The organism is Streptomyces sp. NPDC079167, assembly GCF_040686735.1.
In the GTDB taxonomy this organism is placed as follows: Bacteria; Actinomycetota; Actinomycetes; order Streptomycetales; family Streptomycetaceae; genus Streptomyces.
Map to the genome: position 1 here is coordinate 1 of NZ_JBFBLO010000010.1, position 57,671 is coordinate 57,671.

47 protein-coding genes (1 of these 47 running past the window's edge) are annotated in these 57,671 nt (G+C 71.3%); 18 read left to right on the plus strand and 29 right to left on the minus strand.

The window, feature by feature from the left end; translation table 11 throughout:
* Positions 1-486: 486 nt before the first annotated feature.
* Positions 487-1,494 (minus strand): stage II sporulation protein M, encoded by a 1,008-nt coding sequence (locus AB0P41_RS21375; RefSeq protein ID WP_356709470.1) that lies wholly within the window; start codon positions 1,492-1,494, stop codon positions 487-489.
* 120 nt (positions 1,495-1,614) lie between these two features.
* Between AB0P41_RS21375 and AB0P41_RS21380 the strand changes: the two genes are divergently transcribed.
* Complete coding sequence (locus AB0P41_RS21380; RefSeq protein WP_365933519.1) at positions 1,615-2,553, plus strand: RDD family protein; 939 nt, start codon at positions 1,615-1,617, stop codon at positions 2,551-2,553.
* A 147-nt stretch (positions 2,554-2,700) separates the two neighbouring features.
* Here AB0P41_RS21380 and AB0P41_RS21385 read toward each other — a convergent pair whose 3' ends face one another.
* The 9 genes from AB0P41_RS21385 to AB0P41_RS21425 form a co-directional block, all read right to left on the minus strand.
* Entirely contained in the window at positions 2,701-3,333 is a 633-nt protein-coding gene (locus AB0P41_RS21385; protein ID WP_356709471.1) for a hypothetical protein, read from the minus strand.
* A 121-nt stretch (positions 3,334-3,454) separates the two neighbouring features.
* Positions 3,455-4,912: an adenosylhomocysteinase gene (gene ahcY, locus AB0P41_RS21390; RefSeq protein ID WP_356709473.1), complete on the minus strand. Its 1,458-nt coding sequence runs from the start codon at positions 4,910-4,912 to the stop codon at positions 3,455-3,457.
* Positions 4,913-5,176: 264 nt separating this feature from the next.
* The gene (locus tag AB0P41_RS21395) at positions 5,177-6,172 is read right to left on the minus strand and encodes a cation diffusion facilitator family transporter (RefSeq protein ID WP_365933522.1); all 996 of its coding nucleotides are present in this window, start codon (positions 6,170-6,172) and stop codon (positions 5,177-5,179) included.
* Between the two features lie 86 nt (positions 6,173-6,258).
* Positions 6,259-7,464 carry a mannose-6-phosphate isomerase, class I gene (gene manA / locus AB0P41_RS21400; RefSeq protein ID WP_365933524.1) on the minus strand — a complete coding sequence of 402 codons (1,206 nt, stop codon included), beginning with the start codon at positions 7,462-7,464 and terminating at the stop codon, positions 6,259-6,261.
* Between the two features lie 53 nt (positions 7,465-7,517).
* Positions 7,518-8,654, minus strand: coding sequence for an SIS domain-containing protein (locus AB0P41_RS21405; RefSeq protein WP_356709479.1), 1,137 nt, complete (start codon positions 8,652-8,654; stop codon positions 7,518-7,520).
* A 40-nt stretch (positions 8,655-8,694) separates the two neighbouring features.
* Positions 8,695-8,877, minus strand: coding sequence for a Trm112 family protein (locus tag AB0P41_RS21410; protein ID WP_073752985.1), 183 nt, complete (start codon positions 8,875-8,877; stop codon positions 8,695-8,697).
* A gap of 338 nt (positions 8,878-9,215) precedes the next feature.
* Positions 9,216-10,583 (minus strand): phosphomannomutase/phosphoglucomutase, encoded by a 1,368-nt coding sequence (locus AB0P41_RS21415; protein WP_365933525.1) that lies wholly within the window; start codon positions 10,581-10,583, stop codon positions 9,216-9,218.
* Between the two features lie 61 nt (positions 10,584-10,644).
* Complete coding sequence (locus AB0P41_RS21420; protein WP_365933527.1) at positions 10,645-12,261, minus strand: L-lactate permease; 1,617 nt, start codon at positions 12,259-12,261, stop codon at positions 10,645-10,647.
* A 150-nt stretch (positions 12,262-12,411) separates the two neighbouring features.
* The gene (locus AB0P41_RS21425; protein WP_365933529.1) at positions 12,412-12,783 is read right to left on the minus strand and encodes a DUF3499 domain-containing protein; all 372 of its coding nucleotides are present in this window, start codon (positions 12,781-12,783) and stop codon (positions 12,412-12,414) included.
* A 312-nt stretch (positions 12,784-13,095) separates the two neighbouring features.
* Between AB0P41_RS21425 and AB0P41_RS21430 the strand changes: the two genes are divergently transcribed.
* On the plus strand, positions 13,096-13,524 hold the full coding sequence (locus AB0P41_RS21430) for a metallopeptidase family protein (protein WP_356709486.1): 429 nt from the start codon (positions 13,096-13,098) through the stop codon (positions 13,522-13,524).
* A gap of 19 nt (positions 13,525-13,543) precedes the next feature.
* On the opposite strand, the gene AB0P41_RS21435 is transcribed toward AB0P41_RS21430, so the two are convergent.
* From AB0P41_RS21435 to AB0P41_RS21445, 3 genes are all read right to left on the minus strand, one after another.
* On the minus strand, positions 13,544-15,067 hold the full coding sequence (locus AB0P41_RS21435; protein ID WP_356709488.1) for a DUF5719 family protein: 1,524 nt from the start codon (positions 15,065-15,067) through the stop codon (positions 13,544-13,546).
* A complete protein-coding gene (locus tag AB0P41_RS21440) occupies positions 15,064-18,912 on the minus strand; it encodes a glycosyltransferase (protein WP_365933531.1) in 3,849 nt (1,282 codons plus the stop codon). Before AB0P41_RS21440 ends, AB0P41_RS21435 begins: the two co-directional genes overlap by 4 nt.
* A 274-nt stretch (positions 18,913-19,186) precedes the next feature.
* The gene (locus AB0P41_RS21445; RefSeq protein WP_031093859.1) at positions 19,187-19,450 is read right to left on the minus strand and encodes a WhiB family transcriptional regulator; all 264 of its coding nucleotides are present in this window, start codon (positions 19,448-19,450) and stop codon (positions 19,187-19,189) included.
* A 649-nt stretch (positions 19,451-20,099) separates the two neighbouring features.
* On the opposite strand from AB0P41_RS21445, the gene AB0P41_RS21450 reads away from it, so the two are divergent.
* The 3 genes from AB0P41_RS21450 to AB0P41_RS21460 are packed head-to-tail and all read left to right on the plus strand — an operon-like array spanning position 20,100 to position 22,935.
* A complete protein-coding gene (locus AB0P41_RS21450) occupies positions 20,100-20,600 on the plus strand; it encodes a cysteine dioxygenase family protein (protein ID WP_365933533.1) in 501 nt (166 codons plus the stop codon).
* A gap of 53 nt (positions 20,601-20,653) precedes the next feature.
* The gene (gene cofD / locus AB0P41_RS21455; protein ID WP_356709494.1) at positions 20,654-21,610 is read left to right on the plus strand and encodes a 2-phospho-L-lactate transferase; all 957 of its coding nucleotides are present in this window, start codon (positions 20,654-20,656) and stop codon (positions 21,608-21,610) included.
* On the plus strand, positions 21,607-22,935 hold the full coding sequence (locus tag AB0P41_RS21460; protein WP_356709496.1) for a coenzyme F420-0:L-glutamate ligase: 1,329 nt from the start codon (positions 21,607-21,609) through the stop codon (positions 22,933-22,935). Before cofD ends, AB0P41_RS21460 begins: the two co-directional genes overlap by 4 nt.
* Before the next feature lie 21 nt (positions 22,936-22,956).
* On the opposite strand, the gene AB0P41_RS21465 is transcribed toward AB0P41_RS21460, so the two are convergent.
* From AB0P41_RS21465 to AB0P41_RS21475, 3 genes are all read right to left on the minus strand, one after another.
* Positions 22,957-23,922: a DNA-3-methyladenine glycosylase 2 family protein gene (locus AB0P41_RS21465; RefSeq protein ID WP_365933836.1), complete on the minus strand. Its 966-nt coding sequence runs from the start codon at positions 23,920-23,922 to the stop codon at positions 22,957-22,959.
* Between the two features lie 159 nt (positions 23,923-24,081).
* Positions 24,082-25,173 (minus strand): NDP-sugar synthase, encoded by a 1,092-nt coding sequence (locus AB0P41_RS21470; RefSeq protein ID WP_356709498.1) that lies wholly within the window; start codon positions 25,171-25,173, stop codon positions 24,082-24,084.
* A gap of 78 nt (positions 25,174-25,251) precedes the next feature.
* Positions 25,252-26,688: a peptidoglycan recognition protein gene (locus AB0P41_RS21475; protein WP_365933535.1), complete on the minus strand. Its 1,437-nt coding sequence runs from the start codon at positions 26,686-26,688 to the stop codon at positions 25,252-25,254.
* A 140-nt stretch (positions 26,689-26,828) separates the two neighbouring features.
* On the opposite strand from AB0P41_RS21475, the gene AB0P41_RS21480 reads away from it, so the two are divergent.
* The 4 genes from AB0P41_RS21480 (at position 26,829) to AB0P41_RS21495 (ending at position 32,712) form a co-directional block, all read left to right on the plus strand.
* Positions 26,829-27,581 (plus strand): TIGR03089 family protein, encoded by a 753-nt coding sequence (locus AB0P41_RS21480; protein ID WP_356709502.1) that lies wholly within the window; start codon positions 26,829-26,831, stop codon positions 27,579-27,581.
* A 186-nt stretch (positions 27,582-27,767) separates the two neighbouring features.
* On the plus strand, positions 27,768-29,060 hold the full coding sequence (locus AB0P41_RS21485) for an LCP family protein (RefSeq protein ID WP_365933537.1): 1,293 nt from the start codon (positions 27,768-27,770) through the stop codon (positions 29,058-29,060).
* 234 nt (positions 29,061-29,294) lie between these two features.
* Entirely contained in the window at positions 29,295-30,986 is a 1,692-nt protein-coding gene (locus AB0P41_RS21490; RefSeq protein ID WP_365933540.1) for an LCP family protein, read from the plus strand.
* A 49-nt stretch (positions 30,987-31,035) separates the two neighbouring features.
* Positions 31,036-32,712 carry an LCP family protein gene (locus AB0P41_RS21495; RefSeq protein ID WP_365933542.1) on the plus strand — a complete coding sequence of 559 codons (1,677 nt, stop codon included), beginning with the start codon at positions 31,036-31,038 and terminating at the stop codon, positions 32,710-32,712.
* A 54-nt stretch (positions 32,713-32,766) separates the two neighbouring features.
* Here AB0P41_RS21495 and AB0P41_RS21500 read toward each other — a convergent pair whose 3' ends face one another.
* Entirely contained in the window at positions 32,767-33,789 is a 1,023-nt protein-coding gene (locus tag AB0P41_RS21500; RefSeq protein ID WP_365933544.1) for a glycosyltransferase family 2 protein, read from the minus strand.
* Between the two features lie 330 nt (positions 33,790-34,119).
* On the opposite strand from AB0P41_RS21500, the gene AB0P41_RS21505 reads away from it, so the two are divergent.
* Positions 34,120-35,484: an LCP family protein gene (locus tag AB0P41_RS21505; RefSeq protein ID WP_356709512.1), complete on the plus strand. Its 1,365-nt coding sequence runs from the start codon at positions 34,120-34,122 to the stop codon at positions 35,482-35,484.
* Between the two features lie 57 nt (positions 35,485-35,541).
* On the opposite strand, the gene AB0P41_RS21510 is transcribed toward AB0P41_RS21505, so the two are convergent.
* Positions 35,542-36,966, minus strand: coding sequence for an MFS transporter (locus AB0P41_RS21510; RefSeq protein ID WP_356709514.1), 1,425 nt, complete (start codon positions 36,964-36,966; stop codon positions 35,542-35,544).
* Positions 36,967-36,970: 4 nt separating this feature from the next.
* A complete protein-coding gene (locus AB0P41_RS21515) occupies positions 36,971-38,209 on the minus strand; it encodes a M20 family metallopeptidase (protein WP_365933546.1) in 1,239 nt (412 codons plus the stop codon).
* A gap of 59 nt (positions 38,210-38,268) precedes the next feature.
* Here AB0P41_RS21515 and AB0P41_RS21520 point away from each other — a divergent pair, with 59 nt between their 5' ends.
* Positions 38,269-39,462 (plus strand): Lrp/AsnC family transcriptional regulator, encoded by a 1,194-nt coding sequence (locus AB0P41_RS21520; RefSeq protein WP_365933548.1) that lies wholly within the window; start codon positions 38,269-38,271, stop codon positions 39,460-39,462.
* 65 nt (positions 39,463-39,527) lie between these two features.
* On the opposite strand, the gene AB0P41_RS21525 is transcribed toward AB0P41_RS21520, so the two are convergent.
* Entirely contained in the window at positions 39,528-40,076 is a 549-nt protein-coding gene (locus AB0P41_RS21525; protein WP_365933549.1) for an acyl-CoA thioesterase, read from the minus strand.
* Between the two features lie 119 nt (positions 40,077-40,195).
* On the opposite strand from AB0P41_RS21525, the gene AB0P41_RS21530 reads away from it, so the two are divergent.
* Positions 40,196-41,467 carry an LCP family protein gene (locus AB0P41_RS21530; protein WP_365933551.1) on the plus strand — a complete coding sequence of 424 codons (1,272 nt, stop codon included), beginning with the start codon at positions 40,196-40,198 and terminating at the stop codon, positions 41,465-41,467.
* A 60-nt stretch (positions 41,468-41,527) separates the two neighbouring features.
* Here AB0P41_RS21530 and AB0P41_RS21535 read toward each other — a convergent pair whose 3' ends face one another.
* Both AB0P41_RS21535 and AB0P41_RS21540 read right to left on the minus strand, forming a co-directional pair.
* On the minus strand, positions 41,528-42,079 hold the full coding sequence (locus AB0P41_RS21535; protein WP_356709524.1) for a ferritin-like fold-containing protein: 552 nt from the start codon (positions 42,077-42,079) through the stop codon (positions 41,528-41,530).
* 200 nt (positions 42,080-42,279) lie between these two features.
* Positions 42,280-43,437 carry an acyl-CoA dehydrogenase family protein gene (locus tag AB0P41_RS21540; protein ID WP_356710060.1) on the minus strand — a complete coding sequence of 386 codons (1,158 nt, stop codon included), beginning with the start codon at positions 43,435-43,437 and terminating at the stop codon, positions 42,280-42,282.
* A gap of 197 nt (positions 43,438-43,634) precedes the next feature.
* Here AB0P41_RS21540 and AB0P41_RS21545 point away from each other — a divergent pair, with 197 nt between their 5' ends.
* Entirely contained in the window at positions 43,635-44,978 is a 1,344-nt protein-coding gene (locus AB0P41_RS21545; RefSeq protein WP_356709526.1) for a UDP-glucose/GDP-mannose dehydrogenase family protein, read from the plus strand.
* A gap of 193 nt (positions 44,979-45,171) precedes the next feature.
* On the opposite strand, the gene AB0P41_RS21550 is transcribed toward AB0P41_RS21545, so the two are convergent.
* From AB0P41_RS21550 to AB0P41_RS21560, 3 genes are read right to left on the minus strand one after another with little or no spacing between them, the layout of a single operon-like run.
* Complete coding sequence (locus tag AB0P41_RS21550; protein WP_365933553.1) at positions 45,172-46,365, minus strand: dipeptidase; 1,194 nt, start codon at positions 46,363-46,365, stop codon at positions 45,172-45,174.
* A 7-nt stretch (positions 46,366-46,372) separates the two neighbouring features.
* On the minus strand, positions 46,373-46,909 hold the full coding sequence (gene purE / locus AB0P41_RS21555) for a 5-(carboxyamino)imidazole ribonucleotide mutase (protein WP_099177239.1): 537 nt from the start codon (positions 46,907-46,909) through the stop codon (positions 46,373-46,375).
* Positions 46,906-48,105 carry a 5-(carboxyamino)imidazole ribonucleotide synthase gene (locus tag AB0P41_RS21560; protein ID WP_356710062.1) on the minus strand — a complete coding sequence of 400 codons (1,200 nt, stop codon included), beginning with the start codon at positions 48,103-48,105 and terminating at the stop codon, positions 46,906-46,908. The genes purE and AB0P41_RS21560 overlap by 4 nt, the downstream gene beginning before the upstream one ends.
* Positions 48,106-48,208: 103 nt before the next feature.
* Between AB0P41_RS21560 and AB0P41_RS21565 the strand changes: the two genes are divergently transcribed.
* Positions 48,209-48,727 (plus strand): GtrA family protein, encoded by a 519-nt coding sequence (locus tag AB0P41_RS21565; protein WP_356709528.1) that lies wholly within the window; start codon positions 48,209-48,211, stop codon positions 48,725-48,727.
* Positions 48,728-48,755: 28 nt separating this feature from the next.
* Here AB0P41_RS21565 and AB0P41_RS21570 read toward each other — a convergent pair whose 3' ends face one another.
* Together AB0P41_RS21570 and AB0P41_RS21575 are read right to left on the minus strand one after the other, a co-directional pair.
* Positions 48,756-50,024 carry an ATP-binding protein gene (locus AB0P41_RS21570; protein WP_356709530.1) on the minus strand — a complete coding sequence of 423 codons (1,269 nt, stop codon included), beginning with the start codon at positions 50,022-50,024 and terminating at the stop codon, positions 48,756-48,758.
* 14 nt (positions 50,025-50,038) lie between these two features.
* A complete protein-coding gene (locus tag AB0P41_RS21575; protein WP_031098784.1) occupies positions 50,039-50,716 on the minus strand; it encodes a response regulator transcription factor in 678 nt (225 codons plus the stop codon).
* A 490-nt stretch (positions 50,717-51,206) separates the two neighbouring features.
* Between AB0P41_RS21575 and AB0P41_RS21580 the strand changes: the two genes are divergently transcribed.
* Positions 51,207-52,697: an oligopeptide:H+ symporter gene (locus AB0P41_RS21580; protein ID WP_365933556.1), complete on the plus strand. Its 1,491-nt coding sequence runs from the start codon at positions 51,207-51,209 to the stop codon at positions 52,695-52,697.
* Between the two features lie 87 nt (positions 52,698-52,784).
* On the opposite strand, the gene AB0P41_RS21585 is transcribed toward AB0P41_RS21580, so the two are convergent.
* Both AB0P41_RS21585 and AB0P41_RS21590 read right to left on the minus strand, forming a co-directional pair.
* Positions 52,785-53,276: an ATP-binding protein gene (locus AB0P41_RS21585; protein ID WP_356709534.1), complete on the minus strand. Its 492-nt coding sequence runs from the start codon at positions 53,274-53,276 to the stop codon at positions 52,785-52,787.
* 199 nt (positions 53,277-53,475) lie between these two features.
* On the minus strand, positions 53,476-53,844 hold the full coding sequence (locus AB0P41_RS21590) for an STAS domain-containing protein (RefSeq protein WP_356709536.1): 369 nt from the start codon (positions 53,842-53,844) through the stop codon (positions 53,476-53,478).
* A 293-nt stretch (positions 53,845-54,137) separates the two neighbouring features.
* Between AB0P41_RS21590 and AB0P41_RS21595 the strand changes: the two genes are divergently transcribed.
* The 3 genes from AB0P41_RS21595 to AB0P41_RS21605 all read left to right on the plus strand — a co-directional run.
* Positions 54,138-55,121, plus strand: coding sequence for an RNA polymerase sigma factor SigF (locus tag AB0P41_RS21595; RefSeq protein WP_356709539.1), 984 nt, complete (start codon positions 54,138-54,140; stop codon positions 55,119-55,121).
* Between the two features lie 190 nt (positions 55,122-55,311).
* A complete protein-coding gene (locus AB0P41_RS21600) occupies positions 55,312-56,460 on the plus strand; it encodes a DegT/DnrJ/EryC1/StrS family aminotransferase (RefSeq protein ID WP_365933839.1) in 1,149 nt (382 codons plus the stop codon).
* Positions 56,461-56,539: 79 nt separating this feature from the next.
* Positions 56,540-57,671, plus strand: partial view of a lipopolysaccharide biosynthesis protein gene (locus AB0P41_RS21605; protein WP_365933841.1) — the 5' portion only. 809 nt of this gene lie beyond the right edge of the window; 1,132 of the gene's 1,941 nt are visible here — the first part of the coding sequence; it begins with the start codon at positions 56,540-56,542; its stop codon lies beyond the right edge, outside the window.

Sequence of the window (57,671 nt, forward strand, 5' to 3'; positions counted from 1 at the left end):
TCACCGGGGCCCTCCGGGCGCTTCCCTTCGTTCTTGCGTTTCCGACTCTATCAGACTCTTTCGTGTCCGATTCCCGGCCGAAGCGGGTTCCTGCTAGGCGGTTGAATCACCACCGTGCTTTCCAGTTCTTCGCTTTCGCGTTTCCCTTTCCGGCGTTTCCAACTTTACCAGACTCTTTTCCGTTCCGTTTCCGGTCCGAATTTGATTCCGGTGGCCTGTGGAGTGGCCTTTGCCTTTCGGCTGACTCGACTTTATCAGAAGCAATTCGGCCGAAGCGAACCCGGCTTTTTGCTTGAACGAGAAGAATCGATCGGCTCGGCGAGGATCGCGTCCTCCGCACGAGCGAGATGAACTTTAGACGTTCCCGAGCGAGTAGTCCAACTCGTTGGAACCGTTAAAATCTACCTCTCCACACAGGCTGTGTCAACAGTCTTTGTGGGCGACCTGAAGGCTAGCAGGTCAGCGGCCCCGGATGCACATCGGCCCTCAGGCCGCGGCCGGCAGCTCGGCGCTGCGCTCCCCGGCATCGAGGTCCCCGATGTCCCCGGCTCGTGCCGCACGGCCTCCAAGGACATAGACGTACGCGAGGAAAGCCAGCTCAGCCGCGACACCGATGGTGATGCGACCCCACGTGGGCAGGCCCGACGGGGTGACGAACCCTTCGATGACACCGGAGACGAACAGGACCAGCGCCAGCCCGATGGCCATGCCTACCGCGGCGCGCCCCTGCTGGGCCAGTGCCGAACGTCTGGTGCGCGGGCCCGGGTCGATGACCGTCCACCCGAGGCGGAGGCCCGTGCCGGCTGCGACGAAGACGGCGGTGAGCTCGAGCAGGCCGTGCGGCAGGACGAGCCCGAGGAAGGTGTCCAGACGGCCGGCCGAGGACATCAGCCCGATGCCGACGGCGAGGTTGAGCACGTTGACGAAGAGGATCCAGAGCACCGGTATACAGAGGAACGCCCCCAGCACCAGGCACATGGCCGCCGCCTGAGCGTTGTTCGTCCAGACCTGGGCGGCGAACGAGGCGGCCGGATGGCTGGAGTAGTACGTCTCGTACTCGCCGCCGGGCCGGGTCAGTGCGCGCAGGTCCTCCGGGGCGGCGATGGACGCCTGCACCTCCGGATGCGCGCCGATCCACCAGCCGATCACGGCCGCCAGGAGCGTGGAGAGCACCGCCGTGGGTATCCACCAGTGCCGCGAGCGGTAGACGGCTGCGGGAAAACCGCCGGTCAAGAAGCGTGCGGCGTCGCGCCACGAGGCGCGGCGGGTCCCCGTCACGGTCGAGCGCGCGCGGGCCACGAGCTGCGTGAGACGAGCGGTCAGCACCGGGTCCGGGGCGCTGGACATGATCAGGGACAGATGGGTGGCGGTGCGCTGGTACAGGGCGACGAGTTCGTCCGCCTCGTCACCTGTCAGGCTGCGCCCGCGGTGCAGAAGATGGTCCAGGCGGTCCCACTCGCTGCGGTGGGTGGTCACGAAGACGTCGAGATCCATGGTCGGCTGCTGCTCCAGGCATGGGTGCGTACGGGTCCGTACTACGGCGGTGCGCTGCGGGTCAGCTTGGCAGACTGTGGTTCCCGAGGGGCGGAGAAGGGCGGCGAGGGGTGGGTGGCGATGAATGAGCTCGTGACCGGGGACGCGGTCGTACTGGGGCTGCGGCCGGCGAGGCTGCCCAGCCGGGCGTTGGCGGTCACCATCGATCTGGCGGTGCTCCTCACTGTTTTCGTGCTGCTCTCCATCGGTCTGGCCGTGGCGACCGTGACGCTCGACGAAGCGGCCACCGCCGCCATCGCCGTCGCCACGTTCCTTCTGGTCCTGGTCGGCGGGCCTGTCGCGGTGGAGACCCTCAGCCACGGCCGCTCGCTCGGGAAACTGGCCTGTGGACTTCGCGTGGTGCGGGACGACGGCGGGCCGATCCGGTTCCGCCACGCACTCGTGCGGGGGGCTATGGGGCTGGTCGAGATCCTGGGGACGTTCGGAGTCGTGGGCTGTATCGCCTCTCTGGTGTCCGCCCGTGGCCGTCGGCTCGGTGATGTCTTCGCGGGCACGCTCGTCGTACGTGAGCGAGTGCCGACCGGGCGGACCCTGGCAGTACCCCCTCCCCCGCCCTGGCTGATCGGCCGTTTCGCACAGCTGGATCTCTCGGGCGTACCGGACGGGCTCTGGCTGGCCGTACGGCAGTACCTGACGCGGATGAACCAGCTCGACGCCACGGTGCGCGCGTCCATGGCCGGGCGCCTGTCCGCGGACCTCGCCGCGTGTACGGGGGTTCAGGTGCCGCAGGACGTACCGGCGGCCGCCTACCTCGCGGCCGTGGTGAACGAGCGGCAGGCGCGGGATGCCCGGCGGGTGGCTGCGGGAGCCGGCCGCGGCGGCCCGCTCCGGACGCCTGTGGCCGGGCCCGTGCCCAACCCCTCGAACGGGGTGTCCTCCGGCGCACGACCCACGGAAGGCCGGCCGTCGGCCGCCGGCACCCCCACTGCGGCTCCGCCCGAAGAAAAAGGGACAGGCTCCGAGGGGCAGGCCACGACAGGTTTCGCCCCGCCCGCCTGACCCGGCGGAGCCCTCTCAGCCCGGAGGACCCCCCGCGCCCTCAGCTGCACCCGCAGGAGCCCGTGGCACCGCGGGGTCCCCGGACAGTCCCGCCTGAGCCCGTACGAGCCTGAGCCCGGCCCGGGCCTCCGGTTCGATGCCTCCGGCTCAATCCCCGTCCGGCGCGCCCGGCTTGGCCGAGGGCGGGGATTCGAGGTGCTCGAGCTCGATGCCCGGCGCCGCCAGCACCACGTCACCCGCGATGTGCACGGTGTGTTGATCGCCGGTGTCCAGTGCGTTGACCTGGTATTCGTCCACGATCAGGGGCCCGTTGTCAGTGGCGTGCGCTTCACTGTTCAGCAGCGACCAGGACTGGTCGACGGTGCGGGGCGCGAGGACCGGGTCCGTGAAGGTGACCAGACGGACGCGGGTCGCGGGGGAAGCGGGGGTGAGGCGCAGGAGCCTGGCAGTGGCGACGAGGAAAGCGGGGGACGTGCCGGAGAAGGTGTGGGCGCGGACATTGCCTTCGGTGGCATGAGTGCCGGTGGGATCGGTCCGTACCCAGGTGACCCCGTCGAGGGCGGCACCGCGGATCTGCCAGCTCGCGGCGTGCAGTTCGAGGCGGATGGGGCGGCCGAGCTCGTCCAGGGCCAGATCGACGGAACCCAGGTGGGCGCCCGAGGGGCCCGTGGTCTGGGAGACATAGCGCCAGCCGGAGGGGCCGGGCGCGCAGTGGAAGTGTTCTTCGCCGAGGGGGGTGTGGTCGTGGAGATCGTGGAGCGAATAACGGCCGCGGGGCATGGGGTCCTTCGGGTTCCTCGGGCTGTGCGGGTGCGGTACGGCGCAGGCCCCCGGCACGGGGGTGCGGGGGCCTGCGCTCGGACCTGCTGAGAGCTGCGCCGGCCGTCGGCCGACGGCCGGCTCAGTAGCGGTAGAGGTCGGACTTGTACGGGCCTTCCACCGGGACGCCGATGTAGTCGGCCTGCTCCTGGCGCAGGGTCGTGAGCTTCACGCCCAGCGCGTCGAGGTGGAGGCGGGCGACCTTCTCGTCCAGGTGCTTCGGCAGCACGTAGACATCGGTCGGGTACGCCTCGGGCTTCGTGAACAGCTCGATCTGGGCCAGGGTCTGGTCCGCGAACGAGTTGGACATGACGAACGAGGGGTGACCGGTGGCGTTGCCGAGGTTCAGCAGACGGCCCTCGGACAGCACGATCAGAACCTTGCCGTCCGGGAACTTCCAGGTGTGGACCTGCGGCTTGACCTCGTCCTTGACGATGCCGTCGATCTTCGCCAGGCCGGCCATGTCGATCTCGTTGTCGAAGTGGCCGATGTTGCCGACGATGGCCTGGTGCTTCATCCGGGCCATGTCCGAGGCCATGATGATGTCCTTGTTGCCCGTCGTCGTGACGAAGATGTCCGCGGTCTCCACCACGTCGTCCAGCGTGGCGACCTGGTAACCGTCCATCGCCGCCTGCAGGGCGCAGATCGGGTCGATCTCCGTGATGATCACCCGGGCGCCCTGGCCGCGGAGGGACTCCGCGCAGCCCTTGCCCACGTCGCCGTAACCGCAGACGACGGCGGTCTTGCCGCCGATCAGGACGTCGGTGGCGCGGTTGATGCCGTCGATCAGCGAGTGACGGCAGCCGTACTTGTTGTCGAACTTCGACTTGGTGACCGCGTCGTTGACGTTGATCGCCGGGAAAAGGAGGGTGCCGTCGCGGTGCATCTCGTACAGCCGGTGCACACCGGTCGTGGTCTCCTCGGTCACGCCGCGGATCTCGGACGCCAGCTGGGTCCACTTCTGCGGCGCCTCACCGAGGGTGCGGTTCAGCAGGGTGAGGATGTGGGCGTACTCCTCGCTGTCCGCCGTCGACGGGTCCGGAGCCTCGCCGGCCTTCTCGAACTCGACGCCCTTGTGGACGAGGAGGGTGGCGTCACCACCGTCGTCGAGGATCATGTTCGGGCCGCCGGTGGGGGTGTTGGGCCAGGTCAGAGCCTGCTCCGTGCACCACCAGTACTCCTCCAGGGTCTCGCCCTTCCAGGCGTAGACCGGGACGCCGGCGGGGGCGTCCGGGGTGCCGTTCGGACCGACCGCGATCGCTGCGGCGGCATGGTCCTGGGTCGAGTAGATGTTGCAGGAGGCCCAGCGGACCTCGGCGCCCAGGGCGACGAGCGTCTCGATGAGCACCGCGGTCTGCACGGTCATGTGCAGGGAGCCGGTGATCCGCGCGCCGGCCAGCGGCTGAGTGGCGGCGTACTCCTTGCGGATCGACATCAGGCCGGGCATCTCGTGCTCGGCGAGGGTGATCTCCTTGCGCCCGAAGGCGGCGAGGGAGAGGTCGGCGACCTTGAAGTCCTGGCGATTGGCGGCCGTCGTCATAACGGGCTGCTCCTCGTAGTGGGTCGAGGGTGGTTGGCTGGCTCTGCGGCGGCCACGACGGGCACACGAATGCCCGGGCGATCCGCAGTGCAGTCCGTCGGAGGCCCTCTCTCCCTCGGCCGGTCCACGAGCGTGGACCGATCGACCGCCATCAGCAGCGACGTCTGGTACTCCCCCGAATCTACACCGAACGGCCCAGCGAGCCCCAGTCCGCCCGGGGGGCGGCGTGGGTCACGGGGCCGTTCGGGGCTGATCCTCAGCGGGTCAGTGGCCGGATTCCGTCGGTGTGCCCTCGGGAGACGCGGGACCGCCCGGTGCCTTGCCGGGGTTGGTGCCCGCGGCAGCGGCTCGCTCGTCGTAGATGTCGGGTTCGAGATAGATGACCCGGGCGATCGGGACGGCCGCGCGGATGCGGTTCTCGGCGGCGTTGATCGCTTCCGCGACCTCGGCGGCGGACTCCTCGGCCCGGACCGCGATCTTGGCCGCCACCAGCAGTTCTTCCGGACCGAGGTGGAGGGTGCGCATGTGGATGACGCGGGTGACGGTGTCGCCGTCGACCACCGCGGCCTGGATCTTGTCGACGTCCTCGGTACCGGCCGCCTCACCGAGCAGCAGCGACTTCGTCTCCGCGGCGAGGACGATCGCGATCACGATCAGCAGGATGCCGATGCACAGGGTGCCGATGCCGTCCCACACGCCGTTTCCGGTGCCCAGGGCCAGACCGACGCCGGCGAGGGCCAGGATCAGTCCGACGAGTGCGCCGAGGTCCTCGAGGAGCACGACGGGAAGCTCGGGTGCCTTGGCGCGGCGGACGAACTGCGTCCAGGTCAGCTTGCCGCGGGTCTGGTTGGACTCCGTGATGGCCGTACGGAAGGAGAAGCTCTCGGCGATGATCGCGAAGACCAGCACGCCGACCGGCCAGTACCAGGCCTCGATCTCGTGCGGGTGCTTGATCTTCTCGTAACCCTCGTAGATCGCGAACATGCCACCGACCGAGAACAGGACGATGGAGACGAGGAAGGCGTAGATGTAGCGCTCACGCCCGTACCCGAAGGGGTGCTGGGGGGTCGCCTCCCGCTTGGCCTTCTTGCCGCCCAGCAGCAGGAGCCCCTGGTTGCCCGAGTCCGCCAGTGAGTGGACGCTCTCCGCCAGCATCGATGAAGAGCCACTGAAGAGGAACGCCACGAATTTGGCCACTGCGATCGCGAGGTTGGCGGCGAGTGCCGCCACGATCGCCTTGGTTCCGCCTGACGCGCTCATGAGTGCCTGGTGTCCCTTCCTCGGTGCTGCGGCGGGGCGCCGCGTTACGGCCGGACATTGTTGCAGCCGCTGGTGCGGACGGTACGTCAGACCACCACGGTCGCACGGAAGAGCGTGCCCGTACCGGCCACTTCTACCGCTTCGTCCGCAGGGACGAACACGGATTCGCCGGGTGCGAGAGTGATCTCACCTGCCTGCGGGGCGCCTGCCGTGCAGAGCAGGATCTGCGCGGCGGGCGCGGTGAGGCCGACGGGGCCGCCGCCGGAGGGAAGGACGTAACGCGACAGCCGGAACTCGTCGACCGGCGTCTCGTACACCTCCTCACCGCTGGGTGCGGCCTCGGGGCGCAGGATGCCGGGCTCGGTGGCTTCGAAGCGGACGATACGGAGCAGCTCGGGGACGTCGACGTGCTTGGGGGTCAGACCGCAGCGCAGCACGTTGTCGGAGTTGGCCATGATCTCGACACCGAGGCCGCCGAGGTAGGCGTGGGGCACGCCCGCTCCGAGGAACATCGCTTCGCCCGGCTGGAGTTGTACGTAGTTCAGCAGCATGGCCGCGATGACGCCGGGGTCGCCGGGGTAGTGGTGGGCGATCTGGGCGTACGGGGCGTGGGCGCCGCCGAGCCGCGCGGCGGCCTCGGCCGCCTCGGCGACCGTGTGTGCCATCTCGTCGGGGTCCGCGGTGAGGACCGCCGTGAGGACCTCGCGCAGTGCCTCGTCCTCGGGGTGGGCGCGGAGCAGGTCAACGAAGGGCTTGAGGGAGTCCACGCCGAGGGCGGCTATCAGGTCGGCGGCCTCGGCGGGCCTGCGGAAGCCGCACAGCCCGTCGAAGGGCGTGAGCGCGCAGATCAGCTCGGGCTTGTGGTTGGCGTCCTTGTAGGTGCGGTGCGGTGCGTCCACCGGGATGCCCCGGGCTTCCTCGTCCGCGTAGCCCTGCTGTGCCTGCGCGAGGTCGGGGTGGACCTGGAGGGACAGCGGGGCTCCGGCCGCGAGCAGCTTGAGCAGGAAGGGGAGGCGGGGGCCGAAGGCGCGGACGGCCGCGGCGCCGAGTTCGCGCTCCGGGTCGGCCGCGATGACGTCCGTGAGGGACCGCTCACCGGCACCGGCACCGGCTCCGGCGCCCTCGGTGACGTCCGTACCGGCGGGGCGGTCGAGGCGTGAAGGGGCCCCCGGGTGGGCTCCCATCCACATCTCGGCCTGCGGTTCGCCGGTCGGGGCTGTGCCGAGCAGCTCGGGGATGGCCGTGGTGGACCCCCAGGCGTAGGGGCGCACGGTGTTGGAGAGCCGGTCCATGGAGATGAGTCCTCGTGGGATGCGCGGGCGTGGGCGCCCGGGGTGGCGGGCCGTCAGGCCCGGTTGTCGGAGGCCAGGGAGGCGTAGACGGCGGCGAAGTCGGTGACCGCGAGGAGCTCGGCGAGGGCTTCGAGCTCGCTGCCCTCCTCGGGTTCGAGTTCGCTGATGGCCGTGTCGTGGCTGAGGGCCAGTTCACGGGCGGCCGGGCTCGCGGTCAGTCCGCCGGCGGGCCGGTCCCGGAGCAGGACGACACGGGCCCGCATGGCCTCGGGCTCGTCCACCCGGTCCCGGAAGAAGTCGTCGGGGTCGGCCCCCGCGGCGAACGCTCCGGCGAGCAGTCCTCCGTGGGAGGGCAGCGCCTCCGGCAGCTCGGCCACGAGGGCCGGGCGGCCGGCCAGCTCGGCCAGGACAGCGGCGAAGCGGCGCCCGACGGGGCCTGCGGCCGCGCCCTCCGTCCAGACGAGAGGAAGGCTGTCGGCGAGTTCCGCGGCGAGTGTCTTGGCCGGGTTGCCGTACGTGGCGATGGCCGGCCCGCAGCGCTCGGCGGTGCGGTCGAGCCGGTCGGCGACCTTCTGCAGCATCTCCGGGGGTGCTTCGAGCAGACCCACACGGTCCAGCAGGGCGAGCAGCGGGGTGAGGAGGGCCCAGAGCGTACCGGGCCCGGCCGCCGAGGTCTCGGCGTCGTACTCGCCGTGCGGCGCGGCCGCCATGGGCACGACGAGTCCGTGGACCCCGTCGACGGCTTCGCGCAGCGGGGACCGGACGGGCGCGACCGCGACGACCGTGCAGCCGCGGCGGTAGGCCTGCTCGGCGAGGAGCGCGAGGCCCGGTTCCGAACCGTCGGCCGTGGCGATGAGCAGCAGGTCCACGGATCCGGCCCAGCCGGGCAGTGCCCAGCGCAGCGCTCCGGCGGCGGCCGCGACCCCGGTGGGGCGGATCGCGGTGACGGGCGCGGAGGCGCCGGCGAGGGCGCCGATCAGATCGGCGACGCCGGTCGCGGCGGTGCCGGGCCCCGCGACGAGGACGGCGCGGGGCCGTCCTTCGGGGGCCAGGGCACCGATTCCCGCCTCGGCGGCGTGCCGGGTGGCGGTGCGGACGCGGGCTCCGGCTTCGGCGGCGCCGCGCAGCAGGCCTCGCCGGTCGGCTCGGGCCAGTGCTTCCGGTGCGTCGAGGAGCGACTCGTCGAGCATGGTGGTGGGCCTCCGATCACCGTGCTGATCAGGGTGCGGGTTACGCGGGGCGGCGGGCCTCGTCGACGAGGAGCACCGGAATGCCGTCCCGCACCGGGTAGGCGAGACCGCAGTCCGCACCGGTGCAGACCAGCTCGGGGCTCTCGGCGGCGGACCGGTCGTCGAGGCCGGCGTGGCAGGCCGGGCAGGCGAGGATCTCCAGGAGGCCGGCTTCGAGCGGCATGGGGTGGGTCCCTTCGGGCATGTGGTGCGGATCCGGTCCGGACCCGGTTCGGGTCCGCGGAGCGTGGTCAGCCTACCGCCGGGCCGGGAGGGTCGCGGCCCGGCAGGCCCCGCCCGACGGGGCATGCGTCGGCGGCGTGCGCCCGACGGGCGGCGGAGCGGTCGCGGGCGGGGCGGACATCTCGGTCACGCCGCACAGAAGCACCCGGTCACACGCGCGCCGTCACGCACTCCGTGGCAGCACACCAGGTGCCGCCCCCACGCGCGCCGTGAACGCACGCGGCAGACACGCATCACGCCGCACGCACGCGCCCCGTACGCACACCGACCCCGCGCAGGTCACGCGCGGACGACCGCGAGGACCTCGTCGCGCACCGCCGCCATGGTCCTCTCGTCCCGAGCCTCGACGTTCAGACGCAGCAGGGGCTCGGTGTTGGAGGCGCGGAGATTGAACCACCAGTCGCCGCCGGTCACCGTGAGCCCGTCCAGCTCGTCGAACCGTACGTCGTCGCGGTGGCCGTAGGCCGCCCTGATCGCCGCCAGCCGGTCCGCCTGGTCCGCGACGGTGGAGTTGATCTCGCCGGAGCCGGAGTAGCGGTCGTACCGGTCGAGGAGCCCGGAGAGCGGGCCGTCCTGGCCGCCCAGTGCGGCGAGGACGTGGAGGGCCGCGAGCATGCCGGTGTCGGCGTTCCAGAAGTCACGGAAGTAGTAGTGCGCGGAGTGCTCCCCGCCGAAGATCGCGCCGTGCTCGGCCATCTCGGCCTTGATGAAGGAGTGGCCGACGCGGGTACGGACGGGGGTGCCGCCGTTCTCGCGTACGACTTCGGGGACCGACCGGGAGGTGATCAGGTTGTGGATGACGGTGCCCTTGCCGCCGTTACGGGCCAGCTCGCGGGCGGCCACCAGGGCCGTGATCGCGGACGGCGACACGCCTTCGCCGCGCTCGTCGACGACGAAGCAGCGGTCGGCGTCGCCGTCGAAGGCGAGGCCGAGGTCGGCCCCCTCGGCGAGGACGCGGGCCTGGAGGTCGACGATGTTCTTAGGGTCGAGGGGGTTGGCCTCGTGGTTCGGGAACGTGCCGTCGAGCTCGAAGTACATGGGTACGAGGTCGAGGGGGAGGCCCGCGAAGACGGTGGGGACGGTGTGGCCGCCCATGCCGTTCCCCGCGTCCACGACGACCTTGAGCGGGCGGATCCCGGAGAGGCCGACGAGGCCCAGCAGGTGCGCGGCGTAGTCGGTGAGGGTGTCGCGCTCGGTGACCGTGCCCGGGGCGGTGGCGGTCGTGGCGGGGAGGCCGTGCTCCGACCACTTCTCGACCAGGGTGCGGATCTCGGTGAGTCCGGTGTCCTGGCCCACGGGGGCGGCCCCGGCACGGCACAGCTTGATGCCGTTGTACCGCGCCGGGTTGTGCGAGGCCGTGAACATCGCTCCGGGCAGGTCCAGCGCTCCGGACGCGTAGTACAGCTGGTCCGTCGAGCAGAGCCCGATGAGCGTCACGTCGGCGCCGCGTGCCGTCGCACCGCGGGCGAAAGCCGCGGCCAGACCGGGCGAGGACGGCCGCATGTCGTGGCCGATCACGATCGCGTCCGCGTCGGTGACCTGGACGAAGGCCGCGCCGAACAGCTCGGCGAGCGGCTCGTCCCACTGGTCGGGCACGACTCCGCGCACGTCGTACGCCTTCACGAGCTGCGACAGATCAGCAACCACGGCCGGTCCTCCTGGGATCTTTACGGACCGCCCAAACTACCCGGCGGCCCGGGACCTCCGGTCAGGGGAGCATCCAGCCCAGCACCGCCGTGCTCTGGGCCATCACGACCAGGCACATCACCAGCAGCAGGCCGAGGCTCCACGGCAGCACCTTCCGCAGCAGATCTCCCTCACGCCCGGCGAGACCGACGGCCGCGCAGGCGATCGTCAGGTTCTGCGGGGAGATCATCTTGCCCAGCACTCCCCCGGAGCTGTTGGCGGCGGCGAGGAGTTCCGGCGAAAGGCCGGACTCCCGTGCGGCGGACACCTGGAGCGCGCCGAAGAGGGCGTTGGCCGAGGTGTCGGAGCCGGACACGGCGACGCCGAACCAGCCGAGCACCGGTGAGAGGAAGGCGAGCCCCGCACCGGCCGCGGCGACGGACTGCCCGATGGTGGCGGCCTGGCCGGAGAGGTTCATGACGTAGGCGAGGGCGAGCACGGACGTCACGGTGAGGATCGCGTAGCGCAGTTCGTGCACGGTGGCCGCCCACTCCCGCGCGGCGGTCCCCGCCCGTACGCCGATGACGACGGCGGTGATCAGGCCGGCGACCAGGACGAGGGTGCCGCCGGTACCGATGAGCGGGAGGGAGAACACGTTGGCGCCGACCGGTTCGCCGTCGGGCCCCGCGACGTCGAGGAACGGCCAGTCGAAGACCTGTGTCGCCTCGGCCAGCAGCCGCTTGACGGGCGGGATCTGGGCGAGGGAGAACACGGCGACGATCAGCGCGTACGGGGCGTAGGCGCGCAGCACCTCACGGCGCGGGTCCTCCTTGTCCAGGTCGTCGCTGCGCACGCCCGTCAGGACGGCGGCGCGTACGGGTTCGTCGGCGGGCCTGCGGGCGCCGGGTACGGCGATCAGCGCGCCCGCGCCCACCAGGGCGGCCGCGATGTCGGCGAGCTGCGCGGAGACGAAGTTGGAGGCGGCGAACTGGGCGACGGCGAAGGCCACTCCGCAGACGAGCGCGGGCAGCCAGGTCTCGCGCAGCCCTCGCCTGCCGTCGACGAGGAAGACCAGGATCAGCGGGACGACGAGCGCGAGCAGTGGTGTCTGGCGGCCGACGACCGTGGCGACGTCGTCCAGCGGCAGGCCGGTGACCTGGGCGAGGGTCACCACGGGCGTGCCCATGGCGCCGAAGGCGACGGGCGCGGTGTTGGCGACCAGGGAGACGACCGCGGCCTTGACGGGGTCAAAGCCGAGCGCGACGAGCATGACGGAGCAGATCGCGACGGGGGCGCCGAAGCCGGCCAGCGCCTCCAGGAGCGCGCCGAAGCAGAAGGCGATGACCAGGGCCTGGATGCGGGGGTCGTCGGAGACCCGGCCGAAGGACCGTCGCAGGATGTCGAAGTGGTGGGTGCGGACGGTCATCCGGTACACCCAGAGGGCGTTGACGACGATCCACATGATGGGGAAGAGCCCGAAGAGGACGCCTTGCGCCCCTGCGGACAGGGTCTGCCCCACGGGCATGCCGAACGCCAGCCAGCCGACGAGCACGGCGACGGCGAGCCCGATGAGTCCGGCGCGGTGGGCCTTCATACGGACGGCGCCGAGCAGCACCAGCACGGTCACCAGTGGCAGGGAAGCGACGAGAGCGGACAGAGCGAGCGAATCGGCTACGGGTTCGAGTTGCTGGACAAACACACATGCCTCCCCGGATTCCGTGATGCGGAAGCGATCTCTCACGGGTGGGGGAATGGTCGTGTCCGCGACAAGCCAGCGTCAATGCTCCGTACCGGAAAAATTCTTCCGGACGGAGCCGCGACGGGTGGGGCGGGTGATGCGGAAGGAGTGTCAGGAGTCCGGGGAGCGCAGCACCCGGAGATGTCCGCGGCGCGCGACCTCCACCGGGTCCGCCGCCCGGGGGCCCCTGCCGTCCGGCTGACGGTCCTGGGGCCGGGCCGCTTCACGTACGGCGTTGGCCAGCGCTTCGAGATCGTCACCGCTGGGGCGGGTGGGAGCGGAGGGGTCGCTGAGCCGGACGACTTCCCAGCCGCGCGGCGCGGTGAGCCGTTCACCGTGCTCGGCGCAGAGGTCGTAGCAGTGGGGCTCGGCATAGGTGGCGAGCGGGCCGAGGACCGCGGTCGAGTCGGCATAGACGTACGTCAGTGTCGCGACGGCGGGACGGCCGCACGCGGTTCGCGAACAGCGACGTACAGGGCTCACGATGTTGGACGGTACCGCACTCTTGAGCGGGCTGCGACGACTCTCCCCCGGCTCACCCCGTCGTGTCGTCCATCGCCCGGGGCCCGGCGAGGCCCCGGCACAGCCGTGCCGACCTGCGCGGCAGCCGGTGCGCGGGGGCCCGTCCGACGTCTCCGGGAGGAACACGACCGGTCATTCGACGGAGGGTCAGCGATCGGAGCAGGGACCGGAACCGCACTCGAACCTGGCTGGAATGTTCATCCTGGGACACGGAACGGGCCGGCGGAGGAGCCGTGATCGCCCCGGCCCGAGGAGCGTTACGCTGCGTCGGTGATGGACAGTCCCGTACCGCCCCACCCGCCCGAGCCGAGGCCCCGGCGCCGCGACCGCCATGGCCGCGGCATGCGCGGACCGGTCGCCCCGCCGCAGGTGCCGCTGTCCGTCAGCAGGGCCGAGAGCTTCCGTGATCTCGTCCAGGATTCCGTCGAGCGGCTGGAGCGGCGCTGGCCCCAGCTGACGGATGTCGACTTCCTGGTCCTCGACGTGCCGGGTTCGCTGGAGGAGACCGTCCCGCTGGGGCGCGCGCTGTCCGCCGAGAAGGGGCAGCCGGCTCAGATCGTCATCTACCGGCGCCCTGTCGAGATCCGCACCAAGAGCCGCGACGAACGCGCTCTGCTGGTGCACGAGGTCGTGGTGGAACAGGTCGCGGAGCTGCTCGGCCTCTCACCCGAGTCGGTCGACCCGCGTTACGGGCAGGACTGACCCGCCCGCGGCACGTGCCTCAGTCGTCCAGGACCGACAGGTCCTGCTCCGCCTCGGGCACCTCGACCATGCCCTCGTCGTCCGGCAGCGTCTGCACCGTGAACATGTCGATGCCGCCCTCCTCGATCGTGAGCGTGCGGGCGGCGTGCACCGGGCCGCCCGACTCGGACTCCACCGTCAGGGCGTAGCCGCCCTTGAGGCCGGCCGGAGCCTCCGGCTCGACCTCCAGCGTCGTGCCGCCCTTGACCGTGTACGTCTTGACGGTCGCCTCGCCGCCCTCGCTGCCCGCCGACGCGGTGACCTTGACCTTGGCCGTTTCGCCGGGGGCGGTCAGGGAAAGCACCGAACCCTTCGCCCGGTTGTCGGCCACGCTCGCCCGTTCGCCCACGGGACCGGTGGCCGGGATGAACGCGACCTCCTGCTCGGCCCCCTTGCCGCGCACCACGCGCAGGGCGGCGACCACCGGAGTGCTGCTGCCGTCCACGGGGGTCAGCCGGAGCGAGCCGGGCTCCCCCCGGGTGACGTCCTTGAGGTCGACGCTCGCGGTCATCTGCGACTTGATGTGCAGCGTGTCGTTCCCGGCCGGCGAGAACGCGCCGTTCTTGCCGAGGAGCTGGACCTTCACATCGGCGTCGTCCTCCCCGGGCGCGAACGCCACCAGGCGTACGGAGGTGGCGTCGGCCGGGATCCCCGGCAGGATCTGGGTGCCCGCCGGGTCCGCCGAGGCTGCCAGCCAGTCGCTGCCCACCTCGTCCTCGGCGGCGCTCACGACCGCACCGACACGTCCCGAGCGGGTGGTGACATGGACGGTGACGTTCTCGGCGGCCTCGCCGGTCAGGGTCGAGATCAGCATCGGGACGCTCGACCTCGCCGGGACGGTGATGCCCTCACCGACGTCGGACTTCAGGGGGCCTTCGGCTCCGTAGAGCTCGATGTCCGCGACGGCGGCGGTGTCGTCGGGGTTGGTGAGGTGGACGTAGTCCTGACGGTCCTTCCCGGTGCTCGCCCCCGGGAACCAGAAGTCCGTGTCGGGAGCGGTGCAGCTGACGCCGAGCAGACCACGGGCACCGCCCGCGGCGGCCATGGTGGTCTGCTGCGCGGTCCAGCCCGGGGCGAACGCGCCGGTGGCGGTACCGACGAGCGCGGGAGCTCCCGACTTGGAGGTCTCGGCGGTGGACGGCTTGCCACGCTCCTTGAGGGAGATGACGGGCTTGCTGTCCGCCGCCTTGTCCTTCTCGTCCTTGCCGTCCTTGCCTGCCTTCCCCGCATCCTCGTCCGCGGGGAGGGCTTGGGCCGCCTTCAGCTCGGCGGCACCGGCCTCCTGGCCGCCCTTCCCCGCCGGGGTGAAGGAGGTGTACGTCGTCTCCGCCAGGTCGGACGTGCTCGGCTCCGGGCAGAGCAGGCTGGAGCGCTCGACGGGAAGCCGGGCGGCGGCCTCGGCCTCCGTGGCGCCCTCGTCACCGGGCACGGTGAGCGCCGCGAAGCCGGTGACGGCGGCGAGGGCGACGACGCCCGCGATGAGGGACAGGGGGGTGGACTTCACTCGGACTCGCCTCGCGATGCGTTGCCGTTGCCGTTCGGCCACGGGCCCTGGCCCGGGGTCGCGTTCTCGTCGTGCCCGTCATGCCCGTCGTACGGGGCGGCTTCGCCGGCCCCCGGGGCGTAGGGCTGCTGCTGGGCGTAGCCGTACGGGTCGTAGGCGCCCTGCTGCTGGTACGGGTCCTGCTGGTAGGGGTCCGGCTGGTAGTACTGGCCGGCGTCCTGGCCGCCCTGGTACTGGCCGTAGTCGGCGCCCTGATACTGCTGCTGCGCCTCCCACTCCCCGTAGTTCTGCTGCGGGACCGCCGCGTAGGTCCCGGTGCCGTCCTGGGCTCCCGCGTACGGATCCGTACCCGCCTGGGCTCCCGCGTACGGGTCCGTCCCGTCCTGGCCGGTCGCGTACGGGTCCGTGCCGCCCTGGGCATCAGGGGCCGCAGCGTACGGGTCTGCGCTCTGCTGTGCCGGGATGTGATCCCCCGAAGCCCCCGGACCCCCCGGCGCCTGCTCCGGAAGGACCGGAGCCGCCTCGCCGTACCCGGCCGCCGCACCGTCCTGCGCGTCGTCCGTCGCCACGGCTTCCGCCTGGGCCGCCGCGCGCAGCCTGCGCGCCCGGCGTCCCTCACCGGCGACCGGCTCCGCCGCGACCTCCTCGGTCTCCTCCGGCAGGTCGTCGTCGATCTCCCGGCGGCGGCCCGGCAGGGCCAGCACCACCAGGACGACGCCGAGCGCCACCTGCGTCCAGACCCAGGCGGTGTGGGTGACGGGTTCGTCGAAGGTGAGGTCCAGCGTGCCGCCCTCGGCGGGCAGTTCGAAGCCCTGCGCCCAGCCGTCCACGGTCTTCGGGGTCAGTGCCTTGCCGTTCAGCGTGGCCTGCCAGCCCGGATCGGCCGCGTCGGCGATCCGGAGCACCCGGCCCGAGCCGCCCTCGGGGATCTCGCTGTGGGCGTCGACGGCGAACGATCCGACGGGCACGGGCTCCGCGCCCTCACCGGAGGGGACGACCGCGACGCGGGAGACCTGACGGTCGACCCGCCACAGGGCGCTGCCGTCCAGCTGGCTGAGCCTGCTCAGCCCCGGGGTCGAGTCCAGCACCCGGCTCATCTGCCGGGGCGCCCCGTCACGTACCAGTACGTAGCGGATCGCGAAGCCGCTGAGCTGGCTGCCCTGGTCGGCGCCGGAGCCCGCGACCAGGTTGGCGACGACCTTGTCGAGGTGGGTGTTGCTGCCGCCGGCCTCTGTGAGCTCGGCGTCGCCCAGACGGGCGCCGGAGCCGCGGACCAGGCTGTAGGAGACGGCGGCGGGGGACGTGCCCCCGAGCACCAGCGTCCGCGCCTGGTCGCGGGTGCTGCTCTCCTCCGCGACGAAGGCGGGCACCTGCACCGGGTCGCGGCGCTCCACCGGACCGGCGGCGCCGCCGATCATCCAGCCGGCCGCGGCCAGGACCGGGGCGAGCCCGGCGGCCAGGGCGATCAGCGCGGCGACCGGCTGCCGCCAGCCGAAGCTCAGCGCGGCGACCCGGATACGGGCGCCGTCCGCGCCGAGCAGCGCGGCGGCGATCAGCGCGATGCCGTAGACGAGCGTGGCGGGCCCCGCCCAGGTGGAGCCGTTGGAGACCGCCGCGAACGCCAGGGAGACGAGCACGACGACCCAGGCGGTGCGGATCGCGAACTGCCGCTCCCCGCGCAGCAGGGCGGCCAGTGCCGCGAGCACGATGCCCAGCAGCAGAACGCCGCCCGCGGCCTTGGGGCCACCGGGGCTGATGCCGAGCAGGTCGAGGGCGGACGCCGTGCCCGTACCGATGTCGAGCCCAGCCTCCTTCAGAAAGTCCGACGGGCTGGTCAGCAGGGAGAGCGACCAGGGCGCGAGGACCAGGATCGGGGTTCCGGCCGTGGCCAGGAAGCGCAGTCCGTACGCCGCGATGTCGCTCCGGCGCAGCACGAGCACCCCGATGCCGAGGACCACCGCGAGCGGCCAGACGATCGGGGTGAAGGCCGTGGTGAAGGTGAGCAGCAGGGTGTACGCCCAGGTGGCGCGCCAGCTGCCGCGTGCGGTGGAACCGTCGCCCCGCAGCCCGTGCGCGGCGACGGCCGCGCGGGCGATCAGCGGAAGCAGGACGGCCAGGACCGCTGTGCCGAGACGCCCGGTGGCCAGCGCTCCGGTGGCGGCGGGCAGGAAGGCGTACGCGACGCTCGCCCAGGCCCGCAGCAGCCGGGACTCGAGCAGCGGCCGGGACGCGAAGTACGCGGTGAGCCCGGCGAGCGGGACCGAGCAGACGAGCAGGAGGGTCAGCGCGAAGCCCGTGGAGCCGAGGAACAGCGCCGAGAGGGCGGCGATCACTCCGAGGTAGGGCGGCGCGGTCTGGGTCCCGCCGGTACCGACGGGGTGCCAGGCGTCCGCGTAACGCCCCCAGAGGTCGGAGACGTCGGCGGGGGCGGGCAGCAGTGCGCCGCCCGCGAGCGCCCCGCTGCTGAGCAGACCACGGCAGGCCACCAGCGAGACGACGAGGAGGAGCGCGAAGAGGACGGGGCCGGGCTTGCGGCCCATCTTCTTGAGCCGTGCGAACTGTTCGATCTCCAGGAAGTCCGCGTCGTCACCGCCGGGCCCGGACTCGACCGCTCCGTGCCGTGAGCCGCCGGAGTGGGAGTCGGTGCGGCTGCCGAAGTTGCCCGCGACCTGTTCGACGGTGGCCCGGACGGTGGCGCCGGGCGGCGGGAAGAGGGACCGCAGCTCGGCCGCGTCCACCGCCCCTCCCTTGCGCGCGCGGCGCGCGGCGAGGATCCGGCCGGGGCGCAGCAGGGTGCCGAACAGTCCGGCGACCTCGTCGAGCGCCTGCCCCGGCACCTTGCCGACGAGGTAGGCGAGGGTGCGCAGCAGGGTGCCGACGACGAGCCGGACCAGGGCCCACGGCAGCTGCTTGCCGCGGGCGTTGACGAGCATCGTGTAGACGGCGCCGGCCTTGTCGACGCGGTGCGGGCTCGCGACGGAGCGCCCGGCACAGTCGATGGGGCGGCGTTCCCTGGCGGAGGCCTCGGCGTGCCGCAGGACGGCGTCGGGGGCGACGAGCACCCGGTGGCCGGCCATGTGCGCGCGCCAGCAGAGGTCGACGTCGTCACGCATCAGCGGGAGCCTGCGGTCGAAACCTCCGAGCTCCTCCCAGACGTCCCGGCGCACCAGCATGCCGGCGGAGGAGACGGAGAGCACCGTACGGACCTGGTCGTGCTGGCCCTGGTCCTGTTCACGGCGGTCGAGGCCGGTCCAGCGGCGTCCGCTGTTGGCGATGGAGACGCCGACCTCGAGGAGCTGCTTGCGGTCGTACCAGCCCCGCAGCTTGGGGCCGACGATCGCGGCGTGCTCGTCGTGGTCGACGACGCGGAGCATCTCGGCGAGCGCGTCCGGCTCGGGGGCGCTGTCGTCGTGCAGCAGCCAGAGCCACTGGACGGGTTCGCCGTGCGGAAGCTCCGGCTGGTCGTACGCGTCGTCGCGCCAGCTGCGGGTGACGGGGTCCCAGCCGCTGGGGCGCTTCAGATACGGCAGGTCGTCGGGGGTGAGGACGCCGGCCGTGCGGGTCGCCTCGTCGACGGCCGTGCCGAAGCTCGTACGCCGGGCCAGATGGAGGACGCGCTCGCCGCCCAGCGCCTCGGTCACCAGACGGGCGGAGTCGTCGGCGCTGCCGGTGTCGGCGGCGACGACGTTCTGTACGGGGCGCTCCTGCCCGAGCAGTCCGCCGAGCACGTGAGGCAGCCATCGTGCGCCGTCGTGCGAGACGAGCACGGCGGTGACGACGTGCCGGGGGAACTCTGGGGCGGCGGCGGCCGCGTTCGGCGCCGCCGAGTGGCTGTGCACGGACATCGGGGTACGGGCCCTCCGGCCGGGTCCGGAGGGGGTTCCCCCCGGGGGCTGCATCGGTGTACACGCGCGCCCCGGCGGGGCGTTGACGCGTCTCTCGGACGGGGCCCCACACTAACGGTACGGATGTCCGGCCCGCGCCGAGCGGTTGACCGGCGGGAACGGAGACAGCCGGAGATGCCGGAGATGGCCGGACATGCCGATGGCCTGGGGGCCGCGCCCTGCGTGCGGGGTGCGGCCCCCAGGCCATCGCCGTCCCGGTGTCCGGGTGCCGGCGTCAGATGGCCGCCTTCTTCAGGCGCCGCCGCTCCCGCTCGGAGAGACCGCCCCAGATCCCGAACCGTTCGTCGTTGTTGAGGGCGTACTCGAGGCATTCGGAGCGGACCTCGCAGGCGAGACAGACCTTCTTGGCCTCGCGGGTGGAGCCGCCCTTCTCAGGAAAGAAGGACTCGGGGTCGGTCTGGGCGCACAGCGCGCGCTCCTGCCAGCCGAGCTCTTCGTCCGCGTCCTCGACCAGCAGTTGCTGGAACAGCTCGGTCATGTGCGCCCCTCGTCTGTCTCTTGCGTCCCCGTGATGCGGCCGTTATCGATGCGGCCGAACGACACGAGTGAAATTACAAGTGTGTAGCTTCGGGCCAGTCAAGCGAAGATCTGCTATTGGCCTCGGTATTCACTCTGCGGAACCAAGCCTATGCGGTAAGTGTTCAAATCACCAAAAACCTGACATATGCCATCGGCTCCACCCGCCCACACTTCCCACCCGGTGAGACGAGCGAGGCGGCCCCGATGTTGCGGTTTGATCACCGAAGCGACCAAGATCACAGTAGGGTCACGGCCCGTCAAACGCGTTTACGGACACAGTTGATGCGCCACCTTGCCCCTGCGGTGGGTGCCAAAACCTTTCTCCATCGACCGCAACCGGATGGGGTGAAACATTGCCGCCAAATCGGGCATTGAGTTGACAGGGGGCAGAGCCACCCGGTCTCCTTGACTGCATGCCAGCGACCGCAGTGACGTACACGACCCACACCCGTGGGTTCCGTACGGCTGTCCAGGCCCGCTGTTGCTGTTCCAGCTGTCACAGCTGTTGAAGCCCTGGCGCTCCAGCTCTGATCCAGCTTCGTTTCATCGCATTCCGGTCTCCGCGACCTCCCGTACGCGTATCCACATGCCGAGGAACCACCGCATCCATGAACAGCGACAGCGACCTTTCGATCGCCGGCGACATCCTTGAGGTCCAGCACCTTCTCCAGCCGGCCAGTCCCCATCCCTCCACCGTGGCCGGGTTCGCCGGGCTCGCCCGGTCCATCGCCGCGGACCGCGCCCGATGGGCACCACTCGTCCGGTACGACACCACGACCCGCTGGTACCACCGGCTGCGAACCGGGCCCGGCTACGAGGTCTGGCTGCTGAGCTGGGTACCCGGCCAGGGCAGCGGCCGTCACGACCACGGCCTCTCCTCCGGCGTGCTCACGGTCCTGGACGGTGAGTTGACGGAGCACACGGCACGCGGGGCGCAGTCCCTGGACGCGGGCGCGCAGCGCGTCTTCGCCCCCGGATACGTCCACGAGGTCGTCAACGACTCCCTGGAGCCCGCCGTCAGCCTGCACATCTACTTCCCGGGCCTGACGGACATGCCGATGCACGCGGCACAGTGCGCCCCGGCCGCCCAGAACGTCGTACCGGCCTGAGGCTCCACCACCACCCCCACAAGGACCAGGCTTCGCCTGCCACACTGATGCTCATGCGCATTGTGGTTCTGGCCGGCGGTATCGGTGGTGCTCGTTTCCTGCGTGGCCTCAAACAGGCCGCGCCCGACGCGGACATCACGGTGATCGGCAACACCGGCGACGACATCCATCTGTTCGGGCTGAAGGTCTGTCCCGACCTCGACACCGTGATGTACACCCTCGGCGGTGGCATCAACGAGGAGCAGGGCTGGGGGCGTACCGACGAGAGCTTCCGGGTCAAGGACGAGCTCGCGGCGTACGGCGTGGGGCCCGAGTGGTTCGGCCTCGGCGACCGTGACTTCGCGACCCACATCGTCCGTACGCAGATGCTCGGCGCGGGCTACCCCCTGAGCGCGGTCACCGAGGCCCTCTGCGCACGCTGGAAGCCGGGGGTCCGGCTGATCCCGATGTCCGACGACCGCATCGAGACACATGTGGCCGTGGACGTCGACGGCGAGAGCAAGGCCGTCCACTTCCAGGAGTACTGGGTGAAGCTGCGCGCCTCCGTGCCCGCGCAGGCCGTCGTGCCGGTGGGCGCGGAGCAGGCCAAGCCCGCCCCGGGCGTCCTGGAGGCCATCGCCGGGGCGGACGTCATCGTCTTCCCGCCGTCGAACCCCGTCGTGTCGGTGGGAACCATCCTCGCCGTGCCCGGCATCCGGGAGGCGATCGCCGAGGCCGGGGTCCCCGTCGTCGGGCTCTCCCCCATCGTCGGCGACGCGCCCGTGCGGGGGATGGCCGACAAGGTGCTGGCCGCTGTGGGCGTCGAGTCCACCGCCGCGGCCGTCGCCCGGCACTACGGTTCGGGCCTGCTGGACGGCTGGCTCGTCGACAGTGTGGACGCCGGAGTGGTCGACGAGGTCGAGGCGGCGGGGATCCGCTGCCGTGCCGTCCCGCTGATGATGACCGACGTCGACGCCACCGCCGAGATGGCCCGCCAGGCCCTGGCGCTGGCAGAGGAGGTGCGGGCATGAGCGGCGGACCGGCCGGCGCGGCGCCCGCGTACCGCGTGTGGGCGTTGCCCGGGATGCCCGAGGTGCGGGAGGGCGACGACCTCGCGAAGCTGATCGCCGCCACCGAGCCCGGACTGGCCGACGGCGACGTCCTGCTGGTCACCTCGAAGATCGTCTCCAAGGCGGAGGGCAGGATCGTCGAGGCCACGGACCGGGAGGCGGCGATCGACGCCGAGACCGTCCGGGTGGTCGCCCGGCGCGGGACGCTCAGGATCGTGGAGAACCGGCAGGGGCTCGTCATGGCCGCGGCCGGGGTCGACGCCTCGAACACCCCGGCCGGGACGGTCCTCCTGCTGCCCGAGGACCCGGACGCGTCGGCCCGGCTGATCCGGGACGGTCTGCGGGACGCGCTCGGGGTCGAGGTCGGGGTCGTCGTCACGGACACCTTCGGCCGCCCCTGGCGGAACGGTCTGACGGACGTGGCGATCGGCGCCGCGGGGGTCAGGGTCCTGGACGACCTCCGGGGCGGCACCGACGGATACGGCAATCCGCTGAGCGCCACCGTCGTGGCCACGGCCGACGAGCTGGCATCCGCCGGCGACCTGGTGAAGGGCAAGGCGTCCGGGCTGCCGGTCGCGGTGGTGCGCGGGCTCCCCCATGTGATGGCGGACGCCTCCGCCGACGAGGACCACGGCGCGCGGGCGATGGTGCGGGTCGCGGCCGACGACATGTTCCGGCTGGGTACGTCTGAGGCGGTGCGCGAGGCGCTGAATCTGCGGCGCACGGTCCGGGAGTTCACGGACGAGCCCGTCGACCCCGGCGCCGTACGCCGAGCCGTGGCTGCGGCCGTGACGGCTCCGGCGCCCCACCACACGACCCCGTGGCGCTTCGTCCTGCTGGAGTCGGAGCGGTCGCGGCACCAGTTGCTGGACGCCATGCGGGACGCCTGGATCGCGGACCTCCGCCGGGACGGCCGGAGCGAGGAGTCGGTCGCCAAGCGGGTGCGGCGGGGCGACGTCCTGCGCAACGCGCCGTATCTGGCGGTCCCCTGCCTCGTGATGGACGGCTCGCACACCTACGGGGACGAGCGGCGGGACACCGCGGAGCGCGAGATGTTCGTGGTCGCCGCCGGCGCGGGCGTGCAGAACTTCCTGGTGGCACTCGCGGGCGAGCGGCTCGGCTCGGCATGGGTCTCCTCGACGATGTTCTGCCGGCCCGTGGTGCGCGAGGTGCTGGACCTGCCGGACTCCTGGGATCCACTGGGCGCGGTGGCCGTGGGACACCCGAAGGGGACACCGCCGGCGCGGGAGGCCCGGGACGCGGGAGCGTTCATCGCGGTCCGCTGAGGCAGGCCCCGGGACCGCCGGTCAGAGCCGGGCGATGTCCCGGGGCGTCATCCGGGGGGCCCGGCGCGCCGGGGTGTGCCCCGAGAGCATGATCAGACGGGTCGCACGGTGGCGCTGGCCCTCGTACGGGGCGAGGAGCTCCAGCATCTCCTCGTCGTCGGCGTTCCTGTTGCCCGCGAGCACGTGACCCACGATGCCCGGCAGATGGAGATCGCCGACCGTCACCGCGTCCGCCGCGCCGTTCGAACGCTGCAGGGTCTCCGCCGCGGTCCAGGGGCCGATGCCCGGGATCAGCTGCAGCCGGGCCGACGCCTCGGGGAGTTCCATGGCGGCCGCCTCCTCCATGCGCCGGGCCACCCGGACCGCGCGCAGGATCGTGGCGGAGCGCTTGGCGTCCACGCCGGCGCGGTGCCACTCCCAGGACGGGATCAGCGACCAGGTCCTGGCGTCCGGCATGACGTACAGGCCGTACGTGGCGAACGCCGCGTCGGCGGGGCCGGGGGCGGGGGTGCCGTGGGTGCGGAGCAGGAGCCGCCAGGCGCGGTATGCCTCGTCGGTGGTGACCTTCTGTTCCAGGATCGACGGGATCAGGGACTCCATGACAAGACCGGTGCGCAGCAGGCGCAGACCCGGCCGGCGGCGCTGGGTCAGGGCGATCAGCCTGTGGCGGGGGCGGAAGGCGTCCGGGGTGTCGCCCGCGCCGAGCAGTGCGGGGAGCCCGTCCAGGAGCCACTCGGCGCCCGGACCCCAGGCCGTCGCCGCGACGCGGCCGTCGGAGGCCGCGGAGACCCGCAGCGTGCCGGGGCCGGCCGGGGTGCGGGTCGCCCGCCAGAAGGTTCCGTCGGGCAGGGCACGGTAGGCGGGGTCAGCCGGACCGCGCCGCAGCGGACTCAGGACCAGCCTCAGGTCGAGCGGGGCCGGCGGTGTCCAGGTCCGGGACCGCGCGGGGGCGCACTCCTCCGCAGCCGCCGGCTCCTGCCGGGGCACGGCGGTGGTGCGGGGTACGAAGCGTCCTGCCACGGGTGAGGTCCTCGGTCGTCGGGGGTTCCTGCCGAGGGTAGACCGGACGGGCCCTCCCACGGGCCGGTGTGACCCCTCATGGCCGGTGGCACCGGTCACTGGTCACGGACCGGCCCGTGACACCGGTCACTGGTCGGACGAGAAGCGGACCGAGGCGTCCGGGAGGACCGCGCCGCACCAGACACGGATGCCGTCGCGCAGTTCGTTGTCGGCACCGACCCGGGCGCCGTCCCCGATCACCGCTCCCGTGAGCACCGAGCGGCTGCCGATCCGGGCCCCGGCCCCGACCAGCGAGTCGGTGACGACCGCACCCGGTCCGACGACGGCGCCGTCCAGCACGGTGGAGCCCGAGACCCTCGCGCCCTCACCGATCACCGCGCCCTCGCCGACGACCGTGCCGCCGGTCAGTTTCGCGTCGGCGGCCACCGAGGCGGTGGGCAGGACGAGCCGGTCACCGCAGCGTCCGGGCACGGCCGGGGAGGGGGCGCGGCCGAGGACCAGGTCGGCGGAACCGCGTACGAACGCCTGCGGGGTGCCCAGGTCCAGCCAGTACGTGGAGTCCACCATGCCCTGGAGATGGGCTCCGGCGGCCAGCAGGCCGGGGAAGGTCTCGCGCTCCACGGAGACCGGCCGGCCCGCCGGGATCGTGTCGATGACCGACCGGCGGAAGACGTACGCCCCCGCGTTGATCTGGTCGGTGACTATCTCCTCGGGGGTCTGCGGCTTCTCCAGGAAGGCCGTCACCCTGCCCGTGGCGTCCGTCGGCACGAGACCGAAGGCCCGCGGGTCCTCCACCCTGGTGAGGTGCAGGGAGACGTCGGCCCCGGAGGTGGCGTGCGCCGAGACCAGGGCCCGGATGTCGAGGCCGGTGAGGATGTCCCCGTTGAACACGATGACGGGTTCGTCCGGGCCCGAGGCCAGGCGCGACGCCACGTTCCTGATGGCCCCGCCGGTACCGAGGGGTTCGTCCTCGGTGACGTACTCGATGGAGAGGCCGAGCGACGAACCGTCACCGAAGTACGGTTCGAATACCTCCGCCAGGTAGGACGTCGCGAGCACGATGTGCTCCACCCCGGCCGCCCTGGCACGCGCCAGCTGGTGCGTGAGGAACGGCACCCCGGCCGCCGGAACCATCGGCTTGGGGGTGTGCACCGTGAGCGGACGCAGCCGGGTGCCCTTGCCACCGACCAGGAGGATCGCTTCTTTTGCCTCTGTCACAGCACCGTCTCTGCTTCCTGCTGGGGCCGGGCCTCGTTTCGGCTGGCCAGTGTATGCAGACCGTTCGGAGCCTCCCGGTCAGCGGCCCTGCAGCTTCGCCGAACTGGTCCGGGCCGTGCCGAGCTTGTTGTAAAGACGGATTCCGGGGCATTCGGTTGCGAAGCCGTCGCGGTGCCCGGAGATGACGTTGAGTTTGGCCTTCGCACCCTTCTTGTACTTGCCGCTGCCGCCGGAGACGAGCGTGACCTTGCCCTTGGGGTTACGTCCGAACAGGCCGAGCTTCCAGGCGGTGAGTTTGGCGATGGCGGTGACCGCCGCGGCGGGCGGGTTCTTCGAGCTGAACGTCCCGAGTACGGCGATGCCCATGCTGTTCGTGTTGAAACCGAGGGTGTGGGCGCCGAGAACCGCCTTCGACACGCCCCCGGCGCGTCCCTCGTAGATGTTTCCGCACTTGTCGACGGCGAAGTTGTAGCCGATGTCGCGCCAGCCGCTGCTCTTGACGTGGTACCGGTAGATACTGCGCAGGACGGACGGCGCCTGGGCGCAGGTGTAGTTGTTGCCGGTGGCGCTGTGGTGGACGAACGCCGCCTTGACGGTCGAGGTGTAGGCGAAGGTGCGCTCGCGCAGGCTCTCGTCGGCGCCCCAGCCCTTGCGGGTGACGATGCCCGGCCGCGGTCCCACGAACGGCTTGGCGCCCGCTCCGACGACCGCCTGCTCCTCCGACTCCGCCTTGCTCAGGGCGGAGATCTCGGTGGCGCCCAGCGGGGCCAGGTCGGCGTTGACGGCGGAGCTCTCGGCCGCGGCCATGGTGAGGCCCGCGGACTCGGGGAGCGCGCCCGGCTGAGCGGCGGTGGCCGGGGTCGCGGTGCCCGCCGGCGGCGTGACGGCGGTGGCGGCTCCCGGGGTGACCTCGGCGCGCGGCTGCTCCGGGTCGTCGCCCGGATCGACGAGCTCCACCTGGAGGCCGGCGGGGAGGGGCGCGCTGCCTGCGGCGCCGCTCCGCGGTCCGGCGTTCTCGGAACGTACGCGTACCTCCACTCCGTCCGAGTCGCCGACCCAGAGGGGGGCGGTGGAGCCGCGTACGGTGCCCGATTCGCGCTCGGGGGTGCCCGCGTCGGCGGCGTGGTCGTGGTTGTGGGTCTCCAGCGACTGCCAGCCCGACCACTTACGGGTGCCGGTCGCGCGGGTGCGGACCTGGACGGTGCCGTGCAGTTCGGCGTCGGCGTCGTCCCAGACGACGCCGACGAGGGAGAAGCGGTGCGAGTCGCGCCGCAGCAGCCCTTGTGCGGCCGCGGGGCGCATGGATTCGGTGGGTGTACCGGTGGCCCTCGGGACCGCGTCGGGGAGCGGCCGCAGGGGCATCGACTGGGTCGAACCCGCGGGTTCGGCGGGGGCTGCCGCGGGCGCCTGTGCGACCGGGGCCTTGGCGGGGGCGGCGGGAGCGGGCGCGGCGAGCGGGAGGGTGAGTGCCGTCGCGCAGGTGACGCCGATCGAGGTTGCAAGAAGTGCACGCATACAGGAAATCCTTGACAGAGTCCGGCATTCCCGGCTACTGGAGTAAACGTGCTGGCAGTTGACGCCCCGTCTGCCGAACCGGTGTACGGACCACTCGTGACGCCCTGTCGGGCCGGCACCCGCCGCGTACCCTTGCGCGGATGAACGCCAGTGATCGCACCCCCGCCGACCTGCTGCGATCCGCGCTCGCCGCGGACCCAGGCCGTCCCCTCGTCACCTTCTACGACGACGCAACCGGAGAGCGCGTCGAACTGTCGGTGGCCACCTTCGCCAATTGGGTGGCCAAGACCGCCAATCTGCTCCAGGGAGACCTGGCCGCCGAGCCGGGTGACCGGCTCGCGCTGCTGCTCCCCGCCCACTGGCAGTCGGCCGTCTGGCTGCTCGCCTGCTCGTCCGTGGGCGTCGTCGCCGAGGTCCAGGGCGATCCGGCCTCCGCCGATCTGGTCGTCAGCGGGCCGGACACGCTCGACCGGGCCCGCGCGTGCCGCGGTGAGCGGGTCGCGCTGGCCCTGCGCCCGCTGGGCGGCCGATTCCCGCAGCCTCCCGAGGGGTTCGCGGACTACGCGGTGGAGGTTCCCGGCCAGGGCGACCGCTTCGCCCCGTACGCCCCTGTGGACCCGGCTGCCCCCGCGCTGACCGTGGGCGGCGTGGCCCTGACGGCGGACCAGCTCGTCGCGCGGGCCCGCGAGGACGCGGCGGGGCTGGGACTCGGCCCGGGGTCCAGGCTCCTGACGGGCCGTACGTACGACACCTGGGAGGGGCTGTCCGCCGGACTCTTCGCCCCATTGGCCGTGGGGGGCTCCGTCGTCCTGTGCCGCCATCTGGACCAGCTGGACGAGGACGGGCTGGCCAAGCGCGTCGAGAGCGAGCGGATCACCCGCACCGCGGTATGACAAGCGCCCCGAGCGCCACTCGTCCGGCCCACAGCGGGCCGAGCCCCCGAGGATGCGCACCGACGGCGGTACATGATCGGGCGGTACGAAGCACCACCGGGAACGCCGCCCGCATGCACAACCAAGCGTGATGTTCAGCCGTCTACTTCTGCGACCGGCGGCCCATCGCGCCGCCGAACGTGAAGGATGGACGCAGACGTGAGCGCAAGCCCCGGCACCCCCGCCGAACCGGACCGCCCGGACGACTCGGCCGGGGGCGGGCCCGCGGACGGGAGCGACGGCGGGTCCTCGGCCGGCACCTGGGCCGAGCGCCCCCGGCCCGCCCCCGGGGCCGGCCAGCGGCCCTGGCTCCGCTGGACCGCTCTCGCCGCCTCCTTCCTCGTACTGGTCGCCGCCGGGGCCGGATGGTGGCTCTACAACAAGCTCGACGGCAACATCAGCACCGACACGAGCGCGGCCGCCGAGCTCAAGGCGTACGAGAAGGAGCGTCCGAGGCCGGTCGCGAGGGGCGCCCAGAACATTCTGCTCATCGGCTCCGACACCCGCTCCGGCGACAACAGCCGGTACGGCCGAGACGACGGCGGCAGCCAGCGCTCGGACACCACGATCCTGCTGCACCTCGCGGCCGACCGTGAGAGCGCGACGGCGGTGTCGGTGCCGCGCGACCTGATGGCCGAGATCCCCAGCTGCCACAAGGACGACGGCAAGGCCACGAAGAAGCAGTTCGCCCAGTTCAACTGGGCCTTCGAGCTCGGCGGCACGGCCTGCACGATCCGTACGGTCGAGAAGATGACGGGCATCCGCGTCGACCACCACATGGTCATCGACTTCAACGGCTTCAAGGACATGGTCGACGCCGTGGACGGTGTGGAGGTCTGTCTCAAGGAGCCGGTCGACGACGTGGACGCCCGCCTCAAACTCCCCGCGGGCCGGCAGAAGCTCGACGGCGAGGAGGCCCTGGGATACGTACGGGCCCGTAAGTCCATCGGTGACGGCAGCGACACCGAGCGCATGGACCGTCAGCAGAAGTTCCTGGGGGCCCTCGTCAACAAGATGCAGAGCAACGGCGTGCTGCTGAACCCGGCACGGCTCTACCCGGTGCTGGACGCGGCGACCAAGTCGCTCACCACCGACCAGGGGCTCGACTCCCTGAGGGACCTGTACGACCTGGTGCGCGGGATGCGGAACGTCCCCACGGAGAAGGTGCAGTTCCTGACCGTGCCCCGGCAGGAGTACCGCGCCGACCCGAACCGCGACGAGCTCGTCCAGCCGGACGCGGACCGGCTCTTCACGCAGCTGCGCGAGGACGAGCCCGTCACCGTGGTCCCCGCCGAGGAAATCAAATCCGGGGATTCACAGGCAGATCACAGCTCCGGGAAGGACTCGTCGGGCCGAAAGTCAGGCGATTCGGGCACGAGTCCCACTCCGGCGCCCACCTATTCGGGGTCGAATGCCGCAGATGACCCGTGCGGCTCGTAAAACAATGCCCAAGACATCAACAGACATGAACGGCAAAACGGAGCGGAATAGGCAGAATGCCCGGTTATAAAGAGCGTGGAATGTATCACGCACGCCCCCTGTGGCCGATAACGCCGGATAGTGTGACGCGATCCGGTGTTCGCGGCCCTCAGGCCGCACACGGCCGGAGCGGACAACCGAGCGCCCGGCCGGGGGAGGCGCCTCGCGTGGCACCGACGGAGGATCCAGGAAACCGTGGACGCGCATAGCCGTGGGCGGGCGGACGAAATAGACCCCGCCGACCAATGGGTGCTCAACCCGCAGACCGGCAATTACGAATTGCGACTGAACCACTCCGGAACAGAGTCGCCCGACCCTTCGCCCACGACGAATCGGCCGCCCGGCCGGGGGGAATCCGCCGGGGTCCCCGCTCAGCGGAGCCGACGCCCGGCGGGTGACGGCCGCGACCGGACTCCCCCGCCCACCCGCCGGGGACGCAAGCCACGGGCGTCGAGGCGGAAGAAGGCGCTGCTGTGGACCGGCGGGGTCATGGCCTTCGTGGTCGTCGCCGGATCCGCCGGTGCCTACGCGCTCTACCAGAAGTTCAACGGCAACCTCGACACCGTCGACGTCGGTGACGCGGGCAGCAAGAGCGTCGCCGGCGACGGCCCGCTCAACATCCTGATCATCGGGACGGACAAGCGGACCGGCGAGGGCAACGAGGGCTACGGCGACAAGGGCAGCACCGGCCACGCCGACACGAACATCCTGTTCCACGTCTCCGCCGACCGCACCAACGCGACGGCGATGAGCATCCCCCGGGACCTGATCACCGACATCCCCGACTGCACCACCAAGCAGGCGGACGGTTCGGAGAAGGAGATACCCGGCACGCGGAACGTGCGCTTCAACGTCAGCCTCGGCCAGGAGGGCCGCGACCCCGGCTGCACGATGCGCACGGTCAAGGAGATAACCGGCCTGTCGGTCGACCACTTCATGATGGTCGACTTCAATGCGGTCAAGACCCTCTCCACCGCCGTCGGCGGCGTCGAGGTCTGCCTGGACAAGGCGGTCAAGGACCCGGACTCGCATCTCGACCTGCCGGCCGGCCCGTCCACGATCCAGGGGGAGGACGCGCTGGCCTTCGTCCGCACCCGCCACAGCTTCGGGAACAAGAGCGACCTGGACCGGATCAAGGTCCAGCAGCAGTTCATCGGCTCGATGATCCGTCAGATGAAGTCCGACGACACGCTGACCGACCCGGGCAAACTCTTCAAGCTCGCCGACGCGGCGACCAAGGCGCTCACCGTCGACTCCGGCATCGGGTCGATCAAGAAGCTGACCTCGCTCGCCCAGGAGCTCGGCAGGATCGACACCAAGAACATCACCTTCGTCACGATGCCGGTGAAGGACAACCCGGCCGAGCCGACCCCGGTCACCGTGGTCGTGAAGCCGCAGGAGGCGGAGCAGCTGTTCTCGGTGCTGCGCTCCGACACCTCCCTCACCGAGGTGAAGAAGAAGGAGCAGGCGGCCAAGGACAAGCGGGAAGCCGTCCTCGACGGCAGCAGGGCCGACGCCTCCGCCATCCGCGTCGACGTCCTCAACGGCGGCGACATCACCGGCGCGGCGGCCGCGACCGTCACCTGGCTGCGGGACGAGCAGGGCGTGACCGGCTCCATGAACAGGGCGAACGCCCCGGCGAAGACCGCCAGGACGACGCTGGCGTACACACCGGAGCAGGCGGACCAGGCCCGTGCGCTCGCGGACATCATGGGCCTGCCCGCCACGGCGCTCAAGCAGGGGGCGGCGGGCGCCGGCACCGACCAGGCGATGGTGCTGACCCTGGGAGCCGACTTCAAGGGCGCGGGCGTACCCGTCACCGGTCCGGCAAAGGCGCCGGAAGACATGCAGAGGGCAAGCGCCGACAAGGCGGAATGCGCGAAGTGACGACCGGTCGTCGCGCCACAGCGGAATTCTGAGGAGCAGGGGGATCCTGGTGGGACGTAGCAGCACGCGCGGGGAGGGGACACGGCCACGCAGCCGGCACGAAGGGCCGCCGGGTGACGGCGGCGGTGACGCACCGGGCGGTGCCGGGGGCAGAGGCCACGGCCGACGGGCCCGGACGGCTCCGCCCCGTGCCGGGGGCGGTCCGGGGAGGCCGAACCGCCGTGCGCGGCGGGCCCCCAAAGGCGGTAAGCGACGCGTCCTGCGCTGGGTGGCGTGCGTTCTCGCGCTGCTGATACTCGGCACCGGCGGCGCCGGTTACGTCTACTACAAGCACCTCAACGGCAACATCAGGAAAGAGGACCTGACGCTCGGCGACAAGGAGATGGCCGACCACAAGGCCAACTCCGCCGGGCAGACGCCTCTGAACATCCTGCTCATCGGATCCGACGCCCGGGACTCCAAGGCCAACCAGAAGCTGGGCGGCGCGAAGGAGACCTTCGGAGGCACGCCGCTCGCCGACGTGCAGATGCTGCTCCACCTCTCCGCCGACCGCAGCAACATCTCGGTCATCAGCATGCCGCGCGACACCATGCTGAAGATGCCGAAGTGCACCGACCCGGACACCGACGAGGTGTACCCGGCCAGCACGGTCGACGTCCAGACCAACGAGAGCCTGGGCCGCGGCGGGCCCGGATGCACGGTGGCCGCCTGGTACGAGCTCACCGGCATCACCATCGACCACTTCATGATGATCGACTTCGCCGGTGTGGTCTCCATGGCCGACGCGATCGGCGGCGTCCCCGTCTGCGTCGACGCCAACGTCTACTCACACACCAGCGACGGCAAGGGCTCAGGGCTGAAACTGGAGAAGGGCACCACCTCCGTCAAGGGCAAGCAGGCCCTCCAGTGGCTGCGTACGCGCTACGGCTTCGAGGACAACACCGACCTCGGCAGGACGAAGGCCCAGCACCAGTACCTGAACTCGATGGTCCGCCAGCTGCGCCAGGGCACCAAGCTCACCGACCCCGGAAAGCTGATGAACCTCGCCGAGGCGGCCACCAGCGCGCTGACCGTCGACAAGGGCCTCGACACCGTCAAGAAGCTGTACGACCTGGCCGAGGAGCTGAAGAAGGCCCCGACCGACCGGATCACCATGACGACCATGCCGAACGTCTACGGCACGGGGCAGTTCGCCGGCCGGGTCTACCCGAAGCCCGACGAGGCCGAGCAGGTGTTCCGGATGATCCGTGAGGACATCCCGCTCGACGGCAAGGCGTCCAAGCGCAAGACCCCCGTGATCAAGGACCAGGCCGCCCCGGACGACGAGATTGCGGTCAGCGTGCGCAACGCGACCTCGACCGGCACCCTCGGTCCGGCCCAGGGCCGTGCGACCACGGTCCAGGAGCTGCTCACGGAGGCCGGCTTCGCCAAGGCGACGGTCGACTCGCAGAACGTCGAGGCCGCGGCCAGGACCGGCGTCCTCTATCCCAGCGCGGATCTGGAGGGTGACGCGCAGGCGGTCGCCAAGGCGCTCGGGATCCCGGTGTCCCAGGTGAAGAAGTCGACCGGCGTCTCGGGCGTCGTCCTGGCCGTGGGAGCCGACTGGCGTGAGGACGGGGCGTACCCCGCCGAGGCCGCCGACGAGAAGACACCGGACTCGGCGAACCCGCTCAACGGCGCCGACGAGAAGGCCTGCATGAAGGTGAACCCGAGCTTCACCTGGTGATGTCGTACGTACGGGAAGGGGCCCCGCCGAGGGGCCGCTTCCCGTACGAGGCGGTCAGGCCGTCTGCTCCCGCACGGCCGGGCGGCGGCTGGCGATGACCCGCTTCGCCAGCGAGCGGGGGCTGGTCAGGAAGCCGTACCCCCAGGACATGTGCATGGTGGCCAGCGCCACCGGGATCTGCGCCCGCGCCTTCAGCGGCAGGCCCTTCCCGGCCGGCAGCGACCCGGCGACGATCGCCGCGGCGTACCCGGCCGGAACGACGAACGCCCACGGGGTGACGGCGGCGCCCACGACGATGCCGGCCGCGATCGCGCAGACGGCGGTCGGCGGGGCCAGGTAGCGCAGGTTGATCGAGCCGGAGTGGTAGCGGGCCACGACATGGCGCCAGCGGCCGTACTCCTTGTACTGCTTGGAGAGGGCGCGGATGCTGGGCCGCGGGCGGTACTGCACCTTCAGCTCCGGCGAGAACCAGATCAGACCGCCCGCCTCACGGATCCGGAAGTTCAGCTCCCAGTCCTGCGCGCGGATGAACTCCACGTTGTAGCCGTCGGCGCGCTCCAGCGCCTCGCGGCGGAAGACCCCCAGATACACGGTCTCGGCCGGGCCCGCCTTCCCGCCGGTGTGGAAGGCCGCGTTGCCGACGCCGATCTTCGACGTCATCGCGGCGGCGACGGCGTCCTCCCAGGCGTTCTCGCCCTCGGCGTGCATGATGCCGCCGACGTTCTGCGCGCCGGTCTCCTCCAGGAGGCGGACAGCGGTCGCGATGTAGTTCGGCGAGAGCATGCCGTGCCCGTCGACCCGTACGACGATCGGGTGGCGTGACGCCTTGATCGCGGCGTTGAGCGCGGCAGGGGTGCGGCCGGTCGGATTGGGGACGGTGTGGACCCGGGAGTCCTCCCGGACCAGCTCGGCAGCGATCTCGTCCGTACGGTCGTTCGAGGGGCCGAGGGCGATCACCACCTCCATCTCGCCGGCGTACTCCTGCTCCAGGATGTGCCGGACCGAGTTCCTGAGATGGCGTTCCTCGTTGAGCACCGGCATGATCACGGAGACGGCGGGGTACTGCGCGGCAGACATGTGGTCCTCGGGGGGTCCTCGGGGGCGCCGGGATTCCGGGGGTTTTCGCACCCCAGGAGGCGGCGTGATTCGGCCGCCACGTTACCGCGAACGGGGGACAGCGGCGCGCGCCGCCGGGTCTCGTCCCGATCCGCAGATCGTATGGGCCTACCGTGCGAAAGTCCTACTCGCACCGCGGAGGTGTCCCTCGTGCCCACGCCGCCCCGACCGCCCCGTCCACCGCGCCCCCGCACAGCCGGCCCGCAACGCAGGACCGCACGACAGCCCGGGGCCGGTGGCGCCGCGACGCGGAAACGGTCCGGCGCGCGGAAACCGCCACCCCGCTGGGGCATGCGGGTCGTCACCGGGCTGTCCGTGCTGGTGCTCGGCGCCGGCGGCATCGGCCATGCCGTGGTGAGCGGTCTGGAGACGGGGATCGACCGGGTCGACCCGTTCAAGGACATGAAGAACCGCCCCCCGGGCGGTCACGGCATGAACTTCCTGCTCGTCGGCACCGACGGCCGCGACCGGATCAGCGCGGCGGAGAAGAAGAAGTACAGGCTGGGCGGCGCCCCCTGCCACTGCACCGACACCCTCATGCTCGTCCACGTCTCGGCCGACAAGCAGCGGGCCAGCGTCGTCAGCCTGCCGCGCGACAGTTACGCCGAACTCCCGGCCCACACCGACGCCACCACCGGCAAGGAGCACTCCGCCCATCCGGTGAAGCTGAACGCCGCCTACGCCGAGGGCGGACCTCACCTCACGGTGCGGACCGTCGAGCAGATGACGGGCGTCAAGATCGACCACTATCTGGAGGTCGACTTCACCAGCTTCATGAAGACGGTCGACACCCTGGGCGGGGTGGAGATCTGCACCGCCAAGCCGCTCAAGGACTCCTACACCGGCCTGGACCTGGCAGCCGGAACCCACAAGCTGGACGGTGGGCAGGCGCTCCAGTACGTCCGCTCCCGGCACCTCGACGGGGCGGCGGACCTGGGCCGGATGCAGCGCCAGCAGAAGTTCATGGCCGCGCTGATCAAGCAGACGACCAGCAGCGGTGTGCTGATGAACCCGATGAAGTTCCAGCAGGTCGCCTCGTCGATGCTCGAGTCCGTCCGGGCCGACAAGGGCTTCGGCACGGAACAGATGCTGGAGCTCGGCAAGGCGATGCGCGGCTTCACCCCCGCCTCCTCGGAATTCGCCTCCGTGCCCCTGGAGGAGAAGGGCTACCAGGTCAAGGGCATCGGCTCCACCGTGAAGTGGGACGCCGAGAAGTCGAAGCAGATGTTCCAGGCCCTCCGCGAGGACAAGCCGCTCGCCCCGCACCTGCCGAAGCAGCCCAAGGCGACGCCCGTCGATGTGGCCCCCGAACAGATCCGGGTGCAGGTCTACAACGGGACGCCGAAGGACGGACTCGGCCAGGACGTCGACGCGGCGCTGCGCTCCACCGGGTTCAACACAACCCGCTCCCCGCTCAACGGCGGGCCGCACGATCTGCGGCGGACGCTGGTCACCTACGACCCCCGCTGGGACCGTTCCGCGAAGTCCCTGGCCACCGCGCTGCCCGGCTGCGAGCTCAGGGCAGTGCCGGGGCAGGGCGGGACCATGAAGGTCACGGCGGGCTCGGACTTCACCAAGGTGCAGCGCGTGAAGGCCGAGAACCCGCAGCGTGGTGAATTCGACACGGTGACGGGCGACCAGGTGGTCTGCCCCTGACCGTGCGCTCGGGGGGGGGGTCCCGGGATCAACCCTCGCGGCGCCGGGAGAACGCCGTCAACCCTCGCGGCGCCGGGAGAACGCCGTCGCCACGAGGGCGACGACCGCGGCGGCGGAGGCGGCCAGCCAGAGAGCCGTGTAGCCGCCCTCGCCCGGTTCACCGGTGGAGTCCGACAGGAACGCGCCGAGCAGGGTGGCGAAGACCCCGCCCGCCACGGCCCCGCCCAGCGTCTTCACGTTGTTGTAGAGCGCGGCGGCGATGCCCGTCGCGGACGGATCGGAAGCCTCGACGATCACCGTCGGCATGGCTCCGAGGGCCAGCCCTATGCCCAGACCGGTGAAAGCGGACCCGGCCGCCATCTGCCAGATCTCCTCGTGCAGGAACGCGAACTGCAGGAAGGTCACGGCGACCAGCCCGAAGGCCACCATCAGCGTGGGCCGGTAGCCGAGCCGCCGGGCGACGGCCGCGGTACCCAGCGAACCGATGACGCTGCCGACGGCGCCGGGCAGCAGGACCAGCGAGATGGACAGCGCGCTCAGCCCGAAGCCGTACCCGGTGACCTCCGGGTCCGCCGCGTAGAAGGTCGAGTTGGGCGCCTGGCTCCCGAAGTAGAAGACGCCGAAGAGGAACGCCGCGCAGTAGAACGGGGCGGTGGTCCGGGCGGCCAGCGCCCGCACATCGACCAAGGGCTCGGAGCTGCGCAGTTCCACCAGCACCCACACCGCCAGCAGCACGATCCCCAGCCCCACGGGTCCCAGGACCCGTACGGAGCCCCACGAGCCGCCCTCCGCCCCGGAGACCCCGCCGAGCAGGGCGACCATCGCACTGCCGAGCAGCACGACCCCGGCCCGGTCCACCCGGCCGCCCGCCCTGTTCCGCGACTCCGGTACCGCGACGAAGGAGACGGGCACACAGATCACGGCGAGAGCGGCGGGCACCAGCAGGGTCAGCCGCAGATCGCCGAACGCGGAGTCGACGAGCCCCATCACCACCCCGCCGGCCATCGCGCCCAGCGTCAGCGCACCCACCAGGCGGGCGATCGCCCGCCTGGCGTCGGCGACCGGGAGCCGGTCGCGTACGAGGGCGATCTCCAGGGGCAGCAGGGCGGCGACCGGCCCCTGGAGCACCCGGCCGGTGAGAAGCGTCGCGTAGTCCGGGGCCAGCGCGACGACGAGCGTGCCCACCGCGATCGCCGCCAGGGCGATACGGAGCATCCGCCGGTGACCGTAGAGGTCACCGAGGCGTCCGAACAGGGGGACACAGACGGCCGCTGCCAGCAGCTGTACGGAGACGACCCAGTTCAGGGCGGCGGAGCCGATACCCAGCTGATCGGCCAGGTCGGGCAGCAGCGGGGCGAGCCCGGCCTGCAGGAAGCCGCTGGTCACCTCGAAGAGGATGAGCAGCCCGACGACGGCGGTGACGGACGCGGGCAGCGGCTGCTCGGTGGGAGCGGCCGGCGGCGGGGTGGCGGTGGCTGTCATGGCGCTACTCCTGCGGGTCCTGCGGGAAGCGGGCGTGCGTGGCTTCGGGCTCCGGTGCTCCGAGCCGGCGCAGCGCCAGCCCGGCGAGGAGCGCGGCGGCGCCCGGCAGGGCGTCGTCGTCGTAGACGGCCTGCGCGGAGTGGTTCATCGGCGCGGTCGCCGGGTCGGTGCCGGGCGGGCAGGCGCCGAGGCCGACGAAGGCGCCGGGCACCTCCCGGAGCACGAACGAGAAGTCCTCGGCCCCCGCCATCGGCTTCGGCGCCTCGAAGACGTGCTCTTCGCCCAGCACCTGCCGCGCGGTCTCCAGGGCGAACGCCGCCTCGTCCGCGTCGTTGACGGTCGGCGGGTACTGCTCGACGTAGTCGACCTCGGCACTCACCCCGTGGGCGGCGGCCACACCGTGCACGGTCCGCTCGAAGGCGGCGCGTACCCGCGCCCGGGAGGCGTCCGAGAAGGTCCGTACGGTGGCGGAGAACGAGGCGGTCTCCGGGATGACGTTGGCCGCGGTGCCCGCCTCGATCCTCCCGACCGTGACGACGGCCGGGTCGAAGACGTCGACCTCGCGGGTGACGGCCGTCTGGAGCGCGGTGACCATGGCACACAGCGCGGGCACCGGATCGGCGGCCGAGTGCGGTGAGGAGCCGTGCCCGCCCCGCCCGCGCACGGTGACCTCCACCGCGTCCGAGGCGGCGAGCATGGGTCCTGGCCGGGTCGCGGCGAACCCGGTGGGCGCGCCGGTGGAGATCACATGCAGGGCGTACGCGGCGACGACCCGCTCCCCGGCGGCGTCGAGGACCCCCTCGTCGATCATGATCTGCGCCCCGCCCTGCCCCTCCTCGCCGGGCTGGAACATGAACACGACGTCACCGGCCAGCTCCTCCCGCCTGGCAGCCAGCAGCCGGGCCGCGCCGACGAGGCCGGTGACGTGCAGATCATGTCCGCACGCGTGCATACGGCCGTCGAGGACGGAGGCGTACGGCAGCCCCGTGTCCTCCTGGACGGGGAGCGCGTCCATGTCACCGCGCAGGAGGACGGCGGGGCCGGGGCGGCCGCCGCGCAGCACGGCGGTCACGGAGCTCAGCGCCTTGCCGGTCCGGATCTCCAGATCCAGACCTTCCAGCGCGGCGAGTATCTTCGCCTGGGTCAGCGGGAGGCCGAGGCCCAGCTCCGGTTCGCGGTGCAGGGCGTGGCGCAGTTCGGTCAGGGCGGGGGCGAGGTCACGGGCCTCGTGGAGCAAGGACATACGCGTATCGTGCGAAGAGAAACCCCTCACCCCTGTTCTTCCGCAGGAAAGCGCTCCCCATGAGCCGATCGACGCACGAATCCACCGGTAACCCGGAGCGCCTGCTGCGCACGGAGCAGCCGGAGCCGCTGGACGAGCTGGACTACCTCCTCATCACGGCGCTCCAGACCTCCCCCAGGGCGGAGTGGGCCCAGATCGGGAAGGTCCTCGGCGTGGACGCCTCGACGGCGGCCCGCCGCTGGAACCGGCTCACCGAGGCCGGGCACGCCTGGCTCAGCTGCTACACGGTGGCGGTGGGGCCGGCGGTGCCGATCATCGCGTTCATCGAGGTGGACTGCGCGGCCGGCGCGCTGCACGAGGTGGCGGCGGAGATCGCGGACGATCCGCATCTGATCACCATCGAGCACGTCACCGGCGCCCGGGACCTGATACTCACCGCCGCCTTCCCCGACCTGGCGATGCTGGCCCGTTACGTCGGCTTCCGCCTCGGCCGGCTGCCCGGGGTCTCGGCCACCCGGTCCCAGACGGCCACCGCCGTCCATACCGAGGGCAGCCGCTGGCGGCTGGACCGGCTGGACCCGGACAGTCAGGACCTGCTGGCGAAGGACAGGATGCCGGCCCTGCCACGGCGGGGGCTGCCCGCCCCGGACGCCCTGGACACCCAGCTCTACCTGCTGCTCAGCGAGGACTTCCGCCAGCCGGCGGCCCGCCTCGCCGAACGCCTCGGGGTCAGCCCCACCACCGTGCGCCGCAGGCTGGACCGCATGCACCGGCAGGACGCGCTGGTCTACCGCTGCGAGGTGGCCCGCCACCTGTCCGGCTGGCCGATATCGGTCACGCTCTGGGGCGTCGCCCCGGCGGGTGAGACCTCACGCATCGCCGCCCAGCTCATCCGCATGCGGGAGACCCGGCTCTGTGCGTCACTGACCGGCCCTCACAATCTGATGCTCACGGTGTGGCTGCGCTCCGCCGAGGACATCGGCGCGTTCGAGGCGAGGCTGGCGGACCGTTTCCCTGAGCTCACCGTCGCGGACCGGGCGGTCGCGCTGTGGCAGCTGAAGATCGCCGGCCACGTGCTGGACCCGCTGGGCCGCCACATCCGGGGCGTCCCGGTGACGTTCTGGGAAGAACCCGAAGCCCAACAAGCCGAAACCGACCTCCTGACCCGCCTACGCACCCCCCGCCCCCCGTCCCCGTCCCCTTCCCCGTCGGTGGGAGGTTACGGACACCAGGGCGCCCGATATGCCCCGTAAGACCGTCCGTAACCTCCCACCGACGAGCGCGGCGGGGGGCGGGGGGGGAGGCGGGCGGCGGGGGGTTAGTCGTCCATGCCCTTGGCGGCTCTTTGTTCTCGGAGTTCCTTGATCGCGCGGCGGCGGGCCAGGCGGTGGGTGCGGCGGATCTGGGCCTCCTGGTAGCGCCGCTTGTCGCGTTCCGTCTCCGGGGTCACGGGCGGTACGCGGCGGGGCTTGCCGTCCTCGTCGACCGCCGCGAACACCAGGTAGGCGCTGCCGACCTGCTGGGCCGGGGTCGACTCGTTCCACCGCTCGGCCATGACGCGGACGCCGACCTCCATCGAGGAGCGGCCCGTCCAGTTCACCTGGGCGCGGACGTGAACGAGGTCACCCACGCGGACGGGCTCCAGGAAGACCATCTCGTCCATCGAGGCCGTCACGGCCGGACCCCCGGAGTGCCGGCCCGCAACGGCGCCCGCCGCGTCGTCGACCAGCTTCATGATCACGCCGCCGTGCACCGTGCCGAGGAGATTGGTGTCGTTGCCGGTCATGATGTGGCTGAGGGTGGTCCGGGACGCCGAGGTCGGCTTGCCCGGAATATCGCCCTCCGGTGGCTGCGGCTGATCTGTCATGCCGTCCACCTTATGCGGGGGCTTGCACCCGGTTGCATTGCATCAGCTTCGCAACAGCCATGCCCCGATCCCCCGTACACCCTGTAAGAGCCCCGGGCCGAGACGGCACACTGGTCCGCATGAGCGATTGGCCCGAAGGACGGAACGGCGGACAAGGCGAACGCTACGGGCGGGGCAGCGCAGCCCCCCGGCCCGAGAGCGCTCGCGCCATGCCGCACGTCCGGCGGCGCCCCGCGCCGCCGCAGTCCCCGCCCCACATCCCGCCGCAGCAGGGACAGGGCTACGAGGACGGACCCGGTTACGACAGCGGATACAACACGGGCCAGGTGTACGGCGGCGGCCAGCGCGGTGGCGGTCACGGCGGTGGCGGCCGCGGGGGTGACAGCGGTTACGTCCAGCCCCGTGCGGCACCGAACTGGGGCCGGCGGATCAAGGTCGGCGTACTGAGCCTCGTCGTCGTGGTGCTCGCCGTCTCCGTCGGCACGTACTTCTGGGCCGACGGCAAGCTCAAGCGCGAGGTCGACCTCTCCAAGGTCATCGACCGTCCGGGCGAGGGCGACGGCACGAACTACCTGGTCGTCGGCTCCGACAGTCGCGAGGGCATGACCGCCGAGGACAAGAAGAAGCTGCACACCGGCTCCGCCGAGGGCAAGCGGACCGACTCGATGATGATCCTGCACGACGGCTCCAACGGCCCGACGCTGATCTCCCTGCCGCGTGACTCCAACGTCGAGATCCCCTCCTTCGTCGGCTCCGAGTCCGGCAAGAAGTTCGAGGGGACGGGCCGCACGACCAAGCTGAACGCCGCCTACGCCGAGGACGGCCCGGAGCTCCTGGTCCGCACGGTCGAGTTCAACACCGGACTGCGCATCGACCACTACGTCGAGATCGGCTTCGGCGGCTTCGCCAACATCCTGGACGCCATCGGCGGCGTCGAGATGGACATCCCCAAGGCCTTCAAGGACAAGAACTCCGGCGCCGACTTCCAGGCAGGCAAGCAGACCCTGAACGGCGAGCAGTCCCTCGCCTTCGTCCGCACCCGGTACGCCTTCGCGGGCAGCGACCTGGACCGTACGAAGAACCAGCAGAAGTTCCTCGCGGCCCTGGCCTCGCAGACGGCGACCCCGTCGACGATCCTCAACCCGTTCAAGCTCTACCCGACGATGGGAGCGGGCCTGGACACGCTGATCGTCGACAAGGACATGTCGCTGTGGTCGCTCGGCAACATGTTCTTCGCGATGAAGGGCGTCACGGGCGGCGAGGGTACGTCGATGAACATCCCGCTCACGGGCGGGAGCGTGAACGGCAACCTCGTCTGGGACAAGGACAAGGTCAAGCAGCTCGTGGAGCAGCTGAAGAACGACGAGAAGGTCACGGTCAAGGGCAGCTGACGCCCGCCGCCGGACCTGGACGGCCCCTCACCTCGCGCTCCGCGAGGTGAGGGGCCGTTGTCACGCGCTCCCGGACGCCGCGGGCTGGTAGAGGTCGTTCAGTTCGTCGGCGTGGTCTTCCTCTTCCTTGAGGATGTCCTCGATGAGCCGTCGCGTCGTGGGGTCGCTCTCACCGATCCAGCGCACGATCTCGGTGTACGTCTCGATGACGATCCGCTCGGCGACGAAGTTCTCCCGGATCATCTCCTGGAGGTCGGTCTCCGCCGGCGTCTCGTATTCGGTGTGCGAGCGGGCCACGAGCGTGGCCGGGTCCATGTCCGGGCTGCCGCCCAGCTGGTTGATCCGGTCCGACGCGCGCTGGAAGTGGTCGAGCTCCTCGCCGGCGTGCTCACGGAACAGGTCTGCGACCTGCTGCCGGTGGATCCCCTGGGCCACGATCGCGTTCTGCGTGTAGCGCAGGTAACAGACCATCTCGGTGGCGACCACCTGGTTGAGGACGTCGATGAGACGCTCCAGATCGGCGGTGTTCGCCGGGGTGACGGGGCCCTTGGTGATGTTCCTGCGGGCCTCTTCACGGATCTTGGAGATGTCGAGGGCGAACTGGTTCGGCACAGGGGTTCCCATCTGTCCGGTTTCGATCCCTTTTCTGCAGGCATCGGAATCGTAAGGGCAGGAAGCCTTCGAGAGCCGCTTGCGACTCGCTCCCCGGACAGGGCCCGTCACCGCGTCCACGGCCCGTTCACCCCCGGACGCGCGGGCCGGGCAGCACGTGTGTGCCTCCCGGACCCGCGCGTCCTGCGAGGGAGCCCGGGTTACGGCAGGTTGCGGGCCATGACGATGCGCTGGACCTGGTTGGTGCCCTCGTAGATCTGGGTGATCTTGGCATCGCGCATCATGCGCTCCACCGGGTAGTCACGGGTGTAGCCGTAGCCGCCGAGGAGCTGGACGGCGTCGGTGGTGACCTCCATCGCGACGTCGGAGGCGAAGCACTTGGCCGCGGCGCCGAAGAAGGTGAGGTCGCCGTCGAGGCGCTCGGACTTGGCGGCCGCCGCGTAGGTGAGCTGACGGGCGGCCTCCAGCTTCATGGCCATGTCGGCGAGCATGAACTGGATGCCCTGGAAGTCGCCGATCGGCTTGCCGAACTGCTTGCGCTCCTGGACGTAGCCCTTGGCGTAGTCCAGTGCGCCCTGGGCGATGCCGAGCGCCTGGGCCGCGATCGTGATGCGGGTGTGGTCCAGGGTCTTCATCGCGGTGGCGAAGCCGGTGCCCTCCTCGCCGATCATGCGGTCGGCGGGGATGCGGACGTTGTCGAGGTAGACCTCGCGCGTCGGGGACCCCTTGATGCCGAGCTTCTTCTCCGGGGCGCCGAAGGAGACGCCCTCGTCGGACTTCTCGACGACGAACGCCGAGATGCCCTTGGAGCGCTTCGTCGGGTCGGTGACGGCCATGACCGTGTAGTACTCGGACTCGCCCGCGTTGGTGATCCAGCGCTTCACACCGTTGAGGACCCAGAAGTCGCCGTCACGCACGGCCTTGGTCTTCATCCCGGCCGCGTCCGAGCCGGCGTCCGGCTCGGACAGGGCGTACGAGAACATCGCCTCGCCCTTGGCGAGCGGACCCAGGTACTTCTTCTTCAGGGCCTCGGAGCCGGACAGGATCACCGGGAGCGAGCCCAGCTTGTTCACGGCCGGGATGAGGGAGGACGACCCGCAGACCCGGGCCACCTCCTCGATCACGATGACCGTGGCGAGCGCGTCCGCGCCCGCGCCGCCGTACGCCTCCGGGACGTGGACCGCGTGCAGGTCCGAGGCGACCAGAGCCTTCAGCGCCTCGTGCGGGAAGCGCGCCTCCTCGTCCACCGCGGCCGCGTGCGGGGCGATCTTCGCCTCGGCGAGCGAGCGGATCGTCTCACGGAGCATCTCGTGCTCCTCGGCCGGACGGTACAGGTCGAAATCGGTCGAACCCGCCAAGACGTTCACTCCCCAAGGATGCTAACTACCGTTAAGTAACACGATTTTAGTGGCGCTGCCTCGCGGAGGCATACGGGCGGGGCACGTGAGCTTGCCGACAGCCGTGGAGACGACCCGGAGGGCGACCGGAAAACGGCGTCCCGCACGCCCGGTTATGCTCGGCTCCGCACGTCTGTCCGCATCGTTCAGGAGCACCCATGGCCCTCAGGATCACCGTGATCGGCACCGGCTACCTCGGCGCCACCCATGCCGCGGCCATGGCGGAACTGGGCTTCGAAGTCCTGGGGCTCGACGTCGTGCCCGAGAAGATCGAGATGCTCTCGGCCGGCAGGGTGCCGATGTACGAGCCGGGGCTCGAGGAGATCCTGCAGAAGCACGTCGCGGGGATCGAGGGGTCCACCGGGCGGCTGCGGTTCACCACCTCCTGGGAGGAGATCGGCGCGTTCGGCGATGTGCACTTCGTCTGCGTGAACACTCCCCAGAAGCACGGCGAGTACGCCTGTGACATGAGCTATGTGGACAGTGCCTTCGAGTCGCTGGCCCCGCAGCTGACCCGCCCCGCACTGGTCGTGGGCAAGTCCACCGTCCCGGTGGGCTCCGCCGCACGGCTGGCGGCGCGGCTGGCCGAGCTGGCGCCGGTGGGTACGGACGCGGAGCTGGCCTGGAACCCGGAGTTCCTCCGCGAGGGCTTCGCGGTCAAGGACACCCTGCACCCGGACCGGATCGTCATCGGCGTGGAGAGCGAGCGGGCCGAGAAGGTGCTGCGCGAGGTGTACGCGGGACCGGTCGCCGAGGGCTCCCCCTTCGTGGTGACGGACTTCCCGACCGCCGAGCTGGTGAAGACCTCCGCGAACTCCTTCCTGGCGACCAAGATCTCGTTCATCAACGCGATGGCCGAGGTCTGCGAGGCCGCCGACGGCGACGTGGTGAAGCTCGCCGAGGCGATCGGCCACGACGAGCGCATCGGGAAGAAGTTCCTGCGGGCCGGGATCGGCTTCGGCGGGGGCTGTCTCCCCAAGGACATCCGGGCCTTCATGGCGCGCGCCGGTGAGCTGGGCGCCGACCAGGCGCTCACCTTCCTGCGGGAGGTCGACTCCATCAACATGCGCCGGCGCGGTCACATGGTCGAGCTGGCCCGCGAGGCCGTGGGCGGGGGGTCGTTCCTGGGAACCCGCGTCGCGGTGCTGGGCGCCACCTTCAAGCCGGACTCCGACGACGTACGCGACTCGCCCGCCCTGAACGTCGCCGGGCAGATCCATCTGCAGGGCGGCCAGGTGACGGTCTTCGACCCGAAGGGCATGGAGAACGCCCGGCGGCTCTTCCCGACGCTCGGCTACGCCGACACGGCGCTGGACGCGGTGCGCGGTGCGGACGTCGTGCTGCACCTGACGGAGTGGCGCGAATTCCGGGAGCTGGACGCGGTGGCGCTCGGCGAGGCAGCGGGGCGCCGGATCATCCTGGACGGCCGGAACGCGCTGGACCCCACGGTGTGGCGCGAGGCCGGCTGGACGTACCGGGCGATGGGCCGCCCGAAGGCGTAGCGCCTGGCGGGGCGAGGGCCAGGGCGAGGGCCGGGGCAGGGGCAGGATGACCGGTTCCGCCCGGTGGTCGTCCTGTCCTCAATCGCCGGACGGGCTTGATTTGGCCGCCGGGGCGGGCTTGCTTTGGCCCCGCCCAGGACTCCGGGTGCGGCCGCCGGGCGGGACGGCTCGCCCCGCCCGGCGTGTGGTGCGGTTACGCCGCCGGGCCGTCCAGCTCCTCGATCGTCGCGTGGGACGGGCCGACGCGGTTGATCAGATCGCGGGACACCGCCTCCGCGTCCCGCAGGACCCGTACGGCGTTCCGCCAGGTCAGCTTGGCCACGTCGGCGTCCGACCAGCCGCGCGTGAGCAGCTCCGCGATCAGGTACGGGTACCCCGACACGTCCTCCAGCCCCAGCGGGAGGAACGCCGTGCCGTCGTAGTCCCCGCCGACGCCGATGTGGTCGATCCCGGCGATCTCGCGCATGTGGTCGAGGTGGTCGGCGATCGTGGCCACGGTGGCCATCGGGCGCGGGTTGAGCGCTTCGAAGTCCGCGTGGATCCGCATGGCGGCCGGTGTGGTGTCCAGGTGGTGCAGGCCGTGCTCCCGCATGTTGCGGTCCGCGGCGAGCGTCCACTCGACGGCCGCCGGCAGGACGAACTTCGGCACGAAGGTCGCCATGGCCACGCCGCCGTTGGCCGCGAGCATCCGCAGTACGTCATCGGGGATGTTCCGGGGGTGGTCGCAGACCGCCCGGGCGGAGGAGTGCGAGAAGATCACCGGTGCGACGGAGGTGGCGAGCGCGTCGCGCATCGTGGTGGCCGCCACATGGGAGAGGTCGACCAGCATCCCGACGCGGTTCATCTCGCGTACGACCTCACGGCCGAACTCCGACAGGCCGCCGACGCGCGGGGAGTCGGTCGCCGAGTCCGCCCAGTCGGTGTTGTCGTTGTGCGTGAGCGTCATGTAGCGGACGCCGAGTGTGTGCAGCGCGCGCAGGGTGGCCAGCGAGTTGTTGATGGAGTGGCCGCCCTCGGCGCCCATCAGGGAGGCGATGCGGCCCTCGGCGCGGGCCTTCTCCATGTCGTCCGCGGTCAGGGCACGCCGCAGGTCGTCCGGGTAGCGGGCCAGCATCTCGCCGACCACGTCGATCTGCTCCAGCGTGGCACTGACCGCGTCGTCGCCCGCCAGGCGGGGAGCGACGTAGACGGACCAGAACTGCGCGCCGACGCCCCCGGCCCGGAGCCGCGGGATGTCGGTGTGCAGCGTGCCGGTCTGGTCCTGGGAGATGTCACGGGCGTCGAGGTCGTAGCCGACCTGCTCGCGCAGGGCCCAGGGCAGGTCGTTGTGGCCGTCGACGACCGGGTGGTCGGCGAGGAGCAGCCGGGCGCGGTCCAGGTTGTCCATCGGTGGCCTACTTCCCGAAGCCGAAGGAGTCCGCGCCCTGGGTCTTGGCGCGCAGCCGCTTGCCCTTCTCCGTCGCCTGCTCCTTGAGCTCCTGCTGGAAGTCCTTCATCCGTTCCAGCAGCGCGCCGTCGTGGGCGGCGAGGATCCGGGCGGCGAGCAGTCCGGCGTTACGGGCGCCGCCGACGGAGACCGTGGCGACGGGGACCCCGGCCGGCATCTGGACGATGGACAGCAGGCTGTCCATGCCGTCGAGGTACTTCAGCGGTACAGGTACGCCGATCACGGGCAGCGGGGTGACGGAGGCGAGCATCCCGGGCAGGTGGGCCGCTCCGCCCGCCCCCGCGATGATGGCCTTGAGACCGCGGTCCGCGGCCCTCTCGCCGTACGCGATCATCTCGTGCGGCATGCGGTGGGCGGAGACGACGTCGACCTCGTAGGGGATCTCGAACTCGCCGAGGGCCTTGGCGGCCGCTTCCATCACGGGCCAGTCGGAGTCCGAGCCCATGACGATGCCGACGACGGGGGCGGAGCCTGGTGCGGTCATTCGGTGATCGTTCCTCGCAGGTAGTCGGCCGCGTGCCGGGCGCGCTCCCGCACGTCCGCCAGATCGTCGCCGTAGGTGTTGACGTGGCCCACCTTGCGGCCGGGCTTCACGTCCTTGCCGTACATGTGGATCTTGAGCTGCGGGTCGCGGGCCATGCAGTGCAGATACGCCTGGTACATGTCCGGGTAGTCGCCGCCGAGGACGTTGCACATGACCGTCCAGGTGGCGCGCGGGCGGGGGTCGCCGAGCGGGAGGTCCAGGACGGCCCGCACGTGGTTGGCGAACTGCGAGGTGACCGCGCCGTCCTGGGTCCAGTGCCCGGAGTTGTGCGGGCGCATCGCGAGCTCGTTCACGAGGATGCGGCCGTCGCGCGTCTCGAAGAGCTCGACCGCGAGGTGGCCGACCACGCCCAGCTCGGCGGCGATCCGCAGTGCGAGCTGCTGGGCCTCCCCCGCGAGGCGCTCGTCCAGGTCGGGCGCCGGGGCGATGACGGTGTCGCAGACCCCGTCGACCTGGATGGACTCGACGACCGGATAGGCGACGGCCTGGCCGTGCGGCGAGCGGACGATGTTCGCCGCCAGCTCCCGCGCGAAGTCGACCTTCTCCTCCGCGAGGACGGGGACCCCGGCCCGGAAGGGCTCGGCGGCGTCCGCCTCGGAGCGGACCACCCAGACGCCCTTGCCGTCGTATCCGCCGCGGACCGTCTTGAGGATGACGGGGAAGCCCCCCACCTCCTCGGCGAAGGCGGCGGCGTCAGCCGCGTCCGCGACGATGCGGTGGCGGGGGCAGGGCGCGCCGATCTCCGTGAGCTTCGTGCGCATCACCCCCTTGTCCTGGGCGTGCACCAGAGCGTCGGGGCCGGGGCGTACGGGAATCCCGTCCGCCTCCAGGGCCCGGAGGTGCTCGGTCGGTACATGCTCGTGGTCGAAGGTGATCACGTCACAGCCGCGCGCGAAGGCGCGCAGTGTCTCCAGGTCGCGGTAGTCACCGACGACGACCTCGCCCACCACCTGGGCGGCCGAGTCCTGGGGCGTGTCACTGAGGAGCTTGAATTTGAGGCCGAGGGGGATGCCCGCCTCGTGGGTCATACGGGCGAGCTGGCCGCCGCCGACCATGCCGACTACAGGGAACGTCACCTGTCCAGGGTATCGGGCCGTACGAGGGCCGCCCCCACCGTCTCCGGCACCCCCCGGCAGGAGGCCTCGTCACGCGGGCGGGACGACTCACGGGCATCACACGGGAGGGCTGGTTAGCATGGCCGGGTTGACGAAACCGACCGGACGGGGCTGAGCGATCACCATGAGCGAACGGGGCGCACTGCGGACCCGGCTTGATCTGCTGGCCCGGGAGGTCGCCAAGTTCGGCGCGGTCGGCGCACTCGGGCTGGTCGTCAATATCGTCGTCTCGAACCTGATCTGGCGCACCACGGACTTCCCCGTGGTGCGGGCCGGACTGATGGGGACGGTCGTCGCCATCCTCTTCAACTACGTCGGCTTCCGTTACTGGACCTACCGGGACCGCGACAAGACCGGCCGTACCCGGGAGCTGATGCTGTTCCTGCTCTTCAGCGCGGCCGGCGCGGTGATCGAGACGGGCGTGCTCTACCTGGCGACGTACGGCTTCGGCTGGAACAGCCCGGTCCAGAGCAACGTCTTCAAGATCATCGGCATCGGGGTCGCCACGCTGTTCCGCTTCTGGTCCTACCGCACCTGGGTGTTCAGGGCGCTGCCCGCCAAGGAGGCCGTGATCGACGCGGAACGGTTTCTGGAGCAGCGACGACCCTCCGACGAGGTGACCCCCGGCCCCGTGGCCCGCTGACGGCGGCCTCCCGTGCGGTGCGGGGCGTTCAGCGCACCGGGCGTACGGATTCCTTGCGGCTCGGCGCGACGCGGCTGAGGAAGAGGGCGAAGACCGGCGGCTGCTGCTGGAGCAGTTCGAGCCGGCCGCCGTCGGCCTCGGCGAGGTCCCGGGCCACGGCGAGGCCGATCCCTGTGGAGTTGCGGCCGCTGATGGTGCGCTCGAAGATCCGCGCCCCCAGGTCGGCGGGGACGCCGGGCCCCTCGTCCGTGACCTCGACGACGACCTGGTTGCCGGTGACACGGGTACGCAGCGCCACCGTGCCGCCACCGTGCATCAGCGAGTTCTCGATCAGCGCGGCGAGCACCTGGGCGACGGCCCCCGGGGTGCCGACGGCCTCCAGACCGTGCTTGCCCGAGCAGACGACCGCCCGGCCGGCGCTGCGGTAGGCCGGGCGCCACTCCTCGATCTGCTGCTTGACGACCTCGTCGAGGTCGAAGACGACGGCGGAGCCGGTGCGCGGGTCGCGGGCGTTGGTCAGCAGCCGCTGCACCACGTCGGTGAGCCGCTCGACCTGGGTGAGCGCGATGTTCGCCTCCTCCTTCACCGTCTCCGGGTCGTCGGTGACGGAGATCTCCTCGATCCGCATGGAGAGGGCGGTCAGAGGCGTACGGAGCTGGTGCGAGGCGTCCGCCGCGAGGCGCCGCTCCGCGGTCAGCATCCGGGCGATCCGCTCGGCGGACGAGTCCAGGACGTCGGCGACCCGGTCCAGCTCCGTCACCCCGTACCGCTTGTGGCGGGGGCGGGGGTCGCCCGATCCGAGGCGCTCGGCCGTCTCGGCGAGGTCGGTGAGCGGGGAGGTGAGCCGGTCGGCCTGGCGTACGGCGAGGAGTACGGCGGAGATGATGGCGAGCAACGCCACCGCTCCGATGATCAGCAGGGTCCGGCCGACCTCGCGGGTCACGGCCGAGCGGTCCTCCTCGACGGTGACCTTCTCGCCCTGCTCCCCCGTCTCCGTGCTCCGGATGGCGTCGTCACCGCTGGGGCGTTCGCCGACCTCGATGGCGGCGCGCCCGGGGATCTCGACACGGGCGTAGCGGCTGGGGTCCACCTGCTCGGCGAGGACCTGGGGGGTGATCCGCTCGGCGCCGAGCAGCCGGCTCTCGACGACGCTGATCAGCCGGAACGCCTCGGAGTCGACGCTCTCCTGGGCACTGTTGCTGATGGTGCGGGTCTCGACGATGACGAGGGAGACGCCGAAGACGGCGATCACGACGAGCACCACGGCGAGCGTGGAGTTGATCAGTCTGCGGCGCATGAGTGTTCTGTACGTCAGCTCTTCTCGAACCGGAAGCCGACGCCCCGGACGGTGGCGATGTAACGCGGATTGGCCGCGTCGTCGCCGAGCTTCTTGCGGAGCCAGGAGATGTGCATGTCCAGGGTCTTCGTGGAGGACCACCAGGTGGTGTCCCACACCTCACGCATCAGCTGGTCGCGGGTGACGACCCGGCCGGCGTCCCGCACGAGGACCCGCAGCAGGTCGAACTCCTTGGCGGTGAGCTGGAGTTCCTCGTCGCCCATCCAGGCCCGGTGGGACTCGACGTCGATCCTGACGCCGTGCGTGGCGGGCTGCGGGGCGGGCTCGGTGGCGCCGCGGCGCAGCAGGGCGCGGACCCGGGCGAGGAGCTCGGCGAGGCGGAAGGGCTTGGTGACGTAGTCGTCGGCCCCGGCGTCCAGGCCGACCACCGTGTCGACCTCGTCGGCCCGGGCGGTCAGCACCAGGATCGGCACGGCGTGGCCGTCGGCCCGCAGCCGCCTGGCGACCTCCAGCCCGTCCATCCCGGGCAGCCCCAGGTCGAGGACGACCAGGTCGACGCCTCCCTGGAGTCCGGCGTCCAGCGCGGTCGGACCGTCCTCGCGGACCTCGACCTCGTAACCCTCACGACGCAGGGCGCGGGCCAGTGGCTCCGAGATGGATGCGTCGTCCTCGGCGAGCAGTACACGGGTCATGGGGTGATGGTAGTCCGCGCAGGCCCGCTGGGGTGAGGCACTGGGCAGGCCCTGCGGGTCAGGGCCACGAATCGGTCATCCTCCTTTGAATATGGGACTGTGGTTCCACGCATACCTGTGATCCATCTCTCAAGTCCTTCCATATCCCCGCGTGTCGTGTCGTATGGTTGCTCGACGCCTGTTGCACCACCGAAGGACCTTTGGGCAGCTTTTCGCGCCAAGGGTCTCCTTTGTGTACGGGCCGGTTCCCGCCGGCCCCGACCAGTGAATGACCTGTGGGCCGGGCCCGGAGCGCGAGGACGCGCGCCGGGCGTGGATCCCGGAGCGGTCTGTCCCACGACCCCCGTCACCACACTCCCAGCGGAGCGGTGGCCCGGATCGAATCCCCTCGAGGCGTCGGGGGTGGGGCGTGTCCGTCCGGTGCCGGCTACCCCCCACCGGGCGCGTAACGCTCACGAGGCGAGCGCGTCCCGACCAGCAAGGATCGACCATGGCGTCCAGCCTGACGAAGGACTCGGCCAGTACTTCTGGTTCGGAGAAGACCTTCTTCGGCCACCCCCGCGGCCTGGCCACTCTCTTCATGACGGAGATGTGGGAGCGTTTCAGCTACTACGGCATGCGCGCCCTTCTCCCGCTCTACCTGATCGCTCCCAACGGGCTTCACATGAACCCCGCCACGGCCACCGCGATCTACTCGGTCTACCTGTCGCTGGTGTACCTGCTCACCATGCCCGGCGGCTGGATCGGTGACCGTGTATGGGGCCCCCGCAAGACCGTCGCCATCGCCGGCGGCGTCGTCATGCTCGGCCACCTGGTGCTCGCCCTGCCCGCCGAGGGCACCTTCTTCGCGGGCCTCGGCCTGGTGGCGATCGGCTCCGGCCTGCTGAAGGCGAACATCTCGACGATGGTCGGCCACCTCTACGACGGCCCGGACGACCCGCGCCGTGACGGTGGCTTCACGATCTTCTACATGGGCATCAACGTGGGCGCCTTCGCAGCCCCGCTGGTGATCGGCACCGTCGGCGAGAACGTCAACTGGCACCTGGGCTTCGCCCTGGCCGCCGTCGGCATGGGACTCGGTGTCGCCCAGTTCCTGCTCGGCACGCGCCACCTGGACCAGCGCAGCCACGTCGTGCCGAAGCCGCTCTCCGCGGCCGAGCGCGCCTCCACGCTGCGCAAGTCGATGATCTGGCTGGGCATCGCGGCCGTCTTCTACATCGGCACGGTCGTCACCGGCGTCTACACGCTGAACTGGCTGCTGGTCCCGATCACGGTCGCCGGTCTCGTCATCCCCGTGGTGGTCCTGGCGCGCATCAAGCGCGACAAGGAGCTCGACCAGGCCGAGCAGGCGAAGATGTCCGGCTACATCTGGTTCTTCGTGGCCGCCGCCATCTTCTGGATGATCTACGACCAGGGCGGCTCGACCCTGGCGATCTTCGCGGACTCGTCGGCGGAGAACTCGGTCCTCGGCTGGGACTTCCCGGTCTCCTGGTACCAGTCGGTCAACCCGGTCCTGATCATGGCGCTGGCTCCGGTCTTCGCCGCCTTCTGGCTGGCGCTGAACCGGCGGGGCAAGGAGCCCAGCACGATCGTGAAGTTCAGCTCCGGTCTGGTGCTGGTCGGCGCGTCGTTCTTCCTCTTCCTGGCACCCCTGGCCATCGCGGGCGACGGCCACAAGGCCGCCGCGATGTGGCTGGTCGCGATCTACTTCGTGCAGACCGTCGGCGAGCTGACGCTCTCCCCGGTCGGCCTCTCGGTCACCACCAAGATGGCCCCGGCCAAGTACGCCAGCCAGATGATGGGTGTCTGGTTCCTGGCCGTGACCGCCGGTGACTGCACCACGGGTCTGCTGTCCCTCGCGGGAGTGGAACTCAACGGCAGCGGGGTGGTGGCCCTCCAGGCCGCGCTCGCGGTCCTCGCCGGTGTCGCGATCTTCATGTACCGCGGCAAGGTCAAGACGCTGATGGGCAACGTCCGCTGACACGGACCCCGCCCACATGACTCAGGGCCCCGCACCGATCGGATCGGTGCGGGGCCCTGAGTGTTGCGCGCGGCGACGGGCGAGCGGCTACGCGGGAGCGGCGAGCTCCGCCCAGACGGTCTTGCCCGGCTGCTCCGGCGTACGCGACACGCCCCAGTCCATGCAGAGCCGCTGCACGATGAACATGCCGTGCCCGCCGGGGCGCCCCGCGCGGTGCGGGGTGCGTGGCGCCGGCTGCCCGGCTCCGGCGTCGACGACCTCGACCCGGAGCATCTTGGGGGAGCAGCCGATGCGGAGCTCCTCGGGGCCGTCCGCGTGCAGGCAGGCGTTCGTGACGAGCTCGGAGACGACCAGGAGAACGTCCTCGGCCGCCGCCCGCCTGTCGGCCCCCGACGCGGGCAGCCAGCCCCAGTCGTGGAGTGCCTGCCGGGCGAAGTCGCGGGCCATCGGCACGATGCCGCTGGCCTGTCGCAGCGAGAGCGTGCGCCACTGCCGGTCAGCGGGTACGGCAGGGGCGGTGCCCGTGCCGTCCGGCTCGCGGCCGAGGCCGCCCGGCGGATGCTGCCGGGTGGTGCTCATCAGCGCTTCACCTCACCGATTCACCGTGTTGCCATCGAACAGAACTGATCAGATACAGAGTGTGCGGGTTCCATGACCCCGACGAGGTCTCTCCTGCCCGGCCGGGTGGTGACGACACCCTTTTCGCCTACGCCGTGAGCGTGACTCCCGCGACAGGCGGGGCTCCCGGGGCCGGGGACTGACATCGGCGGCGCCGCTGTCAGCTGCTCAGGGCGTCTTCGAGCGAGGCGTGGACGGTGAAGACCGCCTCAGCCCCGGTGATCTCGAAGACGCGAGCCACCACGGGCTGCATTCCGGCAAGATGGACCCCTCCTCCGGCGGCCTCGGCCTTCAGGCGCGCACCGAGCAGCACATTGAGCCCGGTGGAGTCACAGAAGTCGAGCCCGGAGCAGTCGACCACCAGGCGTGTACGCCCTTGCTCGACCGCGCTCTCCAGAGGCTCCCGAAGCAGATCGGCGGTGTGGTGATCGAGCTCACCCACCGGCGTCACGACCTCGCTCCGCCCCTCGGTCCGGGTTTCGACACGCAGTCGACCCCGGTTCGCACTGCCGACCGTCCCGCGGTCCATTGACTGTCCCTCTTCGCCGTCCGTCACTACCCACGTCCCTGTGTACGCGGCTTCTGCGTGGCTGCCGCCGACGTGCGTAAAACATTACGCGTTTCCCTCGCCACACGGTAGTCGAAGAACTCAACAAACCGGACATATAGGCCGATTTGGCGCTTGTAACTCGTGGCTGGAAACCGGTAAGGGTAGAAGGGACATCTGCACCAGTAATTTCGATCGGCTTCGGAGGCGCCGCTTCACCGCAGGAAGACGTATGGGCATCGGCAGCCATATGCCGAGAACGATGGAGGAGAACCATGTCACCCCGGCTCGACGTATCGCGTACCCACGACGCGACGTCGGCATGTCCTCAGGGACCGACCGATTCCGACTCCGCTGTCGCGAGCGCCGTACCCGGCCCGCGGACCAGCACAGGCACCACCACCGACCTGTCCGCCGAGGACCACCTTCCGGACGAGGAGTTCGAGGGTCTCGAGGGACTTCCCGAGATCCCGCCCTTCGCCGAGGTCGGCGCCCTGGACGCCAGGGCCCTCTCCAAGACGCTCTTCGCGCGGCTCGAAGCCCTCGAGGAGGGCACCCACGAGTACGCGTACGTGCGCAACACCCTCGTAGAACTCAACTTGGCCCTGGTCAAGTTCGCCGCCGCCCGGTTCCGCACCCGCAGCGAGCCCATGGAGGACATCGTCCAGGTCGGCACGATCGGCCTGATCAAGGCGATCGACCGCTTCGAACTCAGCAGGGGCGTCGAATTCCCGACGTTCGCGATGCCCACCATCGTCGGTGAGATCAAGCGCTTCTTCCGTGACACCAGCTGGTCCGTGCGCGTCCCGCGCCGGCTCCAGGAGCTGCGGCTGGACCTCGCCAAGGCAGGCGACGAGCTGGCCCAGAAGCTGGACCGCTCCCCCACGGTCGCCGAGCTCGCCGACCGCCTCGGCATCGGCAGGGACGAGGTCGTCGAGGGCATGGCCGCGAGCAACGCCTACACCGCGAGCTCGCTGGACGCCAAGCCCGACGACCAGGCCGACGGCAACGAGGGCGCCCTCGCGGACCGCCTCGGCTACGAGGACCACGGCCTGGAGGGCATCGAGTACGTCGAGTCGCTCAAGCCGCTCATCGCCTCGCTCCCGCTGCGCGACCGCACGATCCTCTCCATGCGGTTCGTCTCCAACATGACGCAGTCGGAGATCGGCGAAGAGCTCGGCATCTCGCAGATGCACGTGTCCCGGCTCCTCTCCCGGACCCTGGTCAAGCTCAGGAAGGGCCTGACCGTGGAGGAGTGACCCGGCGTCACCCGCACCACCGGTACGTCATCGCGGAAGGACCTGCCCCGGTCGAACGGGCGGGTCCTTCCGCATTGTTGACGAAGTGGCACGGACTGGGCCACATTGGGCGGGGTTCTGGGGGGAACACATGGCTCATGGGGAGAGCGGTCCTGCTGACCGCGGAGCGACTGCGGCTGTCGAGACGGCGATGGGCGTCCGGCTGGGCCGGGAATGCCTGTACGTGCCGTCCTGCCGGCTCGGCCTCTATCTGGCGCTCCGCCACTGGTGCGAACCCGGCGGCAGGATCCTGATGTCCCCGGTCAACGACGACGTCATCCTCTTCGTCGTCCTCGCCGCCGGCCTGCGGCCCGTCCAGGCCCCGCTGTCCGCGGCGGACGGCTCGATCGACGTGGACGCCGTGCCCGACGCCCTCTGGGACGGCCTCTCAGCCGTCCTCACCACCAATCTGTACGGGAACCCGGACCCGGCCGGGCGGCTGCGCGAACGCTGCGACCGCCTCGGCGTCCCGCTGATCGAGGACGCCGCGCACGCCATCGGCAGCGCCACGGACGGAAGACCGGTCGGTTCGTTCGGGGACGCGGCGGCCTTCAGCCTCTCCAAACACGTCGGCGCGAAGGCCGGGGGCTTCCTCGCAGTCGCCGACCCCGCCCTGCGCGCCCCGCTCGAACGGGCCCGCGACGCCCTGCTCGATCCGGCCCGCCTCACCGCCGAACTCGCCTACGCCGTACGCCCGTACGCGGAATCGGCCGTACGCGGTCTGCGGCTCGCCCCTGCCGCCCGGTGGGCCCTGCGGCTCCTCGGGCTCCAGGAACGGGACGCGATCCGGATGCCGTTGCGGCCCGCGGAGCTGCGACAGGCCCTGGGCGCCGCGCCCTCGCTGACGGCCTTCCACTCCTGGGTCCGGGTCGACATGCACGACTACCGCGTCGCTCCCGGCCGATTACGGCTGGGGCGCCTCGCCCGCCTGCTGGCCGGCCTCGACGAGCGGCTCGCCGCGCACCGGGCGGGCACCGAGCGTCTGCTCGCGACCCGCTGGGCCCCTCCGGTCACCGCCGGCGCCCCCGTACAGCCGCTGTTCCGGGTGCCGTTGCTCGTGGCCGACCGGGACGCGGCCGTCGCCGTACTCGCCCGTCGGCGCGTCACCGTCGGCTATCTCTACGACCCGCCGCTCGACACCTACGCGGGCACACCGTTCACCGACCCGTCGCCCGCCCCCGCCGGGGCGGCCTGGTTCGCCCGCCACGCCCTGCCCGTCGACCCGCTGCGCGCCGCCACCGTCATCGAGACCCTGGCCTCGGCGGGCGCCCGGCCGGCGGGAGAGCTGCCCGGTGGCTGACACCGCGAGAGCCGGCCCGGCGAAGGCGGGTGCGCCGCTGCCGCAGGCCCCGGGGAGCGGCGGCGCGAGCGGCGACTCGATGTTCCGCAACGCCTACGCCCTGATGCTCTCCACCGGGGTCTCCGCCGCCCTCGGCCTCGGCTTCTGGCTGGTCGCCGCCCGCTACTACACCGAGGAGGCCGTCGGCCAGGGCTCCGCCGCCATCGCCGCGATGCGGCTCCTCGCCTCGGTCACCGCGACCACCATGATCGGCGCCGTCGTCCGCTACGTGCCCCGCGCCGGACGCGCCACCGGCTCCCTGGTCGCCCGTACCTACCTGGTCAGTTCCGCCGTCGTCACCCTGGCCTGCGTGGTCTTCCTGCTCACGCTGGACCTGTGGGGGGATTCGTACGCCCCGCTCGGCACCCTCTCCGCAGGGCTCGTCTTCACCGGTTCCTGCGTCGCCTGGGCGGTCCTCACCCTCCAGGACGGGGTGCTGACCGGGCTGCGCAAGGCCGTCTGGGTGCCCGTCGGCAACGCCGTGTTCTCCGTCGGCAAGCTGCTTCTCCTCGCCGCGTTCGCGACCGCGCTGCCCGTCCTCGGCGTCTTCGTCTCCTGGGCCGCGGCCATCGCCCTGTCCGTGCTGCCCCTCGGCTGGATGGTCTTCCGCCGGCTGATCCCACGTCAGGCGGGCGCCGACCGGGACCGCGAGCCGCCCGGGATGCGCGAGATCGGCCGGTTCCTGGCGGGCGACTCCGTCGGCGCGCTCTTCAGCCTGGCCATGATCAACCTGCTGCCGGTGATGGTGGCCGTGCGCTTCGACGCCGCGCACAACGGCTTCTTCTACATCGCCTACACCGTCGGCGGCACCATGGAGTTCATGGCCATCAACATGGCCTCCTCCCTCACCGCGCACGCCTCGCACAGCCCCGGCCACCTGGCCGAGGGCGTGCGCGGGGCGCTGCGCCGCATGGCGGTCCTGCTGGTTCCCGTCGTGGCCGTGCTGGTCCTCTTCGCCCCGCAGATCCTGAGCCCCTTCGGTTCCGACTACGCCGCGCACGGCACCCTGGTCCTGCGGCTGCTGGCGGCGGCCGCCCTGCCCCGGGTCGTGGTCGAGCTGTACATCGGTGTGCTGCGGGTGCAGGGCCGCACCGGCGCCCTGGCCGTCCTGCAGGGAGCGATGTGCGTCCTCGTCCTCGGCAGTGCGGCCGTGCTGCTCGGCCCGCTGGGGA

Coding starts and splice junctions, on each gene's coding strand:
- AB0P41_RS21375 (WP_356709470.1), bottom strand. CDS start 1,494: ATGGATCTCGACGTCTTCGTGACCACCCACCGCAGCGAGTGGGACCGC.
- AB0P41_RS21380 (WP_365933519.1), top strand. CDS start 1,615: ATGAATGAGCTCGTGACCGGGGACGCGGTCGTACTGGGGCTGCGGCCG.
- AB0P41_RS21385 (WP_356709471.1), bottom strand. CDS start 3,333: ATGCCCCGCGGCCGTTATTCGCTCCACGATCTCCACGACCACACCCCC.
- ahcY (WP_356709473.1), bottom strand. CDS start 4,912: ATGACGACGGCCGCCAATCGCCAGGACTTCAAGGTCGCCGACCTCTCC.
- AB0P41_RS21395 (WP_365933522.1), bottom strand. CDS start 6,172: ATGAGCGCGTCAGGCGGAACCAAGGCGATCGTGGCGGCACTCGCCGCC.
- manA (WP_365933524.1), bottom strand. CDS start 7,464: ATGGACCGGCTCTCCAACACCGTGCGCCCCTACGCCTGGGGGTCCACC.
- AB0P41_RS21405 (WP_356709479.1), bottom strand. CDS start 8,654: ATGCTCGACGAGTCGCTCCTCGACGCACCGGAAGCACTGGCCCGAGCC.
- AB0P41_RS21410 (WP_073752985.1), bottom strand. CDS start 8,877: ATGCCGCTCGAAGCCGGCCTCCTGGAGATCCTCGCCTGCCCGGCCTGC.
- AB0P41_RS21430 (WP_356709486.1), top strand. CDS start 13,096: ATGGACAGTCCCGTACCGCCCCACCCGCCCGAGCCGAGGCCCCGGCGC.
- AB0P41_RS21440 (WP_365933531.1), bottom strand. CDS start 18,912: ATGTCCGTGCACAGCCACTCGGCGGCGCCGAACGCGGCCGCCGCCGCC.
- AB0P41_RS21445 (WP_031093859.1), bottom strand. CDS start 19,450: ATGACCGAGCTGTTCCAGCAACTGCTGGTCGAGGACGCGGACGAAGAG.
- AB0P41_RS21450 (WP_365933533.1), top strand. CDS start 20,100: ATGAACAGCGACAGCGACCTTTCGATCGCCGGCGACATCCTTGAGGTC.
- cofD (WP_356709494.1), top strand. CDS start 20,654: ATGCGCATTGTGGTTCTGGCCGGCGGTATCGGTGGTGCTCGTTTCCTG.
- AB0P41_RS21460 (WP_356709496.1), top strand. CDS start 21,607: ATGAGCGGCGGACCGGCCGGCGCGGCGCCCGCGTACCGCGTGTGGGCG.
- AB0P41_RS21475 (WP_365933535.1), bottom strand. CDS start 26,688: ATGCGTGCACTTCTTGCAACCTCGATCGGCGTCACCTGCGCGACGGCA.
- AB0P41_RS21480 (WP_356709502.1), top strand. CDS start 26,829: ATGAACGCCAGTGATCGCACCCCCGCCGACCTGCTGCGATCCGCGCTC.
- AB0P41_RS21485 (WP_365933537.1), top strand. CDS start 27,768: ATGGACGCAGACGTGAGCGCAAGCCCCGGCACCCCCGCCGAACCGGAC.
- AB0P41_RS21500 (WP_365933544.1), bottom strand. CDS start 33,789: ATGTCTGCCGCGCAGTACCCCGCCGTCTCCGTGATCATGCCGGTGCTC.
- AB0P41_RS21505 (WP_356709512.1), top strand. CDS start 34,120: ATGCGGGTCGTCACCGGGCTGTCCGTGCTGGTGCTCGGCGCCGGCGGC.
- AB0P41_RS21510 (WP_356709514.1), bottom strand. CDS start 36,966: ATGACAGCCACCGCCACCCCGCCGCCGGCCGCTCCCACCGAGCAGCCG.
- AB0P41_RS21515 (WP_365933546.1), bottom strand. CDS start 38,209: ATGTCCTTGCTCCACGAGGCCCGTGACCTCGCCCCCGCCCTGACCGAA.
- AB0P41_RS21520 (WP_365933548.1), top strand. CDS start 38,269: ATGAGCCGATCGACGCACGAATCCACCGGTAACCCGGAGCGCCTGCTG.
- AB0P41_RS21525 (WP_365933549.1), bottom strand. CDS start 40,076: ATGACAGATCAGCCGCAGCCACCGGAGGGCGATATTCCGGGCAAGCCG.
- AB0P41_RS21530 (WP_365933551.1), top strand. CDS start 40,196: ATGAGCGATTGGCCCGAAGGACGGAACGGCGGACAAGGCGAACGCTAC.
- AB0P41_RS21545 (WP_356709526.1), top strand. CDS start 43,635: ATGGCCCTCAGGATCACCGTGATCGGCACCGGCTACCTCGGCGCCACC.
- AB0P41_RS21550 (WP_365933553.1), bottom strand. CDS start 46,365: ATGGACAACCTGGACCGCGCCCGGCTGCTCCTCGCCGACCACCCGGTC.
- purE (WP_099177239.1), bottom strand. CDS start 46,909: ATGACCGCACCAGGCTCCGCCCCCGTCGTCGGCATCGTCATGGGCTCG.
- AB0P41_RS21565 (WP_356709528.1), top strand. CDS start 48,209: ATGAGCGAACGGGGCGCACTGCGGACCCGGCTTGATCTGCTGGCCCGG.
- AB0P41_RS21570 (WP_356709530.1), bottom strand. CDS start 50,024: ATGCGCCGCAGACTGATCAACTCCACGCTCGCCGTGGTGCTCGTCGTG.
- AB0P41_RS21575 (WP_031098784.1), bottom strand. CDS start 50,716: ATGACCCGTGTACTGCTCGCCGAGGACGACGCATCCATCTCGGAGCCA.
- AB0P41_RS21580 (WP_365933556.1), top strand. CDS start 51,207: ATGGCGTCCAGCCTGACGAAGGACTCGGCCAGTACTTCTGGTTCGGAG.
- AB0P41_RS21585 (WP_356709534.1), bottom strand. CDS start 53,276: ATGAGCACCACCCGGCAGCATCCGCCGGGCGGCCTCGGCCGCGAGCCG.
- AB0P41_RS21590 (WP_356709536.1), bottom strand. CDS start 53,844: ATGGACCGCGGGACGGTCGGCAGTGCGAACCGGGGTCGACTGCGTGTC.
- AB0P41_RS21595 (WP_356709539.1), top strand. CDS start 54,138: ATGTCACCCCGGCTCGACGTATCGCGTACCCACGACGCGACGTCGGCA.
- AB0P41_RS21600 (WP_365933839.1), top strand. CDS start 55,312: ATGGGCGTCCGGCTGGGCCGGGAATGCCTGTACGTGCCGTCCTGCCGG.